The organism is Georgenia muralis (assembly GCF_003814705.1).
Taxonomy (GTDB): Bacteria; Actinomycetota; Actinomycetes; order Actinomycetales; family Actinomycetaceae; genus Georgenia; species Georgenia muralis.
This window is the reverse complement of the sequence record NZ_RKRA01000001.1, coordinates 1,939,818-1,996,809: the sequence shown is the minus strand read 5'-3', so window position 1 is coordinate 1,996,809 and position 56,992 is coordinate 1,939,818. Positions and strand designations below refer to the sequence as shown.

Here is a 56,992-nt window from a genome sequence, read left to right as displayed (position 1 = left end):
GTCGGCCGGGGGGCCGCACGTTGAAACGGTTACGGAAACATCACATCCTGCTGACGGATGCCTGCGGGTCAGACCGAGCGGGACGGCGACGTCGCACGGCGGCTGCCGCGAGGGGACCGGCCGGCGCTCTCGCCGGAGCGCTCGCCCGAGGAGGACCACACGGTCCGCGAGCCGCCGGACGCCCGAGCGCCGGAGCGCCCGCCGTCGGCGCGACCGGCACCGTCGGCGCGACCGGCACCGCCGGCCCGGCCCGCACCCCGGGAGCTACCAGCGCCGGACCGCCCGGCTCCGGCGGTGCGGGCGCCGCGAGGGGCCCCGCCCTCCGCCGGACCACCGGACCGGCCGGCGCCGCCGCGACGGCGACCACCGCCCGTCCCCTGCGGCTGGGCCACGGGCTTGCGCGACGCCGCGGCATGCGCCTTCTCGGCGCTCACGGCCGGGGCGAGCTCGCCCACGAGCGCGAGGACCTTGTCGTCGGTGGCACCGACGCGCACCGGGGCGGCGTCGATCTTCGCCGCGCGGGCGAGGGCGCGGAAGTCACCGCGCTGCTCGGGCAGGACGAGGGTGACGACGTCGCCGCCGTTGCCGGCCCGCGCCGTCCGCCCGGAGCGGTGCAAGTAGGCCTTGTGCTCGGCGGGCGGGTCGACGTGCACGACGAGGTCGATGTCGTCGACGTGGATGCCGCGAGCGGCGATGTCGGTGGCCACCATGACGCGCACGTCGCCGGAGGTGAACGCGTCCAGGCCCCGCTCGCGGGCGTTCTGCGAGAGGTTCCCGTGCAGCTCGACGGCCGGGATGCCGTTGGACGTGAGCTGGCGGGCGAGCTTCTTGGCCTGGTGCTTGGTGCGGGTGAACAGCAGCCGCCGCGAGCTGCCGGAGGCGAGGGCGTGCACGAGCTCGGTCTTCTCGGTGGCGTCACCGACGAGGAAGACGTGGTGCTCCATGGAGGTCACCGCGGACTCAGCCGGGTCGACGCTGTGCACGAGGGGCCGGTCGAGGAACTGCTTGACGAGCTTGTCCACGCCCCGGTCGAGGGTGGCGGAGAAGAGCAGCCGCTGCGTGCCCGCCGGGGTCGCGCGCAGGATCCGCGTGACCCCGGGGAGGAAGCCGAGGTCGGCCATGTGGTCGGCCTCGTCCAGGACGGTCACGGCGACGGCGTCGAGGACGACGTGGCGCTGACCCATGAGGTCCTCGAGCCGGCCGGGGGTGGCGACGACGATGTCGACGCCGCGGCGCAGCGTCTCGACCTGGCGGGTCTGGTTGACGCCACCGAAGATCGTCATGACCTTCAGCCCGGCGGCGGTGGCCAGCGGGGTGACGGTCTCGGCGATCTGGGTGGCGAGCTCACGCGTCGGGGCCAGCACGAGGCCGCGGGGACGGCCCGGCTGCGAGCGCCCGGGGATGGTCTCCCCGGACGGCACGAGGGCGGCCAGGCGGGCCACCAGCGGCAGCGCGAAGGCGAGCGTCTTGCCGGAGCCGGTGCGGCCCCGGCCGAGGACGTCACGCCCGGCGAGGGTGTCGGGCAGCGTCGCGGCCTGGATGGGGAACGGGGCGGCGATGCCGCGGGCGGTCAGGCTCGCCGTGAGCTTCTTCGGCACGCCGAGGGCGTCGAAGGAGGCGGGCGCAGAGGAGTTCTGGGGCACGAAGGGGTGCTTCTCTCAGTCAAAGAGGTCACCGCAGGCATCTCCGCTCACTCGTCATCGGCGGTGGACCCGCCGGCGCGGTGGCCGTGCAGTGCGATGTCGGGGCGCCGCAGTCGGGCGCTTCCCTGCCGCCAGTATGGCACGCCCGCGCCTCATCAGGGCCGATGGGCCGGCGAGGCGCCCGTCACGTCGCCCGAGCCGCGGCCGGCCGACGTAGGTTGGTGCCCGTGGGGTGGGAGAACCTGACCGGCCCGGACGCGGCGCTGTGGCACACCTGCGCCATGGCCGCCGCCCGCGCGGCGGGACGGACGCCGCACCCGCCCGCGGCCGTCCCCTCACCGGCCCGGCCCGGCCTCGACGACGGCGACGGCGAGGGCGAGGGCGAGGGCGAGGTGATGCTCGCGGCGGGACCGTTCACCCGGTACGTGCTCGCCGCCGGGGACGCGACGTACCAGAAGAGCTCGGCGTTCTTCTTCGCCACGGGCGCGGTGGGGCTGGCCGCCACCGCCGCGGTCGCGGTCGGCCAGGCGTGGGGCAACAGCCGCCGGAAGCGGCAGGCGGAGCGCGCGGCCCGGCCGCGGTGGGCCGAGGCGGGCGGCGGTCTCCTCACGGTCTCGACCCACGGCTTCTACCTCTCCGGCCCGCACGGGGTCTCGCCCTGGCCCTGGACGGCGGTGGACGCGTGCGAGGTGGGCCGCCGCGGTCTCGTGGACCTCACGGGCCGCTCGACCACCGGGCCGGTGCGCTGGCTGCTCGAGACCGACTGGGCGGAGCTCGTGTTCGCCTTGTGGGCCCTGGACCGCTACCCGGACCACCCCCGGCTCGCCGGCGGGGCCTGGCTGCCGCCGGGCTGGCTGGAGCGGGTCGCGGCCGAGATCGGGCCGCCGACGCTGCCCGGCCCGCCGCAGTGAGCCTGGGGCGCGCACCCACGGGACCTACCGGGCGGCCGGCCTCGCCGGCTGGGTGGCGCTACTCCCGCGTCGCCAGCGCGACGGCGGCGGAGACGAGGACGAGGCCGAGGACCTCACCCACACTCGGGACCTGCCGCAGGACGAGGAGACCGACGAGCAGCGACGTCGCCGGCAGCAGCGAGGTCAGCAGCGCGAAGGTCACCGCGGGCAGCCGGGTGAGCGCGACCTGCTCGATGGCGTACGGGACCAGGGAGGACAGCACGCCCACCCCGACCACGGCGAGCAGGAGCGCGGGGTCACCGATGACGCGTCCCACCGTCCCGGCCGCCACCGGGACGAAGACGAGCGCCGAGACGGGCATCGCCATCGACAGGGAGTCCAGCCCGCTGCGCCCGGCGGCGATGCGCCGGCCCAGGAGGATGTAGACCGCCCAGGACGCCCCGGCAGCGAGGGCGAGGGCCACCCCCGACGCGGTGCCCGGCGCGGACCAGTCCACCCCGAAGCCGCTGATCGCCAGCACCCCGCCGGCGGCGAGGACGAGCGCGAGACGGGCCCGCAGTCCGCGGCCGGTGAGGGCGGCGACGGCGACCGGCCCGAGGTACTCCAGGGACACGGCCGTGCCCAGGGGCAGGTGGGCGATGGCGCCGTAGAAGAGGAGGTTCATGCCGCCGAGCACGACCCCGAACAGCGCCGAGCCCGCGGCGGTGCGCCAGGTCCAGACCCGCCGCCAGGGCCGTCGCCACAGCAGGAGGAAGACGGCGGCGACGGCGATGCGCCACCAGGCGACGTCGGTGGGCGGCAGGACCGCGAAGAGCGAGACCGCGAGCGCGGCGCCGAGGTAGAGGCTGACCCCCGACGCCATGAACAGCGCCGGCGCGGGGACGACCGGTCGGCCCCGGCCGCCGTCGCCCCGGCCGCCGTCGCCCGAGCCGCCGGGTCCGGGGCTGCCGACCCCGGCGCCGCCGACCGCTCCCCCTGCCACCGGCCCGCCCGGGCCCTCCGCGTCGCTCACCCGAGGACCGCCGTGAGGGCCACGACCACCGCGACCGAGGCGATCGTCGTGATGAGGATGACCTCGCGGGCCAGGGCCACCGCCCGGCCGTAGCGCATGGCGTAGACGAAGACGTTCTGCGCGCTCGGCAGGGCGGCGACCACGACCGGGGCGAGGAGGGCGTCGCCGGTCAGGCCCGCCGCCCGGCCGAGGGCGTAGGCGAGTGCCGGGGCGACGAGCGACTTCAGGACCGCCGCGAGCCACATCGGCGCCCGCACCTCGCCGCGGCCGGGCAGCGGCGCCCCCCGCAGCGACAGCCCGAACGCGATGAGCATCACGGGGACGGCCATGTCGGCGAGGATGTCCACCGGCAGGAGGACGAGCTCGGGCAGCCGCACCCCGGTCAGCGCCACCACGAGACCTGCCCCGACTCCGATGACCAGCGGGTTGCGCAGGGGACCGGTGACCGCGTCGAGGCGGGAGACGCCGCGCCGTCCGGTCTGCCGGTCCAGGACGGTGAAGGCGACGGGGACCATCACGAGCAGCTGCAGGAGCAGGACCGGGGCGATGGCGGTCGCGTCGCCGACGGCGAACACGAGGATGGGGATGCCGAGGTTGCCGGCGTTGACGTAGCTCGCCGTCAGCGCGCCGATGGTCACCTCGGCGCCCCGGCGGCGCAGGAGCACCGCCGCGAGCAGGACGTAGAGCACCGCCATGGTCACCGCCGTGGCGACGGTGACCAGGGCACCGGTGGAGAACACGGCGCCGACGTCGGCGCCCGCGAGCGTGCGGAACATCAGCGCCGGCGTCGCGGCGAAGAACGTGAGCTTGCTCAGGACCCGGTCGGCGCCGGGACCGAGGACCTCGTGACGCGCCAGAAGGTAGCCCAGGGCGACGACGACGCCGAGGGAGAAGAAGCCGGTGAGCACCCCACCCACGCGCACCACTCCCCCGCCGACCTGGACCGGCGGTCATTGTTCCACCGCGTGGTCCTCAGCCGGGCAGGACGTCCACGCCGAGGCCGGCGTGGTCGGAGACCGGGAGGTGGTGCGGCCGGCCCGGACCGGCCGCTCGGACGCCGTCGCCGAGGAGGTGGTCGAGCTGGCGCCGGGGCCGGCGGTTGGTGAACGTCGGCGCCGTCGCCAGGGGGACCAGCCCGGCGACGGCGGCGACGTCGGCCGGGTCGAGGTTGAGGTCGCCGCCGAGGACGCGCGGTCCGGGGAGGGTGCTCAGCGCGGCGGCGGTGAGGGCGAGCTGGGCGCGGGCGGTCGCGGGCTCGACCGACAGGTGCGTGGTCAGCACCGTCACCGGACCGTCAGGGGTGTCCACGACCGCCGCGAGCGCCACCCGTCCCGCGTCGTACGCCGGAGCGCCTCCGTCGCGCCGTCGCAGGCCCGCGCCCCGCAGGCGCAGGACGTGCCACGACCGGACCGGGTGCCGGCTGAGGATCGCCACGCCGTATCCGGCTCGGCCGGCCCGCCAGCGCGCGGGCAGGAGCCCCGGGGCGGTCAGGCGCAGGCCGGTGGCCGAGCCGAGCAACGACGGGGCGAACCGGTGGTGGGGCAGGTCCAACGCCTCGGCGAGGAGCGCCGTCTGGTCGATCCGGCCGGAACGGCGCTGACCGCGGTCGACCTCCTGGAGGAGGACGACGTCGGGGCGGGCGGCCGCGACCTGCTCGGCGGCCGCGAGCAGGGCGCGGGACGGCCCGACGGGGCCCCGGCCCGGCGGGGCGGCCTCACCCACCGGTGCGCCGGCGACCGGCCGGCCGTGCTGGAGGTTGAGCGTGAGGAGGCGGATCACCGCTCGCCGTCGCGCTCCTCGAAGGTCAGGGAGACGGAGTTCATGCAGAAGCGGTCACCGGTGGGGGTCTGCGGGGCGTCCTCGAAGACGTGCCCGAGGTGCGAGCCGCACCGGGCGCAGCGGACCTCGGTGCGGACCATGCCGTGGGAGCGGTCCTCGACGAGCTCGACGGCGTCACTGTCCTGCGGGGCGTAGAAGCTGGGCCACCCGCAGTGGGCGTCGAACTTCGTCTCGGACCGGAACAGCTCGGCGCCGCAGCCGCGGCAGCGGTACACCCCCACCCGGTCCTCGGCGAGGAGCGCACCGGTGAAGGGCCGCTCGGTTCCGGCCAGGCGCAGCACCTGGTACTCGAAGGAGTCGAGCTCGGCGCGCCACTGCTCGTCGGTCTTCTCGACCCGGTCCGTCGTCATGGCTCCATGGTGCGTCACCGCGGGCCGGTCGTCACCTCGAGCCGCACTCACTCCGCGTCGCCGTCCGGTGCGCCGTCCTTGCCGTACAGCTCGCCGGCGCGGCCCTCGGTCGGCGTGCGGGGGGACTCCTCGGCCCGCTTGCGCTCAGCGGTGATCTCGCGCTCCTGGAGCACCTCCGCGCTCGGCCCCGTGAAGGCCCTGGCCCGCTCCTCGGCCTCCTTCGACCCGGTGAAGACGCTGGCCTCGTGGCCGGTGCGGGCCTCCCGCCCGACCGCCGGTAGATCCACCCGGTCGATGATCGAGGTGCGCCGGGGCGCCGACGGGTCGGCCCGGTCCACCGCGGGCGCGCCGCCGGCTCCGCGGGCGCCGCTGTGGTCCCCCGCCCCAGCGGCCTCGACCTCGCTGAGGTCGAGCACCCGCGTGGCGTCCGAGGACGGCCGGGCCCGCTCCTCCGCGGCCCGGCCGGGCAGCCCGCCGTGCTCGCGGGCGCGGCGGCGGTCCTCCCGGGCCGCGCGCCGTCGCGCCCGACGCGCCTCGGTCTCGCGACGACGACGCTCCTCGGGGTTCTCCTGCCGGGTCTGCGCGAGCGCCAGGGTGTCCGGCTCGGGCGTCTCGGCGCCGTCGAGGTCGGCCAGCTCGGTGAGCTCCTCGGCGAGCTCGCCGTAGAGCTCGCCCGCCCGGTCGTCGGTGGTCTCGACCCACTCCTCCATGGTGCGCTGGCGCGGCAGCGCGTAGGGCGCGTGGGTCTGGAGCCAGTCGACGAGGTTCTCGCGCACGTAGTACTTCAGGTCGGTCAGGGTCGGGGCGTCCTTGCCCGAGACGAGGGCGCGCACCCGGATGAGCCCACCGGTGGCGTCGTGAACCTGGAAGACCCCCACGCGCTTGTCCCACAGGTCCGAGCCCTCGAGCAGCCGCACGAGCTCGGCCCGCATCGCCGGGACGGGCACCCGCCAGTCCACGTCCAGCTCCACCGTGCCCAGGAGCGCGGGCGCCTGCCGGGTCCAGTTCTCGAACGGGGTGGTGGTGAAGTACGTCGAGGGCATGATCATGCGGCGGTCGTCCCACAGCCGGACGACGACGTAGGTGAGGGTGATCTCCTCGATGTAGCCGAACTCGCCCTCGACGATGACGATGTCGTCCACACGGATCGCGTCGGTGAAGGCCAGCTGGAGGCCCGCGATGAGGTTGCCCAGGGTGGTCTGCGCCGCGAGACCGGCGACGACCGAGACGATGCCGGCCGAGGCCAGCAGGCTCGCCCCCGCAGCGCGGGCGCCCGGGAAGGTCAGCATGGCGGCCGCGATCCCGAGGATGACGACGACGGCGAAGGCCACCCGTCGCAGCACCTGCGCCTGGGTCTGGACCCGCCGGTCCCGCCCGCTGGCGGCACCGCCACGGGCGCGGATGTGCTCGAGCGCGGCGTCCTCGACCACCCGGACCATCTGGGCGACGAACCACGTGCCGGCGGAGATGAGCAGGATCAACAGGACGTGCTGGGCCACCGCCCGCCAGCCGGGCTCGCGGATCCCGGTCGCGAGCGGGGCGCCGAGCACCAGCCCCACCCACGCGCCCGCGACGACGAGCATCGCCTGGAACGGCCGCCGGCCGCGCCGGGTGATGATCCCCGCGACCGGGTGCCGTCGGGCGAGGACCCGGGTGATGCCGGTGACGACGTAGGAGACGAGGAGACCGGCGACGACGCCGCCGGCCACCCACATCACCAGGGCGATGACGTCCACGGTGGTGTCGATCGTTGCGTCGATGGTCATGCTCATGGCGCCCAGGTTAGGTCCGGGCCCTGGGCGTGCGCTGAACGGTGCCTGGACGGCGCCGTCGTCCGCCCACGCTCTCGTGCCCACGCTCGCGGGCGGCGGGGTCAGCCGAGCTCCTTGCCGCGGGGTCAGCCGAGCTCCTTGCCGAGGAAGACCTGGACGTAGGGGTTGTCCTCGAAGGGCTCCGCCGGCCGGTAGCCGGCCGACTCGTACAGCGAGACCGCCTCGGTCAGCGCCTCGTTGACCGAGAGCACCACGCGGCGCCCGCCCAGGGCCCGTGCCCGGTTCTCCAGGGTCCGCAGGAGGAACCGGCCCAGGCCCTGCCCGCGGGCGTCGGGCACCAGCCACATCCGGCGCAGCTCGACCTCGCCGCCGGGCAGCAGCCGCACCCCGCCGCACCCGAGGACCCGGCCGGAGCCGAGCTCGGTGAGGAGCAGGAAGTCCCCCCTGGGCGGCGTCACGTCCGCGGGGTCGACCTGCTCGGTCAGCGCCGGGTCGAACCCGCCGGCGAAGCGCTCGTCCAGCTCGGCGAAGTACTGGACCAGCGCCCGCGCCGCCCGGTCGCTGGCCGCCTGGCCCTCGAGGATGCGCACGGGCGTGGCCGGTGCGGCGGTGCGCTCGGGAGTCGTCATCCGCCCATCGTGCCCCTGTTCGGCGAGCCTGCACACCCCTCTGGTCGCGCCGGGGGTCCGCCCCTAGTCTCAGGTCATGGGAGGGTCCCCCGCGGAGGCGGCGCAGCGACGTGACCTGCGCACGCCCGACGACAACGCCGCACCGGCCCGTCCGCGCATCTGCGTCCTGGCCCCGACCCCGCTGCTCGTCGTCGAGATCGCCGACTCCCAGGCCATCCCGGGGCGGACCTCCTCCCAGGCCGACATCCACCTCCACCCTGGCGGGCAGGGCCTGTGGGTCGCCCGCATGGCCGTCTCCCTCGGCGCGGACGTCACGGTGTGCGGGCCGTTCGGTGGCGAGATCGGCCCGCTCGTCGCCCAGATGCTCACCACGGAGAAGCTCACGATCCATGGCGTGACCTACAACGGCGGCAACGGCGCGTACATCCACGACCTGCGGGGCGAGGACCGCGAGACGGTCGCGCACATGCCACCCTTCGCCCTCAACCGCCACGAGCTCGACGACCTGTACGGCACCCTGCTCGTCGACGCCCTCGAGGCCGACGTCCTCGTCGTCACCGGCGCGGAGCCCGCGGACGTCCTGCCCGCGAGTTTCTTCGGCCGGATCGTCCGCGACCTGCGCTCCGCTGGCCGTGCCGTCGTCGCCGACCTCTCCGGCGAGGCCGCCGTCGCCGCCGCGAAGGCCGGACCCACGGTGCTGAAGATGAGCCACGAGGAGATCCTGGCCGCCGGCCTCGCCGCGGACCCCGAGCCCGCCTCCCTCCTCGCCGCGGCCCGCGCGCTGGTGGACCACGGGGTCGGGGCCATGGTCGTCTCGCGAGCCCAGGAGCCCGCCCTCCTCGTCACCGCCGACGGCGCGCACCTCGCCGAGGGGCCGGTGATGACCCCGCTGGACCACCGCGGGGCCGGTGACTCGATGACCGCGGGCATCGCCGTCGGCCTGGGCCGGGGCCTGGACATCGCCGACGCGGTGCGCCTGGGCGCGGCCGCGGGAGCGCTCAACGTCACCCGCCGGGGCCTCGGCACCGGCCGCAAGGACCAGATCGAGCGGTTCGCCCAGCGGATCAGCATCGAGGAGATGTCCCTCTAGACAGCGCCGGCGTCGGCGCTCGGACGGAAAGGAGATGGTCCCCGGTGCGGGTTCTCGTCACCAACGACGACGGCATCGCCTCGCCCGGCCTCACCGTCCTCGCCCAGGTGGCGCTGGACGCCGGGCACGAGGTAGTCGTCGCGGCCCCGCACCGTCAGTACTCCGGTGCGTCGGCGGCCCTGACCGCCCAGGAGGAGGACGGGCACCTCGTGCTCGTCGAGGGCCGGCCGCCGGGCCTGCCCGACGGCGTCGAGGCGTTCGGGGTCAAGGCTGCCCCCGCACTCATCACGTTCGTGGCCTCCTTCGGCGCGTTCGGCCCCCGGCCGGACGTCGTCCTCAGCGGCATCAACCTCGGCGCCAACACCGGCCGGGCCACCCTGCACTCGGGAACGGTGGGCGCCGCCCTGTCGGCGACCTCCCACGGGATCCGGGCGATGGCGGTCTCGATCGCGTCGGGCAAGCCCCAGCACTGGGACACCGCCGGGCTCGTCACAGCCCGCGCCTACGCCTGGCTCGTCGCGGAGCCGTTCCACGAGCGGGTCCTCAACATCAACGTGCCCGACGTCGCGCCGGACCGGCTCCGCGGGCTGCGGGCCGCCTCGCTCGCCAGCTTCGGCGCGGTCCAGGCCCGGGTCAAGGAGGTCGGCACCGGCTACGTCCAGCTCACCTACTCCGGCGTCGAGGCCGAGGACGAGCCCGGCACCGACCACTACCTCCTGGCGCGCGGCTGGGCCACGGCGACCATGGTCCGCGCCCCCGTCGACGACGACGACGGGCTGACCCTGCCCTCGTTCACCGCGGCCGACGCCGCCGCGGCCGGCACGACCGGGCCGCTCGTCGACGTCGGCAAGGGTGCGGTGATGTCCACGGGCGCGGACCGCCCCTCCGGGGAGATCGCCGAGGAGGACGACGCCTGAGGAGGAGGCGCCTCAGGACCAGCCGAGATCGTGCAGCCGGGCGTCGTCGATGCCGAAGTGGTGGGCGACCTCGTGGACGACGGTGATCGCGACCTCCTCGACGACCTCCTCGGCGCTCTCGCACAGCCGCAGGGTGGGGCCGCGGAAGATGGTGATGCGGTCCGGCAGAGAGCCCGCCGCCCACCAGGAGTCCCGCTCCGTCAGTGGGGTCCCCTCGTAGATGCCCAGGAGGTCCTCGTCCTCGCTGCCCTCGAGCTGCTCCGCGGTGGGCTCGTCCTCCACGAGGACGACGACGTTGTCCATCTGCTCGGTCAGCTCGACCGGGATGAGGTCGAGCGCCTCCGCCACGGCCTCATCGAAGGCCTCCTGCGTCATGTCCACCACGGGCACCATCCTGCCCTGCCCGGTGCTCAGGCGACACGGTCCGGCGCACCGCGCCCCGCACGTGACCAGGAGCACACGGCCGCCAATTTTGCTCCTGGGGGTCCCTTCCCCGTATGCTGTCGGAGGTCTTGGGGCGCTGCGGCGTCACGGGCGTCCAGCACAACGGGCCCCCATCGTCTAGCGGCCTAGGACCCCGCCCTTTCACGGCGGTAGCACGGGTTCGAATCCCGTTGGGGGTACGCACCACCAGCAGGACGGCACGGCACGTACGATCAGCACCAGGTAGTACCAGGCTCCACGCCTCACACGAGGCCCCGTAGCGCAGTTGGTTAGCGCGCCGCCCTGTCACGGCGGAGGTCGCGGGTTCAAGTCCCGTCGGGGTCGCCGGTACGGACGCCCGGTCCGAGAGGACCGGGCGTTCGTGTCAGGGCTCTGTAGCTCAGTTGGTAGAGCGTTCGACTGAAAATCGAAAGGTCACCGGATCGACGCCGGTCGGAGCCACCGCAGAAGGCCCCGCACGTGAGTGCGGGGCCTTCGTCGTTCCGCCAGCCGTTCTCCCTGGTCAGACACCCTTTCTAGGGTGGCCCTACGGGTCCCGGGGCCTCGGCACCGAGGCGCTGACGGCGCTCACAGACCCGGCCCCGCACGGCGCTGTGCCATATCTGTGCCATATCCGCCGGTGGTGACGCGGTCGAACACCGCACCCGCGCGCCGGGCGACGCCCTCGCGTGCACGGGAGTAGCGCTCGGTGACCTGCAGGCTGGAGTGCCCGAGCACCGCCTGCACGTCGGGTGCGGAGGCGCCGGCGTCGAACAGGATGGTGGCGAACGTGTGGCGCAGATCGTGCACGCGCAGGTCGGGGCGGTCGAGCGCCGTCCTGATCGTCGCCCAGTTCACCGCACGGCGGAAGTTCGCCGCGACGAGCCGGCCGCCGTTCGGCCCGGAGAACAGCAGGTCGTCAGGCCCCTTGCCCTTCATGGCCTTGTCCACGAACGGGAGGAACGCCTGGACGATCGGCACCTGTCGTTCCTTGTGGCTCTTCGGGCTCTGCTCGATGAGCTCGCCGTTCAGGCCGGGCGAGAAGCTGCGGCTGACGCGCAACACGCCCTGCGTGAGGTCGACGTCGCGCACCCGGATGGCGGTCGCCTCACCCGCCCGCATGCCGGTGTACACGAGGGCGGCTGCGTAGCGCCGATAGACGCCGGCCGGGATCAGCTCGAGCATCGTCGTCACCTGCGGCATGGTCAGCGCCCGGGAGGTGGGAGAGGTCGAGGCGTCCTGCGTCGGGCGCCTGATCTCGCGCGCCGGGTTGTAGTCGATGATCCGCGCCCGGCGCGCGGCGTCGAGCAGGCGGCTGATGAGGGCGAGCGAGTCGACCTTGGTCGAGGGTGAGCAGTCCCACCCGGCCATCGCCGTCTCGATCAGCGGTGAGGTGATCGCTTCGAGCTTCAGGTGCCCGAGCGTCGGCTGCACCCGTCGGCGCCACGCGACGGCGTAGGCGCGCGCAGTGCCCGGTCGCACCGATGCCCCGATCGCCGGCCAGTGCCGCTCGTGCCACTGGGTGAGCGTCATCGCGCCGTTCGGGTTCTTCCCGGCGACGGCGTTGGCGAGCTCCTTCTTCGCCTCGCCCAGCGTGCGGAACGTGCGTGCGCGCTCGGCCCAGTTGCCATAGAGGTCAGGCACCAGCACGCGAATCTGGTAGCGCTGCCGATCTTCGCGCCAGCGGATGCCCTCGGGCAGCGGCCTACCGGTGCGCGGGTCGAGCCGGAGCGGGGAGTCCTTCGCCGGCCGGCCGGCCATCAGCGTCTCGTCCCGCCGACATCGAGGAACTCGGCGATCGTGTCCGCACGCCAGAGCTTGTGCTTGCCGACCTCCGCATCGGGTTCGGGGATCAGACCCTCGCGGCGCAGCTTGTCGAACGTCGGCACTGGCACCCGGCATCGGGCAGCCGCCTCGGCGCGCGTGAGGTAGTCCGTCTTCGTCGCCTCGGTCATGCCGGTTCCTCTCATCGAGTCCAGGTCAACTTCGCCAGCAACTAACGTTCGTGCCAATACCTGACATTGAAGCACCTCCGTTCACGTCCTTGCAAGCACATGAGATAAGTTCCTGTTCCGGATAGTGTGGTGCGCATGGCACTTCCGACAGCCCGCCCCTGGGATCAGGCCGCCGACGGCATGCTCACCCAGTCCGACCTGCCTGCGGGTTGGCACCTCGCCGCCCGCTTTCCCGGCGAGCGCGCCGACGATGCCAGCGGCGAGATCGACCGTGTGCTCGGCTACGACGACCAGGCGGCGGGCGACGACGCCGCCGAGTCCGAGCAGAACGCGACCACTGAGGGGCGCTGGCGCTACATCGAGCACGAGGCCACCGCGACGCGCGTGATGATCCGCCTGCAGCGACAGCTCTACGCCACCCCGGAAGAGGTGCGGATCACCGGCGTGATCTACCTACCGTGGCGACCGGGCGACCCCATCACCAGCCACCTGCTGCGAGAACTCCCGACCGCGAAGATCGAGGCAGCGATCAACAAGCGGCTCTTCGCCATGAAGCGCGTCACCACGGTGACCGGCGACAAGATCATCCTCCCGAGCGGGCGAAAGGTCAGCGACCGCGAACTACTGAAACCGCTCGGCAACCCCAAGCGGGTGCCCGACTTCTACGAGCTCGTCGCACTCCAGCACGGCAAGCTCTCCGGCCAGGGCGACGAGAATCCCTCAGCAACGATGGCGCAAGTCAACGGCGTCGCCCTCAGCACCGCGCAGGGCTGGGTCGCGAAGGCCCGCAGTCGTGGGTTGCTCCCGCCAGGCCGCCGCGGTCGCGCTGGTTAGCGTAGGCGGTCGAGCCCACGGGAGTCGCGTATCGGACAGCGTGAGTCCTTCGGGGTCAACCGCTGATGGCCTGGAGGTGTGACATCCCTCGGCCTGCCCGTCGCGCTGATTGACCATGACCGCTCCAAACTGGTCTTGCGGTAAAGGCGCTCATTCAATTAAAAGCAGCCGCGCAACTAGTTAGCATATGGCGGTTCGTGCGGCGCGCTCCGGAGAGTAGTTCCGAGGCGGTACGGCCCCGGGGCCGAGGCTCGCTTACTCGGCGTGCTGCTGGCCAGAGCCAGCAAAGTCCTCGAGGTCGGATGCGGCACCGGCAGTCGCACTCGTCCAATGCACCGCCTTGCCGTGTAGGCCTCTGGGTGCATTGCGTACGGTCGCCGCAGTCGTCGTGTCGGCGCCGGTCGAGAAGTAGGCCAGGAACGCCCTGACACGTCGGTCCACGGCCACGCGTGCCAGCAACACCGGGTCCACGTCCTGCACCGAGTTCCTGCGTGAACCGCGCGACCGGGCCTGGCCGTGACGAATCAGGCGGCTCCCTGCCGGCGCCTACTCCGTGATCGCCGCCACGGCGCGGCGCGAGCTGCTCGGACGAGGTCATCGCCGCTGAGACGTGGACACCATGCACGTCGTCGGCGCTTCAGCGCCTACCGCCCCCGCAGCGTCAAATCACTTAGCCAGACCGACAGAGTGGCGACTACCTGCCATGGCAGCAAGTTCTCCCTCGTTCGGTCATGCGCCCTGGTACTTTCGCAGAGAGAGTTCTGCAGATGGTTCGCTGTAGTGAGGAGGGCATGTGCGTCGGGAAGCGGCAGATGGAGCACGAAAACTGCGAGCTATGAGCCATCCGCTACGCAGTCAGATGGTTGATCTGCTGGCTCAGGCCCCATCGACAGCCACCGAGCTGGCTCGTCGACTAGGTGTCACATCCGGCACAACGAGTTACCACCTGCGTGAGCTTGAAAAGGCAGGCCTCATCATCGATCTGAGGGACCACGGAACGGGCAGAGACCGCGTCTGGTTTTCACCGTTTGCGGCCCGGAACTACGGCTGGTCAGACCTTGAGTCCATGGGAGCGACTGGAGGCCGTGAGTACCGCCATGCCTGGCTGGATCTAAGGTTCCGTTCTGCTGCTGAGTTTCAGGACCGCGTCGCGCGCGGCGAGGAGCCTGAGGAATGGCGTAAGGGCCCCGTAGACGTCAACGCGATGATGCGCATGACGTCAGAGGAACTACGCGTCTTCACCCAGGAAATGCAAGAACTCATGGCTCGCTGGATCACCCGCCGGGACTTGGTCAAGGGAGCTGAGTCGGATACTCGCGTGGTCGACGTCCAGTTCCGCGCCTTTCCGGTGGCCCTTGCCCCGCAAAGCGCCAGCCGCGACGACGGGCGTGACGATGTGAGAGGCTCCTGATGTCTACCATCAACGCCAAGACTGGTCGCTCACTGGGCCGCCGGTTTCGTCAGCTGCTGGCTGCGACGATCTCCTCCAATGCTGCGGACGGCATTGTCATGGTGATTCTTCCTCTCCTTGTCCTGCGCATAACTACGGACCCCTTAGCGGTGTCGGCAGCAAGGATCGCCGCTTACGTTCCAGCCGTCCTGCTGTCGATCGTTGTAGGCACGATCGTCGACACCTCCTCGAGGCGCGGTCTCATGGCCGCATCCAACATCATTCGCGCGGGGCTCCTCGCGTGTCTGGGTGTCGCGATCTGGCAGGACAGCCTCGCGCTATGGATGATCATCGTGGCCGCACTCGGGTTCGCAGCGTTCGAGGGCATCCACGACACCGCGACGACAACGACCGTTCCCGACCTCGTTGATTCCGGCGACCTTGAGCGGGCGAACGGTCGAATCGTGACCGGGCAGCAGGTGACCCAGGGCTTCATAGCGGCTCCGGTTGGGACCATTTCGCTCGCCATGTTCGCACCCTTGCCCACCGGCATCTCCATGGCACTGCTTCTGTTCGGCGTGGCCATGATCTTCCGGGCCGTTCCGCGGCACCAGAGCGGTCCGCCCGGCGCGACCGATGATCACAATCCCTTCACACTCTGGCAACGGACGCAGGAAGGGCTGTCATATCTGCATCAGTCTCGCACCCTGCGGCGCCTGGCTCTGGTCAGCCCCTTGGTCATCGGGATTTTCGCGCTCGCGCAAGGAACCTACATCTACTACCTCGTCCAGGTGCTGGACGTACCCGAAGCTCTCGTGGGAGTTCTAGCGGTGCCCCCTGCGCTCGGTGCCATAGCCGGAGCCACCACAGTCAGCAAAGTCACCGCGCGGTTCGGCACGTTCCCCATCATGTCCGTAGTCCTCCTCGGCCAAGGCTTCGCCCTTGCCGGCGCGAGCGTTGTTCCGCCGAACGCAACTGGATGGATCATTTTCGCGAGTCTGTCTGCGAGCATGGCTGTGTTAGCCGCGTGGTGGAACGTTCTTGTGGCGACCGCGCGCCAACGCCTGGTCCCTCGGCGCCTGCTGGGGCGAGTGTCGGGCGTCATCTTCACCTTCGTGGCCATAGCCAGCCCCATAGGAACCCTGGCGTCAGGCCTCCTCGCGCGCGTTGACGGCCGCCTCCCGTGGCTTGTCGCAGGAATCGGCATGGCAATGATCGCGGTCTTGGCCCGACCCCTCCTTCGAGATATCGCTCAGCACACTGGCCGCCCCGACCACCACACCGAATCGTTTCAGGGAAGGAGGTGAGATAACGATGCTGATCGACATCACAGCGGAGACCGCGGAGGCCGAACGCTCCGGCAACGGCGACTGCATGAACCTGGGCTGCATGTAGCCGACCGCGCAACAACGTCCTATCCGGTGGGGGTCGCCACAAGAATCGACGACCCCCACCGGTCGCCCCGTCCAACGGGAACTCACACCGACTGCAACGACGAAGGAGTCGATCCAGGTGCTCACCGTAAGCAGATACTTGACAATCTCGGAAACCGACTTTACAAGTGCGCAAGGCGTCGCCCTTCGTCCCGCATATCTCGCGACGACCGGCCGACTGTACATGATCGACAAGGACACGGCAGAAGCACTGAATGACGAAAGCGGTTTTGAGCGCAAGATACGCCCCGATGTGCTCGAGGACCTCATTGACGCGGGCGCCGTAATTCCGGACTCGGTAGACGAGCTCGAGGTGATACTCGAGGAGAACCGAAGAGCCATCGCGGAGAACCGGACGAGGACGTTCGTCATAATGCCGACGTCGTATTGCAACCTCGGGTGTTCTTACTGTGGCCAGGCGCATACCAAGGCGACATTACGGGGATCTCACCGCTCAGGCCTGGTGCGCAGAATCATTGGGGAGATCGAGTCTGGCTGCTATGACGGGATTGCTCTGAACTGGTTCGGCGGGGAACCGTTGATGGGCTACGCCAACATCAGGGACATCGCCCGGCAGATCGTGCCCCTAGCAGGCGATAGAGGGCTCTCCTACTGGTCGCAGATGGTAACTAATGGGGTGCTCCTCGACGCTCGTCAGTTGGACACGCTTTACCACGACTGCCGCGTGTCATTCTTTGAAATCACGCTGGACGGAACGTCGCACGACCTGCTCCGCCCCAAGAAGGCAGGTGGTGAAAGCCTTGACCACATCGTGAACTTCCTCTCCTGGGCAGTTCGCCAGCCGCAGTACGAAGACCTCCGGATCAGCATCAGGACCAATGTCTCACCTGCTAACCGAGGTGAGGCGGCAGAGTTCGCCAGGACCATGGCTGAGAGAGGCCTCGGGCACGACAAGGTTTCGTTCTATGCCGCCCCGATTCACTCATGGGGTAACGACATAAGTGCATTGGAACTGGGCAAGACGGCATACGGAAACGTGGAACTCGAGTGGCTGCAAGCCTATCGGGATGCGGGACTAAATTGCCCGTCGCTGGTTCCGACGCAGCGGAAGAAGATTGTCTGCATCGCTATGCAGACGAGTGCTGAGGTAATCACATCAAGCGGTGAAGTGTTCTCCTGCACGGAGCAACCCTTGGTTCCAGGGTACGAGAACACGGCCGTCGGAAACGTGAGCAGCCTGCGGATTGGTAGGCGACCGGCTGGACTGTATGAGACCTGGAACGACGAGATCTCGTCAGGGAACTACTCTTGCGCAACGTGCGCCATTCTTCCCGTGTGCGGCGGTTCATGTCCGAAAGCGTGGGCCGAGGGCAACCCGCCGTGCCCGGCAACGAAATTCAATCTTTCCTCGAAGTTGGACATGTACGCCTCAACGCACGGCTTTGAGCGACCGTGACTACCTGCGTTCCGCAGCTGATCGGGGTTCTGGGACACGGTTCGGGGTGAAGGTGCAGGTGAGCCGGTTTCGGCCTGCTGCAACGGTCCAGTACCCCTAGTGACACGAATTGGGCGTGTCGAGCAACACGCGTGCGCCAATCGGCCGCTACTGTGGTGACATGTTCATGCGGACGTCGTCGCGGCGGAACAAGGACGGCTCGGTGGTGCGCTACCTCCAGCTCGCGCACAACGAGTGGGACCCGGGCACGAAGTCGGCGAAGATGCGGGTGCTGTACAACTTCGGCCGCACCGACCAGGTCGACCGGGCCGCGATCGAGCGGCTGATCGCCTCGTTGACCAAGACCTTGGACCCCGACCCGGTCGCGGCGCAGGGTGGTGACGGGCCGGCCGGGCTGGCGTTCGAGTCCTCCCGGCCGCTGGGCGGGGCGTGGGTGCTGGACCACCTGTGGTCCCAGCTCGGCATCGGCAAGGCGATGGGGAAGCTGCTCGCGGGCGGGCGGCGGGAGCCCGTGACGGAGCGGGTGTGCTTCGCGCTGGTGGCCAACCGGGCGCTGGCGCCGTCCTCCAAGCTCGCCGCCGCGTCCTGGGTCGGGGCCGACGTCCACATCCCCGGCCTGCCCGAGGTTTCCGACGACGCGTGCTACCGGGCCATGGACTGGCTGCTCTCGGTCGAGGACACCCTGGCCAAGACGGTGTACGACAACGTCGCGGACCTGCTCAACCTCGAGGTCGACCTGCTCTTCTTCGACACCACCTCCATCTACTTCGAGACCGAGAGCGCCGACGAACCGGTGTGGCGCGACCAGACCGGCCAGCGCCTGGACGAGGACGCCGGCGCGGAGACGGCGCCGGCGGGGGCGGTGAAGGCGACGGGGTTCCGCACGTACGGCAAGTCCAAGGACCACCGCGAGGACCTGCCCCAGGTCGTCATCGGGATGGCCGTGACCCGCACCGGGATCCCGGTGCGGGTGTGGTCCTGGCCGGGCTACACCGCCGACTCGGCGCTGATCCGCCAGGTCAAGGACGACATGGCCCAGTGGAACCTCGGCAAGGTCGTCTGGGTCGCCGACCGCGGGTTCACCTCAGCGGAGAACCGCCGCTACCTCCAACGCGCCGGCGGCGGGTACATCCTGGGCGAGAAGCTGCGCTCCGGGTCGGCCGAGGCCACCGCAGCCCTGTCCCGCCAGGGCCGGTACCAGGAGGTCACCGGCAACCTGCGCGTCAAGGAGGTCCGCCTGGGCGACGGGGACCGGTTCGTCATCGCCCACAACCCCGACCAGGCCGTCCGTGACGCCGCGATCCGCGCCGAGCTGGTCGCCCGCCTTCAGGAGATGATCGCCGGCACCGACAAACTCTCCGTGACCAAGCGCGCGCAGCTGCGCGGGGCCATCTCGACCAAACCGGGCCTGAACCGCTACCTGCGCGTGAGCGCCGGCGGGCTGCTGCGGGTCGACCGGGCCGCGATCATCGCCGAGGCCAAGCTGGACGGGAAGTACCTGCTACGCACCAACGAGCCCACCCTGTCCGCCGAGGACCTCGCCCTGGGCTACAAGCAGCTCCTCGAGGTCGAGCGCGGCTGGCGCGACATGAAGCAGATCCTCAACCTGCGCCCGGTCCACCACCGCCTCGAGGACCGCATCCGCGCCCACGTCATCCTGTGCTGGCTCGCCCTACTCCTGATCCGCATCATCGAGACCACCACCACCCAGACCTGGACAGGCGTCCGCGCCGAGATGCAGCGCCTGCACCTCGGGCAGTTCACCGGCCCGGCCGGCACCTACCGCCAGACCACCACCCCCACCACCGCCCAGCGGCAGATCCTCACCGCCCTCCAGGTCCCCACACCCCCACGGATCCTGGACCTGACCACGCCCTGAGCCCACCAGGGCCCACCCCGACGAGGCCGCCCCCTAGTGACACGCCATGTCACCGCTCAACCATCCAAACCCGCAGGTCAGACCCCACAACCGGCCACCTAGCACTCACCTCAGCTGCGGAACCCAGGGACTAGGAAGGGCTGCAAAGATACGCGTGTGCTCGCCGCCCGACGGGTCGCGCAAGACCTGGTCCGAGCTCTACAACCTCGGGTTCCCATCATCAGTGGAAAAGCCGGGCAGACCGGCAACCACCTCACGCCCGAGAACCACCACCGCCGTGTCCCGACCAGCATCAAGGAGCGAGCCGCGGGCCATCGGTGGATTCTCAATGACTTTGTCAAGCCGTTTGGGCCATCGGTTCTCGCGAGGGTGGGGCGAGTTCGAAGGGTCGGTTGTCGCGGAGCAGGGCCCATAGGACGTCGACGCGTCGGCGCGCCAAGGCGATGAGCGCTTGGACGTGCCCGTGGCCTTGTCCGCGCTTCTTGAGGTAGTAGTCGCGGTTGGGGCCCTCGCGCATCATGGCGGCTGAGGCGGAGAGGTAGAACACTCTGCGCAGCTTGCGCGAGTAGCGCATCGGCCGGTGCAGGTTCCCGGTGCGCCGGCCAGAGTCCCGCGGGACCGGGACAAGCCCGGCGGCCGAGGCGAGCCGTCCGGCGTTCGCATAGGCGGCAAGGTCCCCTGCGGCGGCTACCAGCTCGGCACCGAGGATCGGTCCCATGCCGGGCAGGGACTCGATGATCTCGGCCTGGGGGTGCGCGCGGAAGGTGGTGGTGATCCGGGCGTCGAGGTCGGAGATCCGCGCGCCGAGCGCCAGGAGCTGAGCCCTGATCCACCGATTCTGCCGGGTGGTCGTTGTTCGGGCGGCGTGCTGGGGATGGCGGGGTTTGTGGGCGTGGTGGGGCCGCCGGTCTGTGCCGGCTCTTCCACTCTTGGGTTCCTTGGGTCGTGCCCGTGGGGGCTGGGTGGTCAGGTCGTGGTGGCTGGTGGTGGCCCGGTCGCGGCGGTGTGGAGGGTGGTCCAGTGCTCGGCCCAGGCCCAGCGGGCGGGCAGGTGCAGGATCAGCCGGCGGCCGGTGGTGGCGATCCGGGCGGGGACGTTGATGATCTTCCGGCGCAGGGTGGCCCACCGGGCGGTGGCCATGTCGGCGGCGACGGCGGCGGCGCGGGCGATGTTGAACGCGATCGTCGCCATCGCCACCCAGGCCGCGTTCGCCGCGTACTTCCCGGACGGCAGGTGCGCCAGGGGCCCGTCCTTGAGCTCGGCGATGACCTGCTCGACGATCGCGTGCCCCCGGTGACGCTGGTCGGCCTCGATGGTGTCCAGGTCGGAGTTGGTGATGAACGCGTGGTGGCGGTAGGTCGCGAAGAGCTCGCCCTGCTCGCTGCCGTCACCGGCCAGGGGCTGGAGCCGTCGGACGCGGCGCACGATCAGTCGGCAGGTCACCTGCTCGGCCTTGCGGCGGGAGGTGAACGCGACGAAGGGGACCTCGGCGACCTCGGCGTCGGAGACCCACCGCTGCTCGGCCTCGTCCCAGACCGCGTGCGGGTACCTGATCGGGGTCCAGGCGTCCTCGCCGATGCCCGCGATGGCCGCCTTGGCCTGGGGGTTCATCCGCACGGTCACCGAGAACCACACCCCGTGGCGCAGGGCGGTGGCGACGAAGGCGTGGCCGTAGTACGCCGAGTCCGCCCGGCACAGCACCGGTCCGCTCACGCCCGCGGCGCGGGCGGTCCCCAGGGCCTGGGCGAGGAGCTGGCCGGCGCCGGTGTGCGAGGCGACGTTGCCGCGCCGTAGCCGGGCCCGGACGATCACCGGCGCCGCCACCTCCGTGGAGAGAGTGGCGAGCTGGACGTTCAGGCCCCGGACCCCGGAGTAGCCGTACGCCGCGGCCTGCTTGGCGTAGCCGTGGACCTCCCGGATCGTGTCGTCGACATCGACGAACGCGATGCCCTGCGCCCTCGCGCCGCTGTTCACCAGGGCGGGAACCTGTCGAGCGAGCCCTGCCAGCAGCGCACCGCTGACCTTGTCGAGCTGCTGGACGTGACCGTGGGTGAACGATCGCAGGAACGTGCCCAACGTCGAGGGTGCCCGGACCCCGTCGAAGACCCGGCCCATCCCGCCATGGCGCAACAGGTCCAGGTCATCGATGGAGTCCGCACCGGCGAGCATCCCGCCGACCACACTCGCCGTCTTCACCCCCGCGTTGGGTGAGGGCACCGTCAACCCCTCGACCAGGCCGTACAAACCCGCGGACTCCGCCAGCCGCAGGGCCGGGACCAGACCCGCCGCCGACACCAGATTGGACTCATCGAAGACCGGTCGAATCGTGTGAGAGGGTTTCACTTACGAGATGCCCTTCCGGGTGGTCGGATCTAGACGTCGTAATCCAGATCTTTCCTGCCCAGAAGGGCATTCTCGTTCTACGCCACGCTCACCACACCGGTGGATCAGGGCTGAGCGGCGAGGTCGGCCACGATGCTGGCCGCCACATCCTGCCCGGGCACGACGGTCTGCTGGGCCTTGGCCGCACCGAGCGCAGCTGCAGCGATCTGGTCGGCGCTGCGCACCTTCCGCTTGACCAGCCATGCCCGCAACCGCGACTCACCCGTCCGGCGGATCGCCTGCGGCGTCTGGTAGCCCGTCAGCAGGACCAACGCACCCCGGCTATGGGCGTAGTCGAAGGACCGCTCCAGCGCAGGGAAGTAGCCGCTGAGCACGTCGCGGAGCCGGTTGACCACGCGGACCCGGTCACCGACCAGGTCGGTGCGGTGGGTCACCAGTAGCCGCAGCTCGGTCACCAGCGCGGTGGCGACCTCGACGTCCTGTAGATCGCCGCGGTGTCGAAGGGTCTCGGCGATGACGTAGGCATCGCGGGCGTCGGTCTTGGCCTCACCGCGGTAGGCGCTGGCCATCTGGTTCACCGTGCGGCCGGGGACGTATCTCACCCGCTGACCGTGGGCTGCCAGCAGTGCCAGCAGCAGTCCCGACATGGTCCCGGTGACGTCTACTCCCCAGACGACCTCGTCGGCGTGGCCAAGGACGCCGGCGATCGCGTCGAGGATGGCGGCCTCGTCGTTGACCACCTTCGTCGACCAGACTGTGGTGCCGGCCTCGTCGATCAGGCAGATCCAGTGATGACCCTTACCGACGTCGACACCAGCCCACCCGAGCGCGATCCGTTGCTTCATCAACTCCTCCTTCGAGCACACGAGCGATTGCCATGGCCCGAAGGAACACCCCGCCGACAGATCCGTAAACAGCGACCAGGACGCGCATCTCAATCAGCAGTCAAGGCGCCCCAGGAGGAACCGGGCGGCCAATCCATCGGAGCCATCAACGGGCGATCAAGGCTCAGCCACACCCAGCCCTCCCGGGCCACCCAAGAACTTACGGATCGAGGCTTAGCCTCGGCGTTTCACGCGGGGGTGGCGACACGGGCCGGTAGATAGACGGAAGTGCCCGTCTGGTGCGGAAAACTTGGGCTTGTTGAGGTTCCAAGTAGTCCCGCGAGAGGGCACTTCCAAGGTGAAGCGTATCGGGTCGGTTCGTCGGTTTGGAGTGTTCCCGAAAAAGTGGACTCGGGGAATTACGCCGCGAGTTCGTTGATGTGTCGTAATCCTAGTTCATACTCTGCTGGTGTCAAATACCCGAGGGTGGAGTGGCGTCGGGCGCGGTTGTAGTACTCCTCGATCCAGGTGAACGTGGCCTTCTTCAGGTCAGTGATGGCCGGCCAGGGGCGGGTGTGGATAAGTTCCTTCTTGTAGGTCGCGAAGAATGATTCCGCGACGGCATTGTCATAGCAGATACCGGTCCGGCCCAGCGAGCGGCGGACATGGTGACGCCGGCAGAATTTGTCGAAATCCTTGGACGTGTATTGCGTGCCGCGGTCGCTGTGAAAGATCACCCCCTTGGGTGGGCGGCGGTGAGCGATGGCCATCTCCAGGGCATCGGTGACCAGCTCGGTGCGCATGTGGTCCGCGAGGGCCCAGCCGATGACCATGCGCGAGTGCAAGTCGATGACGGTGGCCAGGTAGGCCCACCCGTCCCAGGTGCGCACGTAGGTGATGTCCCCGCACCAGCGGGTGTTCGGCTCGGCGGCGGTGAAATCCCGGCCGATCAGGTCCGGGGCGCCCACGGGGTTCTCGCCGGGCACCGTGGTGCGCTTCCAGGCCTTGGGATGGCGGCCCTTCAGGCCCGCGGCGCGCATCAGCCGCCAGACCCGCTTGTGGGAGACCTTGTGGCCGGCGGCCGCCAGGTGGGCGCGCAGGCGCCGCACCCCCGGCCGGCCGTTGAGGTGGTCGTAGTGGTGCTTGATCAACTCGATCAGCTCGGCGTCGGCGACCTCACGGGCCGAGGGGGCCTTGCCGCGCCACTTGTAGTACCCCGAGGTCGACACCCCGAGCTGGTCGCACATGAACGACACCGGGAACGCATTCGAGTCAGCCCAGTCCGCGATCGCAGCAAACTTCACCGCTGGTCTTTCGCGAACCAGGTCGCCACTTTTTTTGCGAACTCCGCCTCCATGCGCAGCCGCTTGTTCTCCTCGCGCAGGCGCTCGAGCTCGGCCCGCTCGTCCTCGTTCAACGGACGCTCGGGCTCTTTCCCCTCGTCCCGGGCCTTCTTCACCCATTTCCCCAATGTCATCTCATGGACGCCGATGCTCCGCGCCACCTCGGCGATCGCTCGGCCATCATTCAGGACCAAACTAACAGCGTTGGCCTTGTACTCCGGGGTAAAGCTGCGACGGGTTGATCCCACGGTCGACTCCCTTCGTTCAGGGAACTCGCGTTACGGACCCCACTGTCCACTTAACCGGGAACGGTCCAGTTGAAGGTCAGCGCGGACGGTGAGGGCGTCGTGTCCCACGCCGGGCTGGGGATGCTGCGGGAGCTGGCCGGGTACACCGGTCTGGTCGAGGCGCTCGACGACGCGCTGGCGGACACCTACCGCGGGGTGCCGGTCCACGCACCGGGGCGGGTCCTGACCGACGTCGCGGTCGCGGTCGCCGACGGCGCGGACGCGATCACCGGCATCGCGGTTCTGGGCGACCGGCAGGACGTGTTCGGCCCGGTTGCCTCGATGTCGACCGCCTGGCGGGTGCTGGATCGGGTCGACGCCGACCACCTCGGCGCGGTGCGCGCCGCGAGGGCGGTGGCCCGGGAGAAGGCGTGGGCGGCCGGCGCAGGGCCGGACCTGGACGGTGAGCTGTGCATCGACTTCGACGCCACGATCACGATCGCCCACAGAACTGGCATGGGCACAGGTTCGTAGGCGGGATCTCGCCTGTGACCTGGGGACATGGCCCGTTTGTCGTGTCGCGGTACTTCAGGCGGTACTTACATAGGTAAGGTAGTGCCTTCAGATATAAGCCGGGAAGAAGGTGTGCGTGGCCGTCGACGGGTTGCGTCTGGTTCAGGGCGGCGCCGGCCCCGCGGCGGTCATCGACGCGCCGGCGGCGGACCCGGTGGCGTTCCAGGACTCGTGTGTGGAGGCGTTCAAGACTTCCCAGGCGGTGCGAGGGTTCGCTCAGACCACGATGGAGAACAACGCTGGGGTGCTCGACCGCTTCCTCACCGCGTGCGACCGACCCGCGTGGGAAGTCACCGCCGAGGATGTCGACCGGGTCGTTGCCGGGCTTGTCGAGCAGGGCCTGTCGGCTGCGACGCGGCGGGGATATGTCCAGGCGTTCAAGGGATTCCACGCGTTCTTGTCCGCCCGCAAGGCCGGCGAGATCGAAACCGTCTTCGGTGTCCGGCTGGTCGACCCGGTCGACGACTTCAACGCGGCACGCCATGTCGACTCCTCCTCCCCGTCGGCGATCGCCCCGCCCGATGATGAACGGATGGAGGAGTTCTTCGACTTCCTCAAGCAGCGCATCGCCGGGGCGCGTAAGTACGCGGTCGCCGGACGCGACTACGCCTTGTTCCGCACGCTCTACCTCGCCGGGCTGCGGGCAGAGGAGACCGCATCACTCGATCGGGCAGACGTGCACTTCGGTCGCGGCCCGTTCGGCAAGGTTCACGTCCGCTTCGGCAAGGGAGCCAAGACCTCCGGCCCCCGACCCCGGTGGGTCCCCATGCTCGACGGGCTCGACCTCATCCTGAGGTGGTATTTGGAAGAGATCGCCCCTCGGCTGGGCGAGGGGCCGGCACTGTTCTGTGACGAGGGCGGCGGACGGATCAGCCGGGGCACCATCCGCAACCGGTTGGCCTACCTGCTCGTGCTCGAGCAGGCCGCCCGCGGCGAAGACCGCCCAGGCGCGGCGCCCCTGGTCGGGTTCAGCCCACACACGCTGCGCCACGCCTGCGCGACCCGCAACTACGAACGTGGGGTCGACCTCGTCGCCATCCAGCAGATGCTCGGCCACTGGCACGTGGGGACGACGATGCGGTACGTGACACCCTCGGCCACGTTCATCGAAGACGCCTACCGACGGGCGGTCTCGGGAACGCTGGCCGAGCTGGGAGGAGTGCGAGATGGAGATTAGGTGGCGGCTGCGGATGGCCGCGGCCCAGCGGGAAGTCTGGACCGCGGCACAGCTGCGCCGGCTCCTGGCCGAACGCGCGGGCCTCGAGCTGTCCTCGGCGTCGGTATCGGCCCTGTTCGCCAAGCAGCCCAGCCAGGTCAAGCTCGACACCCTTGCCGCGCTCTGCACCGCGCTGGAGTGCACCCCCAACGACCTGATCGAGGTCGACACCACCCCGGTGACGCAGGCGGTGAAGCCGGCCCGGGCCAAGGACGAGCCGAAGGTCGCCCGCGGCCGCTCGATGCCGCCGCTTTGAGCCGCTACCGCACGTGTCGCGACTGCCCGGCACCGGTGAAGTTCAAGGATCGGGACCGCTGCCACGTCTGCCACCGCCGCGCCGAGCGCGCCGCACTGCGGCGGGCCTGCGTCCAGTGCGGGCGCTCACGTCACCTCCAGGACGACGGACGCTGCGCGGGCTGCCGCCGCGCCGCGGCGCCGCGCAAGCCGCCCAAGACCATCACCTGCCGGCACTGCGGCCAGCAACGACGCAACGCCGGGCACGGCCTGTGCAACCGCTGCTCGCTCGCCGACCCGGGGCGCCCGTTTCGATACGCCGCATCCCTGGCCAAACGGCTGCCATCACCCCCGCCGTGGTGGAACCTGCTCGTCGAGTTCGCCGCCGCCCGCCACCACCCCAGCGGGACCATGGCGGTCCTGCGCGAGACCGGACGGGCCTTGACCGCCAACCCGGCAACGACGCCACACCAGCTCCGCCGCGCGGCCGGCGCGCCGATCAGTCCCACGACCGAACGGGTCCTGACCGCGTTCTTCACCAGCCAGGGATTGATCCTCGCGCGGTCAGACACCCGAGAGCGCGCCGCCCTCGCGCGCCAGCGGTACCTCGACGCCGTCCCCGCCCCGCTGGGCCAGGCCGTGGCGCAGTTCAACGACGTCCAGGTCAGCGAGCAGGACCGCCGCACCCGCACCGGAAGACGGACCCTCAGCGACATCACCCTCGCGACCCGACTGCGCATCCTGCGCGATCTCGCCGCCGACATCGGCGCGAACCGCCCGGTCACCGGATGGGCCGAGGTGACCACCGCCGACCTCGAACGCTTCCTCGCCCGCAGCCCCGCCGCCCGGCACCAGCAGACCTACGTCCTGCGGCGCTTCTTCGCCTGGGCCAAAGGTCGTCGGCTCGTCCTGGCCAACCCCGCCCGCGCACTGGCCCTCGGCGCCCAACCGGCCTTCACCGGCATCGTGCTGGATCTGGCGACCCAGCGCGCCCTGTTCCGCCGCTGGACCACGGACACCACCCCGGCCCGGGAGCGACTCGTCGGTCTTCTCGCCCTCCTGCACGCCGCCACCAACGCCCAGATCCGCACGCTCACTCTTGCCGAGGTCGATCACGCACGGCAGGCGCTGACCCTCCACGGTCGCCCCGCCCCGGCACCGATGGACCCCGCGACCTGGGCCGCGATCCAGGCATGCCGCCGCGAGCGGGAGGCGACCGGAACCCTGAACCCTCACCTCATCGTCAGCCGGGTCACCCAAAGCAGAGCCACACCCGTTCACCAGACCTACCTCGCGCGGCTGCTCGCACCAGCCGGCACCAGCCCCGCCCTCTGCCGCCAGACCCGCCTCACCCAGCTCGTCACCGACCTCGACCCCAAGCTCACCGCCACCGTGCTGGGCATGCACGACACCGGGCTCGTGCGATACCTCGCCGACAACGTCGACCGCGACCGACTCCGGCCCACCGCGCCCGGACGCTGAGGCGAACCCGGGCGCTGCAGGCGCCACCTTGCACACCTTGCGCGGAACCTGTGCGAGTTTGAGAAGGAGAACGCGGCCGCGACGTGGAAGCGCACGTTCGGGTTCCATCCATTGCTGGCGTTCCTCGATCGCCCGGAGATCGCCGGCGGGGAGGCCCTGGCCGGGCTGCTCCGGGCCGGTAACGCCGGGTCGAACACCGCCGCGGACCACGTCACCGTCTTGACCATGGCACTTCAGGCGCTGCCGGCGAACGCCCGGCCCCGGCCCGGGAAGACCGATGGCCCGCGGGTGCTGGCCCGCTCGGACTCCGCCGGCGCCACGCACACCTTCGCCGCCGCGTGCCGCAAGGCCGGGGTGGGGTTCTCCTTCGGGTTCCCAGTCGACTTTCGCATCAAGGACATCGTCGACGCCATCCCGGAGAGTGCGTGGTACCCGGCGATCGAGACCGACGGGATACGCGAGGGCGCCTGGGTCGCCGAGGCCACCGACAACATCGACCTCGGCCGGTGGCCGGCCGGGTCGCGGTTGATCCTGCGCAAGGAACGCCCTCATCCCGGCGCGCAGCTGAGCTTCACCGATGTCGACGGCATGCGGATCACCGCATTCTTGACCGACACCGCGCCCGGGATCATCCCGGGGCAGATCGCCGGGCTCGAGCTGCGCCACCGTCAGCACGCCCGCGTCGAGGACCGGATCCGCCAGGCCAAGGCCACCGGACTTCGAAACCTGCCGTGCCGAGCCTTCAACGAGAACCAGGCATGGCTCGAGGTCGTCCTGATGGCCACCGACCTGATCGCCTGGACCAAGCTCATTGCCTTCGCCGACAACCCCGCCCTCGCACGCTGCGAGATCCAGGCCTTCCGCTACCGCGTCCTACACGTCGCCGCCCGCATCACTCGAGCCGCCCGACAAGTCCATCTGCGGATCGACAAGACCTGGCGCTGGGCCACCGAGATCGCCACCGGCTGGAGCCGGATACGTACCGCCCTCGGCTGACCGACGGCCCTGCCCCGACGACCAAGGACCTCGGAACCCGACCACCCGGTGCGACAGCCGGGCCCTCGCTATGCCCAGCCTCCGCCGTGAAGGCCCGATCTGCTCAAGATCACCAATCAGAGTTCCGTTCACCGGCCGCGTGAAAGACCGAGGTTAGTGTCCACCGAGATCACCGACTGCCCGGCGGCGAGGTGGTGGGCTCCCTTCCCGGCCAGGTAGCCGGACTGGATGTCGCCGTCGGCGCCCTCGAAGACCTTGGCGTTGCCCTGCAGGCTGAACCCCAGGTCCCGCAGCATCCGCGCCACGGTCCGGTCCGAGACCGGTTGCCCGGCCTCGGTCAGTGCAGCGGCCAGCTTCCTGGTGGGCCTCGTCGTCCACACCAGCGGCGACATCGGATCCCCCGGGTGACCGGGGTCCACACGCCTTTCAGCTGCACCAGGATCTCCGGAGTCGGTCTCGGACAACTGTTTGCGGCCGCCGCCCGGCGGTCGGAGCCGGGGCTCCGGCTCCGGCTCACCGGCGATCTCCGGCACCCCACGGGCGACGGTGTCCGGGTGCACCCCGGTGGCCGCCTCGATCGCGGCGATCCCACCACGGCTAGCTCGGTGGCCTCGATCCCAGCAGCAACGCCGACCTCGAGCTCCTCCACCGCTTCGCGGACTGGCACGTCGGTCCCATACCGCGACGCGGCCCCTCGTCGATGTAGGTCTTCAGCGATCCCAATGTCTTCTTGGACTTGGGCGATCACGACGGAGTCTTCGTTCTCGCTGAGTGATTGCGAGACACGCCATGGCAGCGAGCCTCCTTGGCGCTCGCGTGTCTGCCAGACCAGAGCCCGGGCCAAGAATGGACGTATGCTACCTTCGGTAGTTGCAAGTACACGTGCGGCCCGAGGGAGGCGGCGTGCGCGGCGGGGTGATCCTGTTCCGAGGGACTGGAACTGCCGCGCGTCGCTACCTCGAAGCGGACCGGTCGCAGGCGGATGAGTATTACCTGGAGGCCGGCGCCGCCCGCGCCGAGCTGTCCATGGTCGACGCCAGCGGCCGGGTGATGGTCCATCGAGCGCTGGCGCCGACTGAGTACGCAGGCTGGGTCGACTGGGTCGACCCCGTCAGTCGGGAGCCGATGGGCCGGGCCCGCCAGGCCGGCGCTGATCGGCAGGGGTCGCCACGGTTCGCGGAGATGGTGGTGAACACACCGAAGTCCCTCTCGATCGCCGCAGCGCTGCACCCGGAGGTGTCGGCGGCGCTCGATGCCGCCCAGCGCGACGCCGCGGACATGATCCGCGCCTGGCTCGGGCAGCACTCGGTCACCCGCGTCGGCCCACGGGGACGCCAGGAGGTCGTGCCGGTCGAGCAGTTGCAGACGGTGGCGATCTCTCACCGGACCTCCCGGGCCGGTGACCCGCACCGGCACATCCACCTCCAGATCGGCACACGAGTCTGGGCGGCAGGGGCCTGGCGCGGGCTGGACACCGCGGCCCTGTTCCGCCAGCAAGGCGCGATCCGCGCCCTGGGCACCGCAGTCCTGGCCGCCCACCCCCACCTGGCCGCGGCGCTCGACGCCCACGGCCTGACCCTGGATCCGGTCTCCGGCGAGGTGGTCGAGCTGGAACCGTTCAACGCGGTGCTGAGCAAACGCGCCACCCAGGTGACGCGAAACCTGGCGGCGTTCACGGCACGGTGGGAGGCAGCCCACCCCGGCCAGGCGCCCGACCCGGTTGTCCGCGCCCGGTTGCAGGCGGCGGCGTGGGAGCACCACCGCCCGAACAAGAAGCCGACACGCCTCGGCAGCGAGGCGGGCTGGCGGCGCGAGCTCGACGCGGCCGGCTACTCCCCCGACCTACCACGCCACCTGCCTCGCCCGGCGGTCGTGGCGCCCGACAACCTGAGCGTCCAGCAGCTGGCCAACCGGGCACTGGACCGGTGCGCGGCCGCTGCCTCGACCTGGACGGCCCACACGGTCCAGGAGCACGTCACCCGCCTGATCACCGAGGCCGGGGTCCGGGCCACCCCGCAGGCGCTGGTCGACCTGATCACGATCACCACCCGCCTCGCCCTCCAGGACTGCCTCTCGGTGCTCCCGCCCGGCGCCGCGGCCCCGGAACATGTGCCGCACCTGACGAACCTGCACGTCATCGCGGTCGAGACCCACGTGCGCGACCTCCTGGCCGCCCGCTCCCCCGCCGGCGCCTCCCAGCCCCACATAACGCGCATGACGGAGGAGCCCGGGTTGGACCCGGAGCAGGTCTGGGCGGCCGGCGCGGTCGCCTCCGATGCCCCGCTGGTGGTGGTGGAGGGGGCGGCCGGGGCGGGTAAGACCACCATGCTCGGCGCCGCGATCCGCGCGGCCGCCGCACACGGGCGCGCGACCCGCATCGTGACGCCGACCAAGAAGGCCGCCGCCGTCGCTGCCCGGGAGCTTGACGTCCCGGCCGACAGCGTGGCCAAGCTCGTCCACGCCCACGGGTGGCGGTGGAACACCGACGGCCTTTGGACCCGCCTCGCCGTGGGCCAGCCCGACCCGGAGACCGGCGTCACTTACCACGGGCCACCGCCGGCGGCGCGCCTGCGGCGGGGCGAGCGGATCGTGGTGGACGAGGCCGGGATGCTCGACCAGGACACCGCCCTGGGCCTGCTGACCATCGCCGACGAGGCCGGCGCCACCCTCGCCCTGGTCGGTGACCGCGCCCAGCTACCCGCCGTCGGCAGAGGCGGCGTGCTCGACGTCGCCGCCCACCTGGTCGGCAGCACGTACGACATGGGCACCGTGCACCGCTTCAACGACCCCACCTTCGCAGACCTGACCGTGCAGATGCGCGCCGGTCACCACCCCGCAGCGCTCTTCGACCGGCTGCACGCCCTCAGGCTGGTCCGCATCCACGAGAGTAACGACGCCCTGCACGAGGCCATCGCCAGGACGGCCCGGGACGGGGAGGCGATCACGACCGCTACTAACGAAGAAGCCCGCGACCTCAACGAGCGCATCCGCGACGCGCGCGTAACAGCGGGCTTGGTAGACGATTCGCGCACCGCATCCGGGGCCGACGGGTTGCCGATCGGCGCCGGTGACCTCATCCAGACCCGCCGCAACGACCACACCCTCGGGGTCGCCAACCGCCAGACCTGGACCGTCCAGCACATCGGCGACGACGGCACCGCCTGGGTCGCCGAGCACCGGGACGGGCGCCGGCACGAGCGCACCCTGCGGCTGCCCGCCGAGTACCTCACCGAACACGCCCACCTGGCCTACGCCACCACCGCCTACGGGATCCAGGGAATCACCGTGGACCACTCGCACACCGTGCTGTCGGACGCGCTCGATGCCGCCGGGGTCTACGTCGGCATGACCCGCGGCCGCACCCACAACCTCCTCCACACCGTCGCCACCGACCTCGACGACGCCCGGCAACAGTTCACCGCCGCGCTGCAACGCGACCCTGCCGACCGCGGCCTCACCGACGCCACCCGCGCCGCACGAGCCGCCGTCAGCGGCCTGGCCCCACTGGGCCTCGCGGTGGTGAACGCCGAACGGGCCCGGCTGCGGGAGTTGGTCGCGACCGCCGACGGCGAGGCGGCTCGGCTGGAGCGCGCCATGGATGCCCTCGCCCGACAGTCCGTCGCCCACCACACCGAGCACGCACGGCAGGCCCAGATCGTCGCCGCCGCCGACACCCACCTCGAGGCCGTGCGGGCCGACGTCGCCGCACCACTGATCGAGCAAGCCGCCGCCGACGGCGCCGGCTACCTGACCGAACAAGAACGCATGTGGCAGGCGAACCGTGCCCTCGCCGGGTCCGGCCGGTTCGGACGGCGGACCTCCACCCGCCTCGCGCAGGAGGCCACGCAGGCGCATGCCGCGGTGCGGCACGCGGTCAGCCAGAGGTGGGGTGACACCCCGCTGACGACGACACATCTCCCGGCCTGGACCAACGCCGCTGCTCGGCGCCGGGTCGACGCCGACCCTCGGGTGATCAAGGCGAAGAAGGCTGCCGACCACGCCCACCTCAGTGAGCAGGAACTCGCGATGAGCCACGCCGCCGCCTTTGCAGCCTTGTGGCAAGACATCGGCTGCGGCCGCATGCCCGGCCCCCTCGAAGCGCGGGCCACCGAGCTGCGCCGTCACGCCCATCAGGCGCGCCGCAGCCTGGCGGAGATCGAGGCCCTCCCCGTCGTCGACGCCGAGCAGCTCATCCGGCAGAACGCGACGCGCACCATGGCCGAGAGGCTCGCCGAGGCCGCGCTGAAGGCACGAACGGCCCACGCCGGCCGCCGACACTCACCGTCCCCCACACGTCGGCCCGACCCCGGGCGCAACTTCACTCCGAGCGCGTGAGACGGGCTCGGGCTCTACCGCAGGACATTCCAGGTGATCAGTGCCGCGATGGTGGCGAGCGCTATCAGGATCGACACTGCAATCGGCCACAGACGCCTCGGTTTCCGCTGAGGTCCGTCTCGAAAGCTCGGCTGCATCACGTTCTGGTTGATCCCCGATCGCATACCGAACGGAAGCCCGTCGTCATTACCGGTGCCCATGTGTACACACTCCTCTGCGAACTCTCAGAACGTTGTTGCTCAGGCGACCAGGCGACGAGGCCGATCGTCGCACTCCATGCACACGATCGCCATTAGGCGCTGGTGCCGTAGCGTTGACGGGCGGCCTCGCCGCTGGTGCCGATCGCCTCGCCGACCTCACGCCAGGAGAGCCGCTGATCACGCGCCGCCCGCACCGCGTCGGCGAGTTCGCGTTCGGCGGCGTCGCGCCGCCAGGCGGCGAGCTTGACCGCCATCACGGGCGGAACAGGGGCATCCTGGTCGCCGAGCTTGGGATCGTAGTTCTCGAAAGCGTCGGCGAACTCGTCAGCACGAGCCTTGATGTCTGCAACGGAGCGTCGAGCCATGGTGTTCACCTCAGATACTTGGGTCGGGCCGGGCGTATGGCGTGGGCAATTGCGATGACACCGTGCCACTCGATCACGCCGACTTCCACGAGGATGCCGGTCTCATCGGGGCCGATGAACATGGTCATCGTGTCGTCCTGGACGAAATGACGGACCGGGAAACGGAGCGCATGGAGCATCGCCGCATCCGAGACACCGTGCCGGTGGGCGGTGGCGAGGATGATCGGTTCGGACTCCACTTCGCAAGATTACTTGTTGCAAGTTCCCTTGTCAAGCCAGCGCGGCGATCGACATTCGGGCGTCGAAGGCGCGGAAGTCTGTGCCATATTTGTGCCATAAAATTCGCGAGAAGCACCTGAGACCAACTGACACTGACCGCCAGGAACCGCAGGATTCTGCGGATCGCAACCATAGATACAGTGCCGAAAATGCCCTGAGCAAACTGAAAATCGAAAGGTCACCGGATCGACGCCGGTCGGAGCCACCCGAGGAAGAAGCCGCGGACCGCGAGGTCCGCGGCTTCTTCCGTCGTCGCGCGGCCACTCTTCCGTTCCGCCACTTTGCCGCACGGCCACTTCTGCCGCGCCCCCTGGCGCGACGATGTGGTCAGCGGGGCGACTTCTTCCCAGGTTGGGCCCCGCAGCGTCGGTGCCCCAGGGCGGGCGGGCGTGTGCGGCATGGAGACCGTCAGGCACGCCAGAACGAGTGGAGCGGGTCGACGGTGGCGCCGCAGAGCGGTGACCGTCCTCTCCGCCGGGGCCGTGGTCGTGGCCCTCACGCGCATGTCGGCCCCACCCGCGGAGCCGCCTGAGAGTGCCACGGCCGAGGTCGCCGAGGTGGTCGCACCGGAGCCCGCCCCCGAGGCCGTCGCACCCGAGCCCGCCGTGCCCGAGACGATCGCACCCGAGCCCATGGCGCCCGAGGCCGTCGTCCCTGAGCCCGCTCCGGTCCCCGCAGAGCCGGTCGCCGGGAAGGCGCCCCTCACCGACACCGAACCTGTGCTGACCACGGAGCCGGTGCCGGACCCGGCCGGGCCGGCGTCGGACGCCGGACCGGTCGGGGCCACAGACCTCGGCGATCCAGCCGCGGCCGCCCGTCGGGCTCGCACGAGGGGCACGAGGGCGCCGACCTCACCGTGACGAAGACCCTCGATGCCCTGACGCCCAGCTACGGCTGGTCGCTCGAGAAGGCCGTCCTTCCTCCTGACCGTCAGGGCGCCGGCCCCGACCACGTCGCCACGTTCGCCTACGAGGTCACCGTCTCGGCCGTCGCCGACGCCGACCTGTGGACGATGGGCGGCGACATCACCGTGACGAACCCCAACGCGTGGGACGTCGTCGCGGACGTCAGCGACCCCACGGACCTCCCGGGCGCGACCTGCTCCGTCACCCGCGGCAAGGGTGCGACCGTGCCGGCCGAGAGCTCGCTGACGCTCGACTACGGCTGCACGGTGACCGGCCCTGCCGCCGGCACCAACACCGCGCCGGCCAGCTGGATGCCCAGGCGTACCGCACCCCGACCGGGACCGCGTCCGGTTCCGTCACGATCGCCGAGGACATGTGGTCCGAGACGGCCGCGTACGAGACCGTCACCGTCCGGGACGACGGCGGCGTGCTCACCAGCGCGGTCGACCTCCCCTTCGCCGGGGTCCCGCAGACCCTCGGGGTGCGCACCTGGGCGGAGGGTCTGGTCGAGACCTTCGGCTACAAGCTCACCTTCCCCGGGAAGCCGGGCACCTGTATCGAGTTCAGGAACACCGCGTGGCTGGATGAGCTGCCACGGTCGCCGACGACGCCGTCGCCACGGTCTGCCGGGGTCGCGGGCTCCAGGTCGACAAGACCGCCGAGGCCACGTTCGACCGCACCTACCTGTGGGAGATCACCAAGGACGTCGACGACGTCGACTCGGTGACCCTCGACGGTGACGGCGACGCCGAGTTCCACTACACCGTCACCGCGGCGCCCGCCGGGCACGTCGACGACGGCTGGTCGGTCACCGGGGTCATCAGCGCTACCAACCCGAACGACTTCCGTCCGGTCGGGGCCGTGACGGTCACCGACACCACGGACGTCGGCGGGACCTGCACCATCTACGACGCCGACGGCGTACCGGTCGGCGACCGCGAGCTCGAGATCCCCACGGCCACGACCTGGGAGCTGCCCTACGAGTGCGCCTTCGACGGCTCACCCGACCTCGCCGACCCCGGCGTCCTCGCGGGCACCAACACCGTGACGGTCACCTGGGTGATGAGCCGCGGGGAGACCGGCCACGGCGGCGGCGGCCACGAGGACGCGGTCGTGACGCTCGTCGACGACGGCCACGGCGGCGGCGGCCACGACGGCGGGCACGAGGACGCGGTCGTGACGCTCGTCGACGACGGCCACGACGGCGGCCAGGGCGGTTCCGGCGGCCAGGGGGGCTCCGGCGGCCACGAGGGCGAGGACGGCGACGGTCACGAGGCCGAGCGGCACTCCGCGACTGCCGAGGCCGACTTCGTCTTCACCCTCGACGACGTCACGAACGACGTCGTCCTCACGCCGGCGGACTGCCTGAGCGAGGCGGACCGCCCGGGACGGCTCCGGCCGTGCCGGGCGGCGGCGGCCGCCGTCCTGAGCGGTGCACCGCGCCGGCGAGCACAGGAGTCAGGTACTTCGCCCGCCGCGGCCCGAACGGATGCACGGTTCGCCGGCGGCGGAGCGGTTCGACGGGGCTCCTGCCCTGGGCGAGAATCTCACCATGGGCAGACATGAGGCAGACGGCACGCGCGACCAGGAGCGGACCGGCTCGGCGCCCACAGCAGGTCCGCCTGCCCGGCTCACGTCCCCGATGCACCCCGGGGACGCTCCGAGAACACTCGTCGGTCCTGACCGCTTCCGGCCCGTGACCGACGCGATCGCCTCGGCGCGTGGTCTGACCAAGGTCTACGGCGCGGGCGAGACGCAGGTGCGCGCGCTCGACGGCGTCGACGTCGACCTCGCCCGCGGGGAGTTCACCGCCATCATGGGCCCGTCGGGCTCGGGCAAGTCCACGCTCATGCACTGCATGGCGGGCCTGGACTCCCCCACGGCCGGGTCGATCGAGGTCGACGGCGTGGAGATCTCTCGGATGAGCCAGCGCCAGCTCACCAAGCTGCGGCGAACCCGGATCGGGTTCGTCTTCCAGGCCTACAACCTCGTTCCCACCCTCACCGCCCGCGAGAACATCACCCTCCCGCTGGACATCGCACGGCGCCCGGTGGACCGGGAACGGTTCGAGACGATCGTGCGCACCCTCGAGCTCACCGACCGGCTCCACCACCGGCCCACCGAGCTCTCCGGCGGCCAGCAGCAGCGGGTCGCCTGCGCGCGCGCCCTCATCGCCGCACCGTCGGTCGTCTTCGCCGACGAGCCCACCGGGAACCTGGACTCCACCGCCGCCGCGGAGGTGCTCGGGTTCCTCCGCAGCAGCGTCGAGGAGCTCGGCCAGTCGGTCGTCATGGTCACCCACGAGCCGATGGCGGCCGCCTACGCCCACCGGGTCCTCTACCTCGCCGACGGGCGCCTGGAGGCCGAGCTGCGCGACCCCGACGCCGGGTCGATCCTCGACGCCCTCGGGACCCTGGGGTCCGCCCGCGAGCAGCGCCGCGAGGGCGCGGCCGTCCCGGCCGCCCGCTGATGCTCCGGGTCGCGCTGCGCGAGATCCGCGCCCACCTCGTCCGCTTCGTCCTCAGCGTCCTCGCCGTCACCCTCGGGATCGCCTTCGTCACCGGCACGTTCTCCCTGCGGGCGCTCCTCTCGGACACCTTCTCCTCGATCATCGCGTCGACCACCCAGGGCGACGTCTACGTCCGCGGGCTGGAGTCCGCCGGCGGCGACGACGCCGAGGCCACGGCCGAGGACTCCCCGACCACCGGGGCCACCACCGCGGCCGAGGCCTCCTCCGCGGAGGTTCCTGACGGCGAGCTGCCCGACGCCCCGCTCCCGGCCGGTGCTGAGCTGCCCGCCGACGGCGCGGACCTGCCCGCCGACGGCGCGGACCTGCCCGCGGACGGCGCCGAGCTCCCCGCCGACGGCGCCGAACTGCCCGCGGACGGCGCCGAGCTCCCGGCGGAGCCCGGCGGCAGCCAGGGCGGCGGCACGCAGATGCTGGGGCCGCAGCGCACCGCCGTCGACATCGGGCTCGTCGACGTCGTGCGGGAGGTCGAGGGCGTCGACCAGGCCGTGCCGGACCTGCTGGGCACGGTGGTCCTCGTCGGTGCCGACGGCCGCGCCGTCGTCAACGGCCAGGCACCCTCCCTCGGCAGCGCGCTGCGTGAGGACGACCCCTCCGGCACCCTCGTGGCCGGGCGCGCCCCCCGTGACGCCTCGGAGATCGCCCTGGAGACCACGGCGCTGGAGAGCTCGGGCCTGAGCATCGGCGACACCACCCAGGTCATCGTCGGCTCCGGTGGCCTCACCGACGTCACCGTCGTCGGCGAGGTCACCTACGGCAACCCGATGGCCGGCACGACCCTCGTCCTCGTCGACCCGGCGACCGGCGAGGAGGCCTTCGCCCCCGGCGGCGAGGTGCCCTCCGTGGCGGTCTTCGCGGCAGACGGGGTAGACGCCGACGAGCTGGCCGACGCCGTCGCGGAGGCGGTGGCCGGCGAGCCGGTCGAGGTCGCGACGGGCGACGTGGTGCGCGAGGAGGCCAACGAGGCCATCAACCAGCTGCTCGGCTTCCTCGGGACGTTCCTGCTCGTGTTCGCGATGATCTCCCTGTTCGTCGGCGCCTTCATCATCGCCAACACGTTCGCGATGTCGGTGCGCCAGCGTCAGCGCGAGTTCGCGCTCCTGCGCGCCGTCGGCGCCTCGCCCGGGCAGGTCATGACCACTGTGCTCGGGCAGGCCGCGGTCGTCGGGCTCGTGGGCTCGGCGGCCGGGATCGCCGGCGGGATCGGGCTCATCGCGGTGGTGCGCAGGTGGCTGGGGTCGATGGACATGGAGCTGGGCGGCCAGGTGGTCATCGACCCCGCGCAGGCCGCAGGCGTCGTCGTCCTGGGCACCGCCGTCTCGCTCGTGGCCGCGGCGATCCCCGCCCGGCGGGCCGCGGTCACCCCGCCGGTCGAGGCGATGCGCGACGACGTCGCCGTGGTCGAGCGGTCGCTGCACGTGCGCGCGATCGCCGGTGCCGTCCTGCTCGCCGCGGGGGTGGCCGCCACCGTGGTGTCCGTCCAGGAGGGTACGGACCGGGCCGGCACGTGGCTCGGGGTGGGGGCCGGGGCCGTCCTCCTGGGCACCCTGGCGGTCTCCCCCGCGATCGCCCGGCTGGTGCTCGGCGTGCTCGCCTGGCCGGTCGTCGTCGCGCTGCGACCGGTGGGCCGCCTCGCCCGGGGCAACGTCATGCGCAACCCCCGGCGCACCGCCAGCACCGCCGGCGCGCTCATGATCGGGATGGCCCTCGTGGGGGCCACGGCCGTCCTCGCCGAGTCCGCGCAGGCCTCGACGAGCTCGATCGTGCGCACCGAGTCCCGCGCGGACTACTGGGTCCAGTCGGCCACCCACGCCGTGCCGCCCGGCGCCGCCGACGCGATCGCGGCCCTGCCCGAGGCCGGCCGGGCCGACGTCGTCTCCACCGGCCGCGCGACGGTGACCGGGCCGGACGGGACCGCGGACACCGTCCCGGTCGTCGGGCTGCCCGCCGACGCGTTCGGGGAGACGATCGAGGTCGAGGTCGTCGAGGGCGACCTGTCCGGGCTCGCCGACGGCGAGGTGGCCGTGAGCCGGACGGCCGCCGTCGCACGTGACTGGGCGGTGGGTGACGAGCTCGAGGTGACCGGGCTCGACGAGCCGGTGCGAGTCGGCGCCGTCATCGCCTCTCAGCTGCTCGGCGTGCCCCTCGTCATGGACGCCCAGCCCTTCGCCGACGCGGTGCCCGGGGGCCAGACGGTCATCATGGCCGTCCTCGTCGACGCGGCCGACGGTGTGGCCGCCGAGGACCTGCGCTCGGCCCTCGGCGAGGTGGTCGACCCGTTCGTCGTCCTCACGGTCCAGGACGCGGAGGAGCTCACCGGTTCCCTCGCGGATCAGGTCGACCAGGCCATGGTCATCCTCTACGCGCTGCTCGGCCTCAGCGTCATCATCGCCGTCCTGGGCATCGTCAACACCCTGGCGCTGGCCGTCATCGAACGGACGCGGGAGATCGGGCTCATGCGTGCCGTGGGGCTCAGCCAGCTCCAGCTCGCCGCGACGATCACGGTCGAGGCCGTGCTGACCGCGGTCTACGGCACGATCCTCGGCGTCGTCGTCGGCGTGGGCCTCGCCTCGGCCCTGCCGAGCATCTTCGCCGAGCAGGGCCTGACCGAGCTGGCCGTCCCGTGGGACCTGCTCACCACGATGATCCTGCTCTCCGGCGCCGTCGGGGTGGTCGCCGCGCTGTGGCCGGCGGTGCGCGCGGCGCGGCTGCCGGTGCTGCAGGCCGTCAGCGACGACTGAGCTCGGGAGCCCGCATCACGGCGGCCCCGCACCTGCGAAGGTGCGAGGCCGCCGTCGTCGTTCTTCACGCCCGGAGTCCGGGACGTGGTGAGGATCAGCCTCGGTTCGGTCCCCGCCCGTTGCCGGGCCGCAGGTCCAGGCCCACGAGCACCGCGTCGTGGTCCGAGCTGCGGTAGCGGTCGGGCGTGAAGTACGTCCCGGGCCGCCCGAAGTCGAGGTTGTAGTCGAGGATGTCGGGCTCGTCGGCGTTGATGTGCCACTCGGCGGCACCCGTGACCTGCGACGTGAGCGACGCGTTCGACAGCGCGTGGTCGAGGTAGCCGACCATGCCGTCGAAGACGTAGCCGTAGGCGTCCTCCCCGCCGAACTCCTTGATGAGGTCGGTGTACCCGGCCGCCCTCAGCACGTCGATCGAGTCCTCCATGTCGTAGGAGTTGAGGTCACCGATGATGAGGTGGTCGGGCTCGTCGACGCCCGTCGGGCTGGAGGCGAGGAAGTCGGTGATCGCCTCGGCCGCCAGCTCGCGGGTGACCGAGCAGTTGCCCTGGCCGTCGGCCGGGTCCGAGCCGTCGTCGCACGCCGAGCCCTTGGACTTGAGGTGGTTGACCGAGACGGTGACCCGACCACCGGTGCCGACCTCGACGAAGGTCTGAGTCAGCATGGGGCGGTTCGCCGTGTCGTCGAACCGCGGGTCGACCGTGGAGTCGAGGATCGCGAACTCGTCGACAGGCTTGACCTCGCGAGGCTTGTAGAGCAGTCCCACGCGGATCGCGTCGGTGCCGATGATGCCGGTGTCGATGTAGTCGTACGTGCCGGCACCGAGGATCTCGTTGATGCCGGCGGCGAGATCGGCGGCGGGCTCGACGCCCGGAGTGTTCTCCATCTCCATGAGCCCGACGACGTCGGCGTCGAGCTCGGCCAGTGCGTCGAGGATCTTCGCGCGCTGGCGCTCGAGCTCGGTGGCGTTGTCGGCCCCGCGGCACTCCATGTTCTCGGCGGCCCCGCAGACGTCGTTCTGGCCGTCGTCGATCGTGAGGAAGTAGTTGAGCACGTTGAAGCTCGCCACGGTCAGGCTGCCGCCGACCGCGGGGGCCGCCTCGGGGCGCGGGTTGACGGCGGTGTAGGTGCCGTAGGTCGTGGGCTGGACCCGGTAGAGACCGAAGGTGTGGTCGACGACGCCCTGGACCTCGGCGACCGTGTCGCCGCCGCGGAAGGTGTTCGTGGCGGTGTACACCTCGCCGTTGCCCGGGTGGGGCAGGGTGACGGGGTTCGATCTGCTGGAGGAGTCGTCGAGGGTGATGACCCGGCGGTCGTACTCCGCGGCGAGCTCCTGCGCCGCTGCGCCCGGCTCGACCACCGCCGTCGGCGTGTGCAGCCGGTCCTGGCCGTCGAGCGGCTTGGCGAGCACGACCTCACCGAAGCGGTCGTAGTTGAAGTACTCGCTGATGACGAGCTCGTCGGTCAGCTCGACGAGCATGCCCTCGAACGCCTCGAGGTCGGCCGGGTCGTCCACGGGGAAGGTCAAGGGCGTCGGCGCGACGGCAGGGCCGTCACCGAGAACCTCCACGGTCGCGTCGGCGAGCTGGGTCTGGGAAACGCCGGAGGTGGAGTACTCCCCCACGGTGCCCGTCACCCGGACGAGCTTGCCCACCTCGACGGCGGCCGGAATGGCACCGAAGACGAAGATGCCCTCGGAGCTCAGCGGGTCGCCGTCGCTGTCGGCGGCCTCCTCCTGCACGTAGAAGCCGTTCAGGCCCGGCTTGAGGGCGGTCACGACCGCCTCGACCGTCTGGGTGCCGGCGCAGGTGGCGTCGAAGGTGGCGCCGGTGCCCTGGATGTCGGAGACGAGCGCGACGGCGTCCTGCGGGTCGCCGCAGGTGTCGGGGCCCGGGTCACCCGGGTCACCCGGGTCGTTGCCGAACGTGCTGGGCAGGGGCCCCGCCCAGGTGCCGTCGATCTTCTGGAGCGACTGCCCGACCGGCGTGGTGCCGGGCTCCGAGACGCCGATGTCGGTGCTCACGAGCCCGGCGGCCGGGCCGTCGGCGGCGGTGAGGACTCCCTCGTAGGAGAGCAGCTCGACGACGGCGCCGGCCGCGTCGACCAGGGCGACGGCGTCGGGCGCCCCGTTCTGGATGCCGCCCGGGAACTCCTGGACGACGACCCCGGACGCCGGCACCGTACCGGTCAGCGTGCTCGTGGCGTACGCCGAGCCACCGTTTCCGTTGTAGAGGACCAGGCTCCAGCCCGTCAGGTCGGTGCCGGCCGGCGCCTGGACCTCGATCGCCTCGCCGACATCCGTGGAGACGTTGTCGTAGTGCAGCTCGCTGATGAAGACAGGGCCGTCCGTCGTGACGGCGGACGCGGCGGGGATCCAGGCGATCGGGCCGAGGACGACGGCGGCGACGGCGACCGCGCCCGTCCGTCTCGTGCGTGGGTGGTGCAGGCTCACAGAGGACTCCTCGGGCGCCGGGGGGCCGGCATCGTTCGGACGCGGGATCGCCGCGCGGTCACCCTCCGGCATCGACGACGGTGGGCGTCCCCATCATGTTGACCGGCAATCGGCAGGTCAAGGACTTCTCCACCCGAATCTCCCGAAACCCTCAAAGGTTCACATCGGGTTCACCCGGACGAAACGCCCGCGACCGTCGCCCACCGGGCGGCGCGCTTGCCGCACACGCAGGTCAGCGCCGTGGGAACCTGGCAGTCTTGGCGTGCAGGGCGCGCCGGGGACGGCAATCATGGGCCTGTCGGCGTCGGCTCCGGTGCCGTCGGACGGATGCGAGGAGAAGATCGTGGCGAGCACATCGGCAGACGGCCCGACCACTCCGGTGGTCGAGGACGCGTACGTGGGCGGTCAGGCACCAGGGGGCGCCCCGCGGGGCAAGACCATCGGCGAGCTCGTCTCCTCGGTCTCCGAGCAGTTCTCGCGACTGATCCGCGACGAGCTCCAGCTCGCCCAGGCCCAGCTGGCCGAGAAGGGCAAGCGGCTGGGCACCGGCGCCGGGTTCCTCGGCTTCGCCGCCGTCATGGGCCTCTACGCCTTCGGCGTGCTCCTCGCCGCCGCCGTCCTCGGTCTCGCGACGGCGCTGCCCGCGTGGCTCTCCGCACTCATCGTCGCGGTCGTCCTGCTCGTCGTCGCCGGCATCGCGGCGCTCCTGGGCAAGAAGGCGATCGACGCCTCCAAGGAGTTCGAGGCCAAGCCCCAGGAGGGCATCAAGGAGGATCTCGACGCGGTGAAGAAGGGGATCAAGAAGTGAGCGACGCCAAGCAGACGCCCGACTCCGTCAAGAAGCGCACGCCGGAGCAGATCGAGGCCGAGATCGCCCGGACCAGGGCTCAGCTGACCGACACCGTCAACGAGCTCAGCGACCGGCTCGACCCGCGCGCGCAGATCGACGCGGCGAAGGAGGTCGCCACGGAGCGGGCGAGGACCTTCGCCGACGACGTGAGCCGCCGCGACCCCAAGGCTCTGGCCACGCTCGGTGCGAGCGTGGCTGCGGCGGCCCTGCTTATCGTGCTGCGGTGGAGACGTCGCTGACGGGCTTGTCGTGGATCTCCTCGGCCAGCCCACTGGCCAGGAGCAGCGCCTCGACCTCGCTCCGGCGGAACCGGCGGTGACCGCCGAGAGTCCGGATCGAGGAGATCTTGCCCGCGTTCGCCCAGCGGGTCACCGTCTTGGGGTCCACCCGGAAGCGCGCTGCCACCTCCGACGGCGTGAGCAGCTGCTCAGTGGTCCCGTCCGTCATCGACATGGCTACCCTCCCGGGATCGCGTTCCTCCGGCGCTGAGGCGCCTCGTGGAACTCAGCAAACCACGCGTACAGGGCACGGGGTCGGGCCTATGGTCCCGACATTCTGGACGTATGGACATCTTTGGTCCCGGCGCCGGAGATGATGACCACACCCCGCCGACGGGCACGGAATGGCTGTGGGGGGCCGCGAGCATGTACCGTTGCCCCACGACACAGATGACCATAAACACGGGGCCGCACCGAACGGTGCCTGCCCCGGTTCTACGTTGGAGGGGGTCGACGCCATGGGGCGCGGCCGTCAGAAGGCCAAGCAGACGAAGGTCGCTCGGAAGCTGAAGTACTTCAGCCCCGAGACCGACTACCGGGCTCTCGAACGAGAGCTCACGTCTCCTCGTACTGACGGCGTGGACGACGATGTCGACTACGCCGAGATCCCCCCCGCCATGGAGGAAGACGACGACGACTGGGGTCAGATCCGCCGGACCCCGTGACGTCGCCGGCTCACCGCCGGGGATGTGACGACGACCGCCCGCAGGGTGCGACCGCTTCAGCGGCGCCCTGCGGGCGTGGTCGTTCAGGCGCCCTGAAGGCCCTGGCGGTCCAGGCCCCGGGGCCGGCTCAGCCCGTGACGTAGGAGCCGTGCAGCCGGACCGCGCCGCCGGCGACACCCTTGGTGCCGCGCACGGCCGGCCCGTCCGGACCCGGCGCGCCGTCGTCGTCGCGGACCGTCCCCAGCTCCCAGGCGTCGATGCCGCGCGCCCGGACGGCCGCGACGGTCGCGTCCGCGGCGTCGGCGGGCACCACCGCGACCATGCCGACGCCGAGGTTGAGGGTGTTCTGCAGGTCCGTCCACGGGACCTGGCCCAGGCTGCGCACCAGCTCGAACACCGGCGGCACGGTCCAGCCGGCGCGGTCGAGGTCCGCCACGAGGCCGGCGGGCAGGACCCGGGCGAGGTTGGCCGCCAGACCGCCGCCGGTGACGTGGCTGAAGGCGTGCACCTGACCGGTCCCGACGAGGTCGAGGCAGGCCGGGGTGTACAGCCGGGTCGGCTCGAGCAGCTCCTCGCCCAGGGTCCGGCCCAGCTCGGGGACGTGACGCTCCAGGCCCCAGCCGGCGACCTCGATGACGCGCCGCACGAGGGAGTAGCCGTTGGAGTGCAGGCCCGAGGACGCCATGGCGACGACGACGTCGCCGGCCCGGACCCGCTCGGCCCCCAGGACGGCGTCGGCCTCGACGACGCCGGTGGCGGCACCGGCGACGTCGTACTCCTGCTCGCCCAGCAGGCCGGGGTGCTCGGCCGTCTCGCCCCCCAGGAGCGGGGTGCCGACCAGCGCGCAGGCCTCGGCGATGCCGCGGACGATGTCCGCGATCCGCTCCGGCACGACCTTGCCGCAGGCGATGTAGTCGGTCATGAGGAGGGGGCGGGCGCCCACGACGACGATGTCGTCGACGACCATCCCGACGAGGTCGTGGCCGATGGTGTGGTGGACGTCCATCGCCTGGGCGACGGCGACCTTGGTGCCGACGCCGTCGGTGGAGGTGGCCAGCAGGGGACGGCGGTACTCGCGCAGCGCCGAGACGTCGACGAGCCCGGCGAAACCCCCGACCCCGCCGACCACGTCGGGCGTGTGGGTGGCCCGCACCGCGTCCTTCATCAGCTCGACCGCGCGGTCGCCGGCCTCGGTGTCGACGCCGGCGCCGGCGTAGGTGATCGGGCTCGTCTCGCTCACTGCGCTGCTCCGGTGGTGGCGGGGGTGGGGGGCACGCTCGGGGCCTCGGCGCCGGAGATGGTGGCGTGCTCACCCAGGCGGACCGGGTAGCTGCCGGTGAAGCACGCCGTGCACAGCCGCTGCTGCGGGATGGCCGTGGCCTCGACCATGCCCTCGAGGGAGATGTAGCCGAGGGAGTCGGCGCCGAGGGAGGCGCGGATCTCGTCGGTGGTCAGCCCGTTCGCGATGAGCTCGGCCCGCGTGGCGAAGTCGATGCCGTAGAAGCAGGGCCACTTCACCGGCGGGGAGGAGATCCGCACGTGGACCTCCGCGGCGCCCGCCTCGCGCAGCATCCGCACCAGGGCGCGCTGGGTGTTGCCCCGCACGATGGAGTCGTCGACGACGACGAGCCGCTTGCCCTCGATGACCTCCCGCAGGGGGTTGAGCTTGAGCCGGATGCCGAGCTGACGGATGGTCTGGGTGGGCTGGATGAAGGTGCGCCCCACGTAGGAGTTCTTCACCAGGCCCTGGCCGAAGGGGATGCCCGAGCCCTGCGCGTAGCCGATGGCGGCGGGCGTCCCGGACTCCGGGGTGGGGATGACCAGGTCGGCGTCCACCGGGTGCTCGCGCGCCAGGACGCGGCCCATCTCCAGCCGCGAGGCGTTGACCGAGCGGTCGGCGATGCGGGTGTCCGGCCGGGCGAGGTAGACGTACTCGAAGACGCAGCCGTGCGGCGTCGCCTCGGCGAACCGGCGCGAGCGCAACCCGTCGGCGTCGATGGTGACGAGCTCGCCGGGCTCGATCTCGCGGACGTACGTGGCCCCGACGATGTCCAGCGCCGCCGTCTCCGACGCGACGGCCCACCCCCGATCGAGGCGGCCGAGCACGAGGGGGCGGATGCCGTGGGCGTCCCGGGCGGCGTAGAGGGTGTGCTCGTCCATGAAGACGAGCGAGAAGGCGCCCTCGAGGAGCGGGAGCACCTCCATCGCGACGTCCTCGAGCCGCTCCCCCGCCCGGGCGGTGCCGCCGAGCATCGCGGTGATGACCGCCGTGTCGGTGGAGGAGCCGCGGCCGAGCTCGCCGCGCAGGTCCTTGCCGAATCGCTCCTGGACCATCTCCATGAGCTCGGTGGTGTTGGTGAGGTTGCCGTTGTGGCCCAGCGCGACCGTTCCGGCCGCCGTCGGGCCCAGGGTGGGCTGGGCGTTCTCCCAGGCCGAGGCGCCGGTGGTGGAGTAGCGCACGTGGCCGACGGCGATGTGCCCCTGGAGGGGCTGCAGGGCACGGTCGTCGAACACCTGGGAGACCAGGCCCATGTCCTTGTAGACGAGGATCTGCTCGCCGTTGGAGGTGGCGATGCCCGCGGACTCCTGGCCGCGGTGCTGCAGGGCGTAGATGCCGAAGTACGTCAGGCGGGCGACGTCCTCGCCCGGGGCCCAGACCCCGAAGACGCCGCACTCGTCCTGCGGCCCCTTCTCGCCCGGGAGGAGCTCGTGGGAAAGCCGTCCGTCGCCGCGTGCCACGGCCACATGGTCCCACACCGGTCCGGGGCGTCGTCGAGGCCGTCCACGCCGGGGCGGACCCGGCGCCACCCGCCCACGAGATTGCTCATCTGGTCGCTGTCGAGGACCAGATGAGCAATCTCGTCGCCGGCGAGCCGTCGCGTCAGAGCAGGCTGAAGAGCACCTTCCGACCGGGCACGTCGGCCTCGACGAGGCGCACCCGGACCTCTTCGCCGACGGGGAGGGACGAGCCCTCGACCCGACCCTTGACAGCGACCTCCCGCAGCTCGACCGTCCCGCGCTCGCGCCGGTCGGCGTCGTCACCGTCGGACTCGGTGACGACCCCGGTGAACTCCTCGCCCTCACGACCCTGGAGGACCAGGGCCTCGAGGGCGTCGACCGCCCCGCGCTCGTACGCGCCGGCCCGCCGCGTCGCCCCCGACATCGTCGCCGGCAGGCCCGGCAGGGCGTCGAGCACCCACGGCGGCACCGGCTTCCCGCTGCAGTGCGCCAGGCACACCGCCAGCCCATACCGGTCGACGAGCCGGCGCAGCGGAGCCGTCACGTGGGCGTACTCCGCCGCGATCGCGGCGTGCCGCGTGTTGGTCGGCTCGGCACCGACGCCGCCCCCCGCCTGACCGCCTCCCGCCTGACCGCCACCTGCCTCGCCGCCGCCGGCGTCGCCAGCGCTCTCACCGACACCGAACGCCAGGTAACCCGCGCCGCGGAACAACGTGGTGGCCTCGTTGAGGAACGCCGCGTGGGCGGGAACCGCCGAGTCGAGGCTGCGCACGAGCTCGGGGTAGGGGGTCGATGCCGGCCACTCGACGCCCAGGGCGCGGGCCGTGCGGCGGAGCCGGGCGACGTCGCGCGGGTCGGACTCGGGCAGCGTGCGCAGGATGCCGACGCCCGCCTCGCGCATCATCGACGCCGCCGCGATGCCGGTGAGGAGGGAGACCTGGGCGTTCCACTCCTCCACCGGGAGCGTGGCGCGGTAGGACAGGACGAACCCGTGCTCGTTGCGCACGACGCTCTGCTCGGGGATGTCGAGCGAGATCCCGCCGCGAGCCCGCTCCTGCTCCACGCGCAGCTCACCGAACCGTCGAAGCAGACGGGGCAGGTCCGCCGGGACACCGTGCGGCAGCGGGGCCCGGCCGTCGTGGGCAGCCTGGACCTCCTCGTACGTGAGCTGAGCCCGGGAGCGGACGACGGCGAGCTCGACCCTGGCGTCGACGAGCGCTCCGGTGGCGTCGACGCGGAGGTGCCAGAGGTAGGCCGGGCGGTTCTGACCCTCCAGCAGGCTCGCGACGCCGGCGCCGAGCTGTGGCGGGTGCAGGGCGTAGGAGCCGTCCGGGCCGTAGACGGTGACGCCCCGGGCGTGGGCCTCGCGGTCGATGGCCCCGCCCGGCGCGACGAACGTGGAGACGGCCGCGATGGCGTACCGCACGCGGAGCCCGTCACCGTCGGCCTCGAGGTGGAGCGCCTGGTCGAGGTCGCGGGACCCGGGCGGGTCCACGGTGACGAAGGGGATGTCCGTGGCGTCCACGGTCGCCACCTCGGGCGGCGCCGCCCCGCGCGCAGCGCTACCCGGTACGGCGCCCTCCTCGGAGCCGCCGGCGACCGCCTCGGCCTCGGCCATGACCTCCGGCGGGAAGTCCGGGGAGATGCCCAGCTCCTCGCGCAGGGAGGAGAGCGCCCGGAGGACCTCCTCCGGCGGGGCGGCGTCGAGGCGAAGGTAACGGCTGACCACGGGGGAACCCTACGGCCGCGCTCCCTGACCCGCCCCGCGAGCGGACTGCGCCCGCAACGAGCGCCGGTCCAGGACGAGCGCGACGACAGCGCCGGTGAGCGCCCCGACGGGCGCGAGCCCGAGCAGGAGGAACCAGAAGAGGTCGGAGCGGTCGAGCTCGGACGCCGGGGTCGCCAGTGCCAGGACCGCGGCGAGAGCGATGCCGAGGACGGCGCCCAGCAGGATGAACCGGCCGATCCGGGGGGCCTGGCGCACGGTGGTGGGGTCGACCACATCGGCCACCCGGCGCGCCTCGCCAGCCTGCCCCTCGGCGGCCTGCTCCTCGCCAGCCTGCTCCTCGCCAGCCTGCTCCTCGCCAGCCTGCCCCTCGGCGGCCTGCTCCTCGCCAGCCTGCCCCTCGGCGGCCTGCTCCTCGCCAGCCTGCCTCTCGGCGGCCTGCTCCTCGCCAGCCTGCTCCTCGGCGGCCGGTGTGGCCTCGGGCCCGCCGGCCACCGCCGGCGACACGACCGCCCCGTCCGACGCCGGGTCCGCCGCGGTGGGCGCGGCTCCGGCGCCGTCCGGGGCGCGGTCGTCGGGCGGCGGGACGCTCGTGCTGCTCACAGGACGAACGTACCCGCCGTCCGGGTCACTCGGCGTCGAGGTCCTGCTCGACCAGGGCGACGATCTCGGCGAGCGCCGCCTCGTCGTCGGACTCGACGACGACCTGGGCGCCCTTCTCGGCACCGAGGGTCATGATCATCAGCGCCGACGCGGCGTCGACAGCCTCCTCGCCGTCCATGGCGATGGTGATCTCGTCGTCGTACTTCGACGCGGCGGCGGCGATGATGGCGGCGGGGCGGGCGTGGAGGCCGACGGCGGAGCCGACGATGGCGGTCTGGCTGGGCATGTGTGCTCCTTCGGTGGTTCTCGAACGGGTCAGACGGCCGCGACCGCGACGTCCTGGGCGGGCTCGTCGGCCGTGCGGCCGACGAACTCCTTGGCCAGGATGACAAGGGTCGCGGAGACCAGCATCCCGGCGACGATAGCGCCGACGAACGCCAGGACGTTGCTCATCGCGAAGAAGACGAAGATCCCGCCGTGCGGGGCACGGGACTGTGCGTCGAAGGCCATCGCGATGGCACCGGTGACGGCGCCGCCGGCCATCATCGAGGGGATGACGCGCAGCGGGTCGGCAGCGGCGAAGGGGATCGCCCCCTCGGAGATGAACGAGGCGCCGAGCAGCCACGCGGCGCTGCCGTTCTCCCGCTCGACCTCGGTGAAGAGCTTGGGCCGGACCACCGTCGCGAGCGCCATGGCCAGCGGCGGCACCATGCCCGCGGCCATGACGGCCGCCATGACGCGCAGGGTGGCCGGGTCGGTCACCACCAGACCGGCGGTGGCGAAGGCGTAGGCCGCCTTGTTGACCGGGCCGCCGAGGTCGAAGGTCATCATGAGGCCGAGGATGACGCCGAGGATGACGGCAGAGGTGCCGCTGAGCCCGCCGAGCCAGTTCGACAGCCCCGTGGTCACGGCCGCGAGCGGCTGACCGAGGACCACGAACATGAGCCCGCCGGCGAAGACCGTCGCCACCAGGGGGATGATGACCACCGGCATGAGCCCGCGCAGCCAGCGCGGCACGGTGATGCGGGAGATCCACAGGGCCGCGACGCCGGCGAGCAGACCGCCGATGAGGCCACCGATGAACCCGGCGCCGACGAAGACGGCGACGGCGCCCGCGGTGAAGCCCGGCGCGATGCCCGGCCGGTCGGCGATCGCGAACGCGATGTAGCCGGCCAGGGCCGGGACGAGGAACGCGAAGGCGGCCGCACCGAGCTGGTGGAAGACGGCGCCGAGGTAGGTCGCCAGGCCGCCCTCGGGGAGGTTGGTGAGGCTGTTGTTGACGACGATGTCCGCGGAGTCGAAGACGATGTCGTACCCGCCGAAGAGGAAGCCCAGGGCGATGATGAGGCCGCCCGCCGCGACGAACGGGATCATGTAGCTCACGCCCGTGAGCAGCGCCTGCTTCAGGCGGGAGCCGATGCCCAGGCCACCGGCGGCCGCAGGGGCGCCGGCGTCCGCCGCGGTGCCGGAGACGCGGCGCGAGGACGGGTCGTCGGCGGCGCGCAGGGCCTCGGTGATCATGACACCGGGCTCGTTGATCGCCCGCTTGACGCCCGACTCGATGACCGGCTTGCCGGCGAAGCGCTCCTTGCCCTTGACGCCGACGTCCGTGGCGAAGATGACGGCGTCGGCCGAGGCGATGGTGGCGGCGCTGAGCGGGGTGGTCGCGCCCGAGCCCTGGGTCTCGACCTCGACCGTCACGCCGGCCTCCTGGCCGGCGGCGACGAGGGCGTCGGCGGCCATGTAGGTGTGGGCGATGCCGGTGGGGCAGGCGGTGATGGCGACGATGCGCCGCGTGGCTGCGCCGTCGGCGGCGGCCGGGGCCGCGCCCGGCGGGGCGGAGGTATCAGCCGTGGCGGGCACCGAGCCGGCCGGTGCGGTGCCCGCCGAGGGGGCGGCACCGACAGCCCCGCTCGCCGGGGCCGCGGCAGGCGGGTTGACGACGCCCTCGACGAGCGCGACGACCTCCTCCGCGCTGCCCGCTCCCCGCAGCGCGGCGACGAAGTCCTTCTTCACCAGGGCGCGCGCGAGCTTGGTGAGGAGCTTCATGTGCTCCGACCCGGTGCCCTCCGCGGCGGCGATGAGGAACACGAGCTCTGCCGGGCCGTCGGGCGCACCGAAGTCGACCTTGGGGTCGAGGCGGGCGAAGGCGAGGGACCCCACGCTGACCGCCGTCGAGCGGCAGTGCGGGATGGCGATGCCACCGGGGAGGCCGGTGGCGGACTTGCCCTCGCGCTCGAGGGCGTCGGCGGTGAGCCCGGCGGCGTCGGCGCGCCCGGCGGCCGCCACACGAGCGGCCAGAGCTGCGATGACCTGGTCCTTGGTGGAGCCGAGGTCGGCGTCGAGCGTCACGAGATCCGGTGTGATGAGCCCGGAGGTCTCAGCGGACATGGTCTTCCTTCCTGATGGGGCCGGCCGGACCTGCTGCTGTGCGGGGCCGAGCCGTCGGGCGGTGCTGGGTGTGCGGTGCTGGTGGGTGCGGTGCTGGTGGGTGCGGTGCTGGGTGTGCGGTGCTGGTGGGTGCGGTGCTGGGTGTGCGGTGCTGGTGCGGTGCTGGTGCGGTGCTGGTAGGTGCGGTGCTGCGGGTTGAGGTGCTGGGCGCGGTGGTGCGGTGGTGCTGGTGGCTGGGAGTCAGCGGACCCGGGTCACGACGACCCGGTCCGGGTCGGTCTGCTCAGGTCGCGGCAGGGCCGTCCCGGGGAGGGACGCCGCGGCCGAGCCGTAGGCGACGGCACGTCGGAGCCGGTCGGGCTCGGGCCCGCCCGCGACCGCGGCGAGGAGGTACCCCGCCAGCGAGGAGTCGCCCGCGCCGACCGTGCTGCGCGGGGTGATGGGGGGCGGCGCGGCGGACCACGCGCCCTCCGCGGTGACGAGGAGCGCACCGGCGGCGCCGAGCGTTGCGAGCACGGCCCCCACGCCCCGGGCGACGAGCGCCCCGGCCGCCACGACGGTGGGCGCGAGGTCCCCCGACTGCGCCGCCGCCTCCAGGAGGGCGCCGTCCGCGCCGGTGAGCTGGCCCAGCTCCTCGGCGTTGGGCTTGAGCAGGTCGGGGGCAGCGGCGGGGAACGCCGCGGCGAGCTCGCACAGCGGGGCGTCGGAGGTGTCGACGGCGACGCGTACGCCCCGGGCGTGCAGCTCGGCCACGAGCCGCGCGTACCACCCCGGGGGTACCCCGGGCGGGAGCGATCCGGACAGCGCCACCCAGCCCGCGCCGTCGGCGACGTCGAGCAGGAGGGTCGCCAGCGCGTCGACCTCGGCGCCCGTCAGCGCCGCGCCGGGCTCGTTGAGCTTGGTGGTGGTGCCGTCGGGCTCGGTCACGGTGAGGTTGGTGCGGGCGAGCTCGGCGACCGTGAGGTTGCGGTAGGCCAGGCCGACCCGGTCCAGCCCGGCGAGGAGCGGGTCGTCGCCACGGGCGGGCAGTACCGCGACCGCGGACTCGCCGGCGAGCGCGACGGCCCGGGCGACGTTGACGCCCTTGCCGCCGGGCTCGACCGTGACGTGCTCGATGCGGTTGACCCCGCCGCGCTCGAGAGGACCACGCAGGTGGGCCGTGCGGTCCAGGCTGGGGTTGGCGGTCAGGGTGACGATCATGCGACGACGACCTCCACGTCGAGGGCCTCCAGCGCCGCCCGGTCGGCGTCGGGGACCCCCGTGTCGGTGATGATGACGTCGACGTCCTCGGCCCGGGCGAAGCTGAACAGGTGCTCCTGGCCGAACTTCGAGGAGTCGGCCAGCGCGACGACGCGCCGGGCGGCCGCGACCATGGCCCGCTTGGCGCCGGCCTCGTCGGGATCGGGGGTGGAGAGCCCGTGCGCAGCCGTGACGCCGTTGGTCCCCAGGAAGGTGACGTCGACGCGCGTGCGGCCGAGGAGGCTCTGCGCCTCGTTGCCGACGGTGGCCTGGGTGACCCCCCGCAGCCGGCCGCCCAGCAGGTAGACGGGCATCGCGGAGCGGGCGGCGAGCGCCACCGCGGCCGGCACGGAGTTCGTGATGACGGTCAGGTCCGGGTCGGCCGGCAGCAGCGCGGCCAGCTGGGCCGCGGTCGTGCCGCCGTCGAGGATGACGGCACCGCCGCCGACGGGCAGGTGCGCGAGAGCGGCCCGGGCGATGCGCTCCTTCTCCGCCACGTGCGTGGCGGCCCGCTCGGGCAGGTCGACCTCGCCGAGGCGCAGGCTCTCCGCGGGGACGGCGCCGCCGTGGACGCGGCGCAGGATGCCGCGGCGGTCGAGGATCTCCAGGTCGCGCCGGATGGTCTCCGAGGCGACCTCGAGCTCGGCGGCGAGCCGGCTGACGGACACGCGACCGTCCCGGTGCGCCGTCCGGGTGATGAGCTGCTGCCGCTCCTCGGCATACATGCGGGCGTCCTCGCCTTCTGTGGACTTCGTCGTCACACATCCCACACGTTCGGATGTGATGTTGAGTGACATTACCCCCGGTTGTGTTGCTTTGGCAAGCACGGTGGGCGTACAGTTCTGCCATCACCACGCGGCGCACGCCGCCCCCTCAGCGCGGAGGCATTGATGAGCACAGAACCGGTGGCCACGGGCAGCACGACGATCGAGGGCACCGCGGTCGTGCCCGGGGTGGGCTACGCCCCGGCGGCCTGGACCCGACCCCGCCCCACCGTCCCCGCCGAGGCGCCCGCCGTCGCCGAGGACGCCCGGGAGGCTGAGGTGGCCCGGTTCCAGGCCGCGGCCGAGACCGTCGCCGGGCGGCTCACCGCCCGGGCCGAGAGGGCCACCGGTGCCGCCGCGGAGGTGCTCGGCGCCACCGCCGCCCTCGCGCAGGACCGCGGCTGGCTCCGCGCGGCCACCAAGGCCATGCGCGGCGGCACCCCGGCACCCCAGGCCGCCCTGGCCGCCACGGAGCAGTTCGTCGCGGCCTTCGAGAAGCTGGGTGGGCTCATGGCCGAGCGCGCGACGGACCTGCGGGACATCCGCGACCGCGTCGTCGCCGAGCTCGAGGGCCTCCCCGAGCCGGGGGTGCCCACCCCCCGCGAGCCCGTCGTGCTCCTCGCCGAGGACCTCGCCCCCGCGGACACCGCCGGGCTGGACGCCACCCTCGTCGTCGGCCTGGTCACCTCCCTCGGCGGTCCGACGAGCCACACCGCGATCATCGCCCGTCAGCTCGGCATCCCCTGCGTCGTGGCCGCCCCGGGCATCCGCGAGGTGGCCGAGGGCGAGCCGGTCCTCGTCGACGGCGCCGCCGGCACCCTGACCGTCGGCGTCGACCCCGAGGCGGCCCTCGCGGCGGTCGCGGCCGACGCCGAGCGACGCGACGCCGTCCGTCGCTGGCAGGGACCGGCCGCGACCTCCGACGGCATCCGGCAGCAGCTGCTCGCCAACGTCGGCGACGGCGCGGCGGCGCGCAAGGCCGCGGGCGGGCAGGCCGAGGGTGTCGGCCTCTACCGCACCGAGCTGGGTTTCCTCTCCGCGGAGAAGGAGCCCTCGGTCGAGGAGCAGGCGGCGATGTACCAGGAGGTCTTCGCCGCGTTCGGCGGCCGGAAGGTCGTGGTGCGCACGCTCGACGCCGGCTCGGACAAGCCCCTGCGGTTCGCCAACCTCGAGCACGAGGACAACCCCGCCCTGGGGGTCCGGGGCATCCGGATCGCCGAGCGCGAGGAGGGCCTCCTCACCCGCCAGCTCGACGCGGTCGCCGTCGCCGCCCGGGAGGCCGGTGCCACCGACCCGTGGGTCATGGCGCCCATGGTGGCGACGGTGCCGGAGGCGGCCCGGTTCGCCGAGCTCGCCCGCGAGCGCGGCATCGTGCCGGGGATCATGGTCGAGGTCCCGTCGGTGGCGCTGCTCGCGGCCCACTTCCTCGAGCACGTGGACTTCCTGTCCATCGGCACCAACGACCTCTCCCAGTACACGATGGCCGCCGACCGGCTCTCCCCCCACCTCGCGGCCCTCACCGACGCCTGGCAGCCCGCCGTGCTCACCCTCGTCGCGCTCACCGCAGCCGCGGGCGCGAAGGCCGGCAAGCCGGTCGGGGTGTGCGGCGAGGCCGCTGCCGACCCGACCCTCGCCTGCGTCCTCACCGGGCTGGGGGTGACGTCGCTGTCCATGGCGTCCTCCGCGATCCCGGCGGTCGGCGCCCGGCTCGCGTCAGTCACGTCCGCGCAGTGCCAGGAGGCCGGCCGGGCGGTGCTCGCCGCGCCCGACGCCCGCAGCGCCCGGGCGGAGGCGGCCCGCATCCTCGGCTGAGGGGCTGGGATCCTCAGGCCCTCAGCAGCGGCAGGACCGGACCGAGGTCGGCGCGTGTGCCCGACGCGCGCACGCGCCCCTCGGCCACGGCCCGCGCCCAGCTGAGCGCGCCCGTGGCCAGCTCGAGCCAAGTCTGCGGATCCGTCTCGACGACGTTGGGCGGGGTGCCGCGGGTGTGGCGCGGGCCGGCGATCGCCTGGACCGCGCCGGCCGGGGGCACCCGGACCTCGACGCTGTTGCCGGGCGAGCTCGCGGCGAGCTCCTCGAGCGCGAAACGCACCGCCGTGCGCACCACCGCGGCGGGGGCGTCGCCGCCCGCCCAGCGGCGCACGGCGGCCATCCCCTCCACGGGGTCGATCCGGCGGCGCACCCCGCCACGGTAGTGCGGCGGCGGTGCGTCACGCACGACGTGGCGGCACGGCCACCCGCCCGCGAGCGCGTCGACGGAGGCCGAGCCGTCGCCCGGCGCACCGCGGCCCCGCCCACCAGGTGGTGGACGGGGCCGCGGGTCGTGCGGCGCTACTCGTCAGCCGCGCGGTCCGCTGGTCTTGGCGGCCCACATGTCGAGGACATGCTGTGGGACGTTGCCCTTGCCCGGGTGCGTGGCAGCAAGGCCCGGCGGCAGCTCGACCACCTGCACCGGCAGGGCGATCTCCGTGTAGTCGGTGGAGATCACGAGGTCGTACGCGCCCTCCTCGAGCGCGGGGACGGTGAAGGTCACCGTCGCACGGCCGGTCTCGTCCCGGGCGGGCGTGATCGTGGCGTCGACCGGGGCGGAGGCGAGGATCTTTCCGGCGAGCGAGACGGTGACCTCGGTCGGGTTCGGCTCGGTCGTGGTGAAGGCGAGCGACGACAGCTCGAGGGTGACCTCGGTCCCGCTCTCGAGCTCCTGCGGACCGGTGACGCCGACGGAGCGCTGGCTGTAGTCCGGGCTGACGGAGCCGAAGGTGTCCAGGTAGTCGATGAGACCCTGGAGGTCGACGATGCCCGTCTCCTTGAGGTTCGCCCCCTCGCCGAGGACGGTGAAGCCGTCCAGGCCGTCGAGCAGGAACGTGTTGGAGGCGACCCGGTAGGTGTCGGTGAGCACGATCGGCGCACCGTCGATGTAGACCTCGGTGATGCGCTCGCCCGCGGCCCCGGCAGGGTCGTAGACGTACTCGACGTCGTCCGACAGGCCCAGCCGGAGCATCGGCCGGCTGACGGTCTGCTCGGTGTTCCACTGCTGCTCGAGCAGCGTGACGACCTGGGCGCCGGTGAGGTCGACGGTCCCGATGGTGTTGCCGAACGGCTGGGTGGTGAAGGCCTCGGCGTAGGTGACCTCACCGTTCCCGTCGGCGTCGAGGTCGGCGCGGATGCCGCCGGGGTTGATGATGCCGAAGTCCGGCGCGAGGT

The 56,992-nt window shown here is 71.9% G+C and carries 49 protein-coding genes, 3 tRNA genes and 4 pseudogenes (1 of these 56 running past the window's edge); 25 read left to right on the top strand and 31 right to left on the bottom strand.

Going from position 1 to position 56,992, the window contains the following annotated elements:
* Nucleotides 1–68: 68 nt before the first annotated feature.
* Nucleotides 69–1,643, bottom strand: a complete 1,575-nt coding sequence (locus EDD32_RS08855; protein ID WP_123916747.1) for a DEAD/DEAH box helicase — start codon at nt 1,641–1,643, stop codon at nt 69–71.
* A 227-nt stretch (nt 1,644–1,870) separates the two neighbouring features.
* Here EDD32_RS08855 and EDD32_RS08845 point away from each other — a divergent pair, with 227 nt between their 5' ends.
* Nucleotides 1,871–2,554, top strand: a complete 684-nt coding sequence (locus EDD32_RS08845; RefSeq protein ID WP_170175258.1) for a hypothetical protein — start codon at nt 1,871–1,873, stop codon at nt 2,552–2,554.
* A gap of 58 nt (nt 2,555–2,612) precedes the next feature.
* Here EDD32_RS08845 and EDD32_RS08840 read toward each other — a convergent pair whose 3' ends face one another.
* The 6 genes from EDD32_RS08840 to EDD32_RS08810 all read right to left on the bottom strand — a co-directional run bounded on the left by EDD32_RS08840 (nt 2,613) and on the right by EDD32_RS08810 (nt 8,156).
* Nucleotides 2,613–3,566, bottom strand: coding sequence for an EamA family transporter (locus EDD32_RS08840; RefSeq protein WP_246006052.1), 954 nt, complete (start codon nt 3,564–3,566; stop codon nt 2,613–2,615).
* On the bottom strand, nt 3,563–4,483 hold the full coding sequence (locus EDD32_RS08835) for an AEC family transporter (RefSeq protein ID WP_123916741.1): 921 nt from the start codon (nt 4,481–4,483) through the stop codon (nt 3,563–3,565). Before EDD32_RS08835 ends, EDD32_RS08840 begins: the two co-directional genes overlap by 4 nt.
* Nucleotides 4,484–4,538: 55 nt before the next feature.
* Nucleotides 4,539–5,345, bottom strand: coding sequence for an endonuclease/exonuclease/phosphatase family protein (locus EDD32_RS08830; protein ID WP_246006051.1), 807 nt, complete (start codon nt 5,343–5,345; stop codon nt 4,539–4,541).
* Nucleotides 5,342–5,755, bottom strand: a complete 414-nt coding sequence (gene msrB / locus EDD32_RS08825) for a peptide-methionine (R)-S-oxide reductase MsrB (protein WP_123916739.1) — start codon at nt 5,753–5,755, stop codon at nt 5,342–5,344. Before msrB ends, EDD32_RS08830 begins: the two co-directional genes overlap by 4 nt.
* Nucleotides 5,756–5,802: 47 nt before the next feature.
* Nucleotides 5,803–7,527: a mechanosensitive ion channel family protein gene (locus EDD32_RS19130; protein ID WP_211338778.1), complete on the bottom strand. Its 1,725-nt coding sequence runs from the start codon at nt 7,525–7,527 to the stop codon at nt 5,803–5,805.
* Nucleotides 7,528–7,652: 125 nt separating this feature from the next.
* Nucleotides 7,653–8,156, bottom strand: coding sequence for a GNAT family N-acetyltransferase (locus EDD32_RS08810; protein WP_123916737.1), 504 nt, complete (start codon nt 8,154–8,156; stop codon nt 7,653–7,655).
* A 76-nt stretch (nt 8,157–8,232) separates the two neighbouring features.
* Between EDD32_RS08810 and EDD32_RS08805 the strand changes: the two genes are divergently transcribed.
* Nucleotides 8,233–9,246: a 1-phosphofructokinase family hexose kinase gene (locus EDD32_RS08805; RefSeq protein WP_123916735.1), complete on the top strand. Its 1,014-nt coding sequence runs from the start codon at nt 8,233–8,235 to the stop codon at nt 9,244–9,246.
* A 44-nt stretch (nt 9,247–9,290) separates the two neighbouring features.
* On the top strand, nt 9,291–10,163 hold the full coding sequence (gene surE, locus EDD32_RS08800; RefSeq protein ID WP_123916733.1) for a 5'/3'-nucleotidase SurE: 873 nt from the start codon (nt 9,291–9,293) through the stop codon (nt 10,161–10,163).
* A 12-nt stretch (nt 10,164–10,175) separates the two neighbouring features.
* Here the strand turns inward: surE and EDD32_RS08795 are convergent, their stop codons facing one another.
* Nucleotides 10,176–10,538, bottom strand: a complete 363-nt coding sequence (locus EDD32_RS08795; protein WP_246006267.1) for a metallopeptidase family protein — start codon at nt 10,536–10,538, stop codon at nt 10,176–10,178.
* Between the two features lie 175 nt (nt 10,539–10,713).
* Between EDD32_RS08795 and EDD32_RS08790 the strand changes: the two genes are divergently transcribed.
* From EDD32_RS08790 to EDD32_RS08780, 3 genes are all read left to right on the top strand, one after another.
* Nucleotides 10,714–10,786, top strand: a tRNA-Glu gene (locus tag EDD32_RS08790).
* Between the two features lie 71 nt (nt 10,787–10,857).
* Nucleotides 10,858–10,931, top strand: a tRNA-Asp gene (locus EDD32_RS08785).
* A 44-nt stretch (nt 10,932–10,975) separates the two neighbouring features.
* Nucleotides 10,976–11,048: transfer RNA gene (locus tag EDD32_RS08780), tRNA-Phe, on the top strand.
* A 126-nt stretch (nt 11,049–11,174) separates the two neighbouring features.
* Here the strand turns inward: EDD32_RS08780 and EDD32_RS08775 are convergent.
* Together EDD32_RS08775 and EDD32_RS18795 are read right to left on the bottom strand one after the other, a co-directional pair.
* Nucleotides 11,175–12,347: a tyrosine-type recombinase/integrase gene (locus EDD32_RS08775; protein ID WP_170175257.1), complete on the bottom strand. Its 1,173-nt coding sequence runs from the start codon at nt 12,345–12,347 to the stop codon at nt 11,175–11,177.
* Entirely contained in the window at nt 12,347–12,541 is a 195-nt protein-coding gene (locus EDD32_RS18795) for a MerR family transcriptional regulator (protein ID WP_170175256.1), read from the bottom strand. Before EDD32_RS18795 ends, EDD32_RS08775 begins: the two co-directional genes overlap by 1 nt.
* 135 nt (nt 12,542–12,676) lie before the next feature.
* On the opposite strand from EDD32_RS18795, the gene EDD32_RS08770 reads away from it, so the two are divergent.
* The 5 genes from EDD32_RS08770 (at nt 12,677) to EDD32_RS08750 (ending at nt 19,494) form a co-directional block, all read left to right on the top strand.
* Nucleotides 12,677–13,375, top strand: a complete 699-nt coding sequence (locus tag EDD32_RS08770; RefSeq protein ID WP_123916727.1) for a hypothetical protein — start codon at nt 12,677–12,679, stop codon at nt 13,373–13,375.
* Between the two features lie 835 nt (nt 13,376–14,210).
* Nucleotides 14,211–14,786 (top strand): helix-turn-helix domain-containing protein, encoded by a 576-nt coding sequence (locus tag EDD32_RS08765; RefSeq protein WP_123916725.1) that lies wholly within the window; start codon nt 14,211–14,213, stop codon nt 14,784–14,786.
* Entirely contained in the window at nt 14,786–16,072 is a 1,287-nt protein-coding gene (locus EDD32_RS08760) for an MFS transporter (RefSeq protein WP_123916723.1), read from the top strand. Before EDD32_RS08765 ends, EDD32_RS08760 begins: the two co-directional genes overlap by 1 nt.
* 205 nt (nt 16,073–16,277) lie before the next feature.
* Nucleotides 16,278–17,615 carry a radical SAM/SPASM domain-containing protein gene (locus tag EDD32_RS08755; protein WP_123916721.1) on the top strand — a complete coding sequence of 446 codons (1,338 nt, stop codon included), beginning with the start codon at nt 16,278–16,280 and terminating at the stop codon, nt 17,613–17,615.
* A gap of 160 nt (nt 17,616–17,775) precedes the next feature.
* Nucleotides 17,776–19,494, top strand: coding sequence for an IS1634 family transposase (locus tag EDD32_RS08750; RefSeq protein WP_123916719.1), 1,719 nt, complete (start codon nt 17,776–17,778; stop codon nt 19,492–19,494).
* A gap of 337 nt (nt 19,495–19,831) precedes the next feature.
* Here the strand turns inward: EDD32_RS08750 and EDD32_RS08745 are convergent.
* From EDD32_RS08745 to EDD32_RS19125, 5 genes and pseudogenes are all read right to left on the bottom strand, one after another.
* Nucleotides 19,832–20,323, bottom strand: a pseudogene (locus EDD32_RS08745) (transposase); the annotation flags it as partial.
* 137 nt (nt 20,324–20,460) lie between these two features.
* On the bottom strand, nt 20,461–21,837 hold the full coding sequence (locus EDD32_RS08740; protein WP_425459478.1) for an IS1380 family transposase: 1,377 nt from the start codon (nt 21,835–21,837) through the stop codon (nt 20,461–20,463).
* 116 nt (nt 21,838–21,953) lie between these two features.
* Nucleotides 21,954–22,682 (bottom strand): annotated as a pseudogene (locus tag EDD32_RS08735) (IS110 family transposase); the annotation flags it as partial.
* A gap of 398 nt (nt 22,683–23,080) precedes the next feature.
* Nucleotides 23,081–23,965: an IS3 family transposase gene (locus EDD32_RS08730; protein WP_211338698.1), complete on the bottom strand. Its 885-nt coding sequence runs from the start codon at nt 23,963–23,965 to the stop codon at nt 23,081–23,083.
* Nucleotides 23,962–24,252 (bottom strand): transposase, encoded by a 291-nt coding sequence (locus tag EDD32_RS19125; RefSeq protein ID WP_123914217.1) that lies wholly within the window; start codon nt 24,250–24,252, stop codon nt 23,962–23,964. The genes EDD32_RS08730 and EDD32_RS19125 overlap by 4 nt, the downstream gene beginning before the upstream one ends.
* Nucleotides 24,253–24,321: 69 nt before the next feature.
* Between EDD32_RS19125 and EDD32_RS08725 the strand changes: the two are divergent.
* From EDD32_RS08725 to EDD32_RS08705, 5 genes and pseudogenes are all read left to right on the top strand, one after another.
* A pseudogene (locus tag EDD32_RS08725) lies at nt 24,322–24,738 on the top strand (transposase); the annotation flags it as partial.
* A gap of 142 nt (nt 24,739–24,880) precedes the next feature.
* Nucleotides 24,881–25,981, top strand: a complete 1,101-nt coding sequence (locus EDD32_RS08720) for a tyrosine-type recombinase/integrase (RefSeq protein ID WP_123914193.1) — start codon at nt 24,881–24,883, stop codon at nt 25,979–25,981.
* Nucleotides 25,971–26,276, top strand: coding sequence for a helix-turn-helix domain-containing protein (locus EDD32_RS08715; protein WP_123914195.1), 306 nt, complete (start codon nt 25,971–25,973; stop codon nt 26,274–26,276). Before EDD32_RS08720 ends, EDD32_RS08715 begins: the two co-directional genes overlap by 11 nt.
* Nucleotides 26,277–26,311: 35 nt before the next feature.
* Complete coding sequence (locus EDD32_RS08710; RefSeq protein ID WP_123914197.1) at nt 26,312–27,736, top strand: site-specific integrase; 1,425 nt, start codon at nt 26,312–26,314, stop codon at nt 27,734–27,736.
* A 63-nt stretch (nt 27,737–27,799) separates the two neighbouring features.
* Nucleotides 27,800–28,732: pseudogene (locus tag EDD32_RS08705) on the top strand (IS1380 family transposase); the annotation flags it as partial.
* Nucleotides 28,733–28,860: 128 nt separating this feature from the next.
* Here EDD32_RS08705 and EDD32_RS08700 read toward each other — a convergent pair.
* A complete protein-coding gene (locus tag EDD32_RS08700; protein ID WP_281274913.1) occupies nt 28,861–29,151 on the bottom strand; it encodes an ISAzo13-like element transposase-related protein in 291 nt (96 codons plus the stop codon).
* A gap of 463 nt (nt 29,152–29,614) precedes the next feature.
* On the opposite strand from EDD32_RS08700, the gene mobF reads away from it, so the two are divergent.
* Nucleotides 29,615–33,067: a MobF family relaxase gene (mobF, locus tag EDD32_RS08695; RefSeq protein WP_342771429.1), complete on the top strand. Its 3,453-nt coding sequence runs from the start codon at nt 29,615–29,617 to the stop codon at nt 33,065–33,067.
* Nucleotides 33,068–33,359: 292 nt separating this feature from the next.
* On the opposite strand, the gene EDD32_RS08690 is transcribed toward mobF, so the two are convergent.
* Both EDD32_RS08690 and EDD32_RS08685 read right to left on the bottom strand, forming a co-directional pair.
* Entirely contained in the window at nt 33,360–33,632 is a 273-nt protein-coding gene (locus EDD32_RS08690) for a hypothetical protein (RefSeq protein ID WP_123916711.1), read from the bottom strand.
* A gap of 5 nt (nt 33,633–33,637) precedes the next feature.
* Nucleotides 33,638–33,871, bottom strand: coding sequence for a hypothetical protein (locus tag EDD32_RS08685; protein ID WP_123916709.1), 234 nt, complete (start codon nt 33,869–33,871; stop codon nt 33,638–33,640).
* Nucleotides 33,872–34,369: 498 nt separating this feature from the next.
* Here EDD32_RS08685 and EDD32_RS08680 point away from each other — a divergent pair, with 498 nt between their 5' ends.
* Nucleotides 34,370–34,771: a hypothetical protein gene (locus EDD32_RS08680; RefSeq protein ID WP_123916707.1), complete on the top strand. Its 402-nt coding sequence runs from the start codon at nt 34,370–34,372 to the stop codon at nt 34,769–34,771.
* Between the two features lie 564 nt (nt 34,772–35,335).
* Here EDD32_RS08680 and EDD32_RS08675 read toward each other — a convergent pair.
* Nucleotides 35,336–35,575, bottom strand: coding sequence for a hypothetical protein (locus EDD32_RS08675; RefSeq protein ID WP_123916705.1), 240 nt, complete (start codon nt 35,573–35,575; stop codon nt 35,336–35,338).
* On the opposite strand from EDD32_RS08675, the gene EDD32_RS08670 reads away from it, so the two are divergent.
* The 3 genes from EDD32_RS08670 to EDD32_RS08660 all read left to right on the top strand — a co-directional run bounded on the left by EDD32_RS08670 (nt 35,540) and on the right by EDD32_RS08660 (nt 40,084).
* Nucleotides 35,540–36,382, top strand: a complete 843-nt coding sequence (locus EDD32_RS08670; RefSeq protein ID WP_123916703.1) for a hypothetical protein — start codon at nt 35,540–35,542, stop codon at nt 36,380–36,382. The genes EDD32_RS08675 and EDD32_RS08670 overlap by 36 nt on opposite strands.
* Before the next feature lie 76 nt (nt 36,383–36,458).
* Nucleotides 36,459–37,286 (top strand): ABC transporter ATP-binding protein, encoded by an 828-nt coding sequence (locus EDD32_RS08665; protein WP_123920374.1) that lies wholly within the window; start codon nt 36,459–36,461, stop codon nt 37,284–37,286.
* On the top strand, nt 37,286–40,084 hold the full coding sequence (locus EDD32_RS08660; RefSeq protein WP_123916701.1) for an ABC transporter permease: 2,799 nt from the start codon (nt 37,286–37,288) through the stop codon (nt 40,082–40,084). The genes EDD32_RS08665 and EDD32_RS08660 overlap by 1 nt, the downstream gene beginning before the upstream one ends.
* Before the next feature lie 94 nt (nt 40,085–40,178).
* On the opposite strand, the gene EDD32_RS08655 is transcribed toward EDD32_RS08660, so the two are convergent.
* Nucleotides 40,179–42,533, bottom strand: coding sequence for an ExeM/NucH family extracellular endonuclease (locus tag EDD32_RS08655; RefSeq protein WP_170175253.1), 2,355 nt, complete (start codon nt 42,531–42,533; stop codon nt 40,179–40,181).
* Nucleotides 42,534–42,876: 343 nt separating this feature from the next.
* Here EDD32_RS08655 and EDD32_RS08650 point away from each other — a divergent pair, with 343 nt between their 5' ends.
* Both EDD32_RS08650 and EDD32_RS08645 read left to right on the top strand, forming a co-directional pair.
* Entirely contained in the window at nt 42,877–43,341 is a 465-nt protein-coding gene (locus tag EDD32_RS08650) for a phage holin family protein (RefSeq protein ID WP_246006050.1), read from the top strand.
* Nucleotides 43,338–43,622 carry a DUF3618 domain-containing protein gene (locus tag EDD32_RS08645; protein ID WP_123916695.1) on the top strand — a complete coding sequence of 95 codons (285 nt, stop codon included), beginning with the start codon at nt 43,338–43,340 and terminating at the stop codon, nt 43,620–43,622. Before EDD32_RS08650 ends, EDD32_RS08645 begins: the two co-directional genes overlap by 4 nt.
* Here EDD32_RS08645 and EDD32_RS08640 read toward each other — a convergent pair.
* A complete protein-coding gene (locus EDD32_RS08640; protein ID WP_123916693.1) occupies nt 43,594–43,836 on the bottom strand; it encodes a BldC family transcriptional regulator in 243 nt (80 codons plus the stop codon). The two genes, EDD32_RS08645 and EDD32_RS08640, sit on opposite strands and share 29 nt — an antisense overlap.
* Nucleotides 43,837–44,119: 283 nt before the next feature.
* Here EDD32_RS08640 and EDD32_RS08635 point away from each other — a divergent pair, with 283 nt between their 5' ends.
* Nucleotides 44,120–44,326: a DUF3073 domain-containing protein gene (locus EDD32_RS08635; protein ID WP_123916691.1), complete on the top strand. Its 207-nt coding sequence runs from the start codon at nt 44,120–44,122 to the stop codon at nt 44,324–44,326.
* Between the two features lie 127 nt (nt 44,327–44,453).
* Here EDD32_RS08635 and purM read toward each other — a convergent pair whose 3' ends face one another.
* From purM to EDD32_RS08595, 8 genes are all read right to left on the bottom strand, one after another.
* Entirely contained in the window at nt 44,454–45,566 is a 1,113-nt protein-coding gene (gene purM, locus EDD32_RS08630; RefSeq protein WP_123916689.1) for a phosphoribosylformylglycinamidine cyclo-ligase, read from the bottom strand.
* A complete protein-coding gene (gene purF, locus EDD32_RS08625; RefSeq protein WP_123916687.1) occupies nt 45,563–47,065 on the bottom strand; it encodes an amidophosphoribosyltransferase in 1,503 nt (500 codons plus the stop codon). Before purF ends, purM begins: the two co-directional genes overlap by 4 nt.
* Nucleotides 47,066–47,207: 142 nt before the next feature.
* Nucleotides 47,208–48,794: an RNB domain-containing ribonuclease gene (locus tag EDD32_RS08620; RefSeq protein WP_123916685.1), complete on the bottom strand. Its 1,587-nt coding sequence runs from the start codon at nt 48,792–48,794 to the stop codon at nt 47,208–47,210.
* 9 nt (nt 48,795–48,803) lie between these two features.
* Nucleotides 48,804–49,394, bottom strand: a complete 591-nt coding sequence (locus EDD32_RS19460; protein ID WP_246006049.1) for a hypothetical protein — start codon at nt 49,392–49,394, stop codon at nt 48,804–48,806.
* A gap of 25 nt (nt 49,395–49,419) precedes the next feature.
* On the bottom strand, nt 49,420–49,680 hold the full coding sequence (locus EDD32_RS08610) for an HPr family phosphocarrier protein (RefSeq protein ID WP_123916683.1): 261 nt from the start codon (nt 49,678–49,680) through the stop codon (nt 49,420–49,422).
* A gap of 29 nt (nt 49,681–49,709) precedes the next feature.
* Nucleotides 49,710–51,785 carry a PTS fructose transporter subunit IIABC gene (locus EDD32_RS08605; RefSeq protein WP_123916681.1) on the bottom strand — a complete coding sequence of 692 codons (2,076 nt, stop codon included), beginning with the start codon at nt 51,783–51,785 and terminating at the stop codon, nt 49,710–49,712.
* Between the two features lie 240 nt (nt 51,786–52,025).
* On the bottom strand, nt 52,026–52,985 hold the full coding sequence (locus EDD32_RS08600) for a 1-phosphofructokinase family hexose kinase (RefSeq protein ID WP_123916679.1): 960 nt from the start codon (nt 52,983–52,985) through the stop codon (nt 52,026–52,028).
* Entirely contained in the window at nt 52,982–53,749 is a 768-nt protein-coding gene (locus tag EDD32_RS08595) for a DeoR/GlpR family DNA-binding transcription regulator (protein ID WP_123916677.1), read from the bottom strand. The genes EDD32_RS08600 and EDD32_RS08595 overlap by 4 nt, the downstream gene beginning before the upstream one ends.
* A 165-nt stretch (nt 53,750–53,914) precedes the next feature.
* Between EDD32_RS08595 and EDD32_RS08590 the strand changes: the two genes are divergently transcribed.
* Nucleotides 53,915–55,600 (top strand): phosphoenolpyruvate--protein phosphotransferase, encoded by a 1,686-nt coding sequence (locus EDD32_RS08590; protein ID WP_123916675.1) that lies wholly within the window; start codon nt 53,915–53,917, stop codon nt 55,598–55,600.
* A 13-nt stretch (nt 55,601–55,613) separates the two neighbouring features.
* On the opposite strand, the gene EDD32_RS08585 is transcribed toward EDD32_RS08590, so the two are convergent.
* Together EDD32_RS08585 and EDD32_RS08580 are read right to left on the bottom strand one after the other, a co-directional pair.
* A complete protein-coding gene (locus tag EDD32_RS08585; protein WP_123920370.1) occupies nt 55,614–55,940 on the bottom strand; it encodes a sterol carrier family protein in 327 nt (108 codons plus the stop codon).
* 186 nt (nt 55,941–56,126) lie between these two features.
* A protein-coding gene (locus EDD32_RS08580; protein ID WP_170175252.1) for a bifunctional metallophosphatase/5'-nucleotidase crosses the window boundary here: on the bottom strand, nt 56,127–56,992 show its end. The gene runs 1,090 nt beyond the window's last position; 866 of the gene's 1,956 nt are visible here — the last part of the coding sequence; the start codon falls outside the window, past its right edge; the stop codon is at nt 56,127–56,129.

Excerpts from the sequence above, each read along its gene's own strand:
- msrB (WP_123916739.1), bottom strand. The coding sequence starts at position 5,755 with ATGACGACGGACCGGGTCGAGAAGACCGACGAGCAGTGGCGCGCCGAG.
- EDD32_RS19130 (WP_211338778.1), bottom strand. The coding sequence starts at position 7,527 with ATGAGCATGACCATCGACGCAACGATCGACACCACCGTGGACGTCATC.
- EDD32_RS08810 (WP_123916737.1), bottom strand. The coding sequence starts at position 8,156 with ATGACGACTCCCGAGCGCACCGCCGCACCGGCCACGCCCGTGCGCATC.
- EDD32_RS08805 (WP_123916735.1), top strand. The coding sequence starts at position 8,233 with ATGGGAGGGTCCCCCGCGGAGGCGGCGCAGCGACGTGACCTGCGCACG.
- EDD32_RS08795 (WP_246006267.1), bottom strand. The coding sequence starts at position 10,538 with ATGACGCAGGAGGCCTTCGATGAGGCCGTGGCGGAGGCGCTCGACCTC.
- EDD32_RS08775 (WP_170175257.1), bottom strand. The coding sequence starts at position 12,347 with ATGGCCGGCCGGCCGGCGAAGGACTCCCCGCTCCGGCTCGACCCGCGC.
- EDD32_RS18795 (WP_170175256.1), bottom strand. The coding sequence starts at position 12,541 with ATGACCGAGGCGACGAAGACGGACTACCTCACGCGCGCCGAGGCGGCT.
- EDD32_RS08770 (WP_123916727.1), top strand. The coding sequence starts at position 12,677 with ATGGCACTTCCGACAGCCCGCCCCTGGGATCAGGCCGCCGACGGCATG.
- EDD32_RS08765 (WP_123916725.1), top strand. The coding sequence starts at position 14,211 with ATGAGCCATCCGCTACGCAGTCAGATGGTTGATCTGCTGGCTCAGGCC.
- EDD32_RS08760 (WP_123916723.1), top strand. The coding sequence starts at position 14,786 with ATGTCTACCATCAACGCCAAGACTGGTCGCTCACTGGGCCGCCGGTTT.
- EDD32_RS08750 (WP_123916719.1), top strand. The coding sequence starts at position 17,776 with ATGTTCATGCGGACGTCGTCGCGGCGGAACAAGGACGGCTCGGTGGTG.
- EDD32_RS08715 (WP_123914195.1), top strand. The coding sequence starts at position 25,971 with ATGGAGATTAGGTGGCGGCTGCGGATGGCCGCGGCCCAGCGGGAAGTC.
- EDD32_RS08690 (WP_123916711.1), bottom strand. The coding sequence starts at position 33,632 with ATGGCTCGACGCTCCGTTGCAGACATCAAGGCTCGTGCTGACGAGTTC.
- EDD32_RS08665 (WP_123920374.1), top strand. The coding sequence starts at position 36,459 with ATGCACCCCGGGGACGCTCCGAGAACACTCGTCGGTCCTGACCGCTTC.
- EDD32_RS08660 (WP_123916701.1), top strand. The coding sequence starts at position 37,286 with ATGCTCCGGGTCGCGCTGCGCGAGATCCGCGCCCACCTCGTCCGCTTC.
- EDD32_RS08640 (WP_123916693.1), bottom strand. The coding sequence starts at position 43,836 with ATGTCGATGACGGACGGGACCACTGAGCAGCTGCTCACGCCGTCGGAG.
- EDD32_RS08635 (WP_123916691.1), top strand. The coding sequence starts at position 44,120 with ATGGGGCGCGGCCGTCAGAAGGCCAAGCAGACGAAGGTCGCTCGGAAG.
- EDD32_RS08610 (WP_123916683.1), bottom strand. The coding sequence starts at position 49,680 with ATGCCCAGCCAGACCGCCATCGTCGGCTCCGCCGTCGGCCTCCACGCC.
- EDD32_RS08605 (WP_123916681.1), bottom strand. The coding sequence starts at position 51,785 with ATGTCCGCTGAGACCTCCGGGCTCATCACACCGGATCTCGTGACGCTC.
- EDD32_RS08600 (WP_123916679.1), bottom strand. The coding sequence starts at position 52,985 with ATGATCGTCACCCTGACCGCCAACCCCAGCCTGGACCGCACGGCCCAC.
- EDD32_RS08595 (WP_123916677.1), bottom strand. The coding sequence starts at position 53,749 with ATGTATGCCGAGGAGCGGCAGCAGCTCATCACCCGGACGGCGCACCGG.
- EDD32_RS08590 (WP_123916675.1), top strand. The coding sequence starts at position 53,915 with ATGAGCACAGAACCGGTGGCCACGGGCAGCACGACGATCGAGGGCACC.
- EDD32_RS08585 (WP_123920370.1), bottom strand. The coding sequence starts at position 55,940 with ATGGCCGCCGTGCGCCGCTGGGCGGGCGGCGACGCCCCCGCCGCGGTG.